Source organism: Streptomyces sp. NPDC001507 (assembly GCF_042894765.1).
In the GTDB taxonomy this organism is placed as follows: Bacteria; Actinomycetota; Actinomycetes; order Streptomycetales; family Streptomycetaceae; genus Streptomyces.
Map to the genome: position 1 here is coordinate 1 of NZ_JBIAVV010000001.1, position 44,315 is coordinate 44,315.

Genomic DNA, 44,315 nt, shown 5'->3' on the forward strand with positions numbered 1-44,315 from the left:
GTCCTTGATGCCCATCCGTGATCCTTCCCAGCAGAGGGGACACCTCATGCCAGACGGGTCACACCGGGGCATACACAATCTTTAGGACAGTCCCGGTGCTTGGGGCCGAAGGCGTTCGCCATGACCTGAGTCACGGCGTACATCGTGAGAGTGTCCGCCGGGAGCGGCGTCCACGCGGTGCCACTGATCCGCAGTACGCCGGCACTCCCGTAGCCGGAGTCATAGAGGTCGACCACCTCGTCCCCGGCGGGCAGGCCCAGCTCCTTCATACGGTCGTACACCGCGCCGATGGAGCCGTTGTGGCGACGCACGGCGGAGATCAGCCGGGACAGCGCCTCGGCGGCATCGTGGCGCGCCTTGTCGACCTTCTCGGCGGAGTCCGACAACTGGGCGTTCATCTTCTTCAGCTCGGCCAGGTGGGGGCGTTCGGCAACCTTGCGGGCCTTGAGCGCTTCGGCCTGCGCCGCCTTGCGTTCCTTCAGCTCGGTGAGGCGTCCGACCTCCAGCCGGACGGCGTCGGCGGTCTCCTCACGGTTGGCCATCTTCAAGCGGTCGCCCCGCTCCCGCATCTCGGCCACGCGGGCCTCGGCCTGCTCGATGTCCTGATCGGTGATCACGTGTACTCCTTCAGGCGATGGACCGGCGAGAGAACTCCTGCCGGGCTGCCGGGTCGGTGTGCTGCTGCTCCGCCAGCCCAGGTGCTGCGAGAGCGAGCAGCGAACCTGCCTCGGCGATGGCGCGGCGGGCGACAGGGTCGCCGCCAAGCGCAGCGTCCTGGTGCTCCGCGAGGGCACGGAGGTAGGCGCGGGAAGCCCCGAGAGCAAGAGCGTGCGATGACGCCTCGTACTGTGCGCGGAAGTCCGGGCCGGTGCTCGACTCGTTCATGGTCATTCCCCCGATCCCTCGGGCGGCGGGTAGGCGTACCCAGCCATAAGGGCGTCAGCTTCGCGCAGCAGCTCGCCAGATACCGGCGGAGCCCACACGGACTCGCCGTCCCACAGATACGCTCCGCCGACAATCGTCTTGTTGCCCGGGTCGTTCGGCACGACGACCCATCGTTCAACTGCCATGGCGCTCCTCAGAAGTACGAGATGACGATCGCGATACCGTCGCCGCCGGTGCCCCCGGCACCGGAGTTGTTGCCGTTCAGCGACGCGCCTCCACCTCCACCGGCTGCTCCGTACGAAGCCCCGTTGGCGCCAGCCTGAGCTGCGGTCGTAACGGAGGCGGCGCCACCTCCGCCGCCTCCACCGGGGAGACCAGAATTCGCGGCTTGGTTGCTCGGGGTGGTGGGGTTCGTGGTGTCGACGACACCCGCGTTGCCGTTCTGGTTGGCCTGGTTACCGCCACCGGTGCCGCCGTTGCCCGCGACATCAGCGCTGGTGATGCCGCCACCAGAACCGCCGCCAGCAGCGCCCGCGACGCCAGGGTTACCTGTGTTGCCGACACCGCCGGTCGTCGAGGCGGCGCCGCCGGTGCCGCCCGCCGAGGTGGCCACACCTGCCGCGCCACCCGTACCCGTGGAGGTCGTACCGCCGGACCCCGCACCGGCCGTTCCCACACGGGCGAACGCACCGAACGTCGAGGCTCCGCCGGCGACTCCGGCGTTCCCGTTCGTGTCGTTGACGGTGACCGCCGCGCCGCCGGTACCGCCCGCGCCGATGGTGACGCTGACCGAGGACGTCAAGACGCTGGCCGGGAACGTCTTATGGAAGTAGTTACCGCCAGCACCTCCGCCTCCGCCGCACCGAACAGAGGCCGCAGCGCCACGACGACCGGACCCGCCACCGCCACCACCACCCATCATCAGGACGGTTATCGCCACAGCGCCAGTCGGCATGTTCCAGGTTCCGGAAGCCGTGAAGGTCTGGATATCCAGGATCCTGGCGACGAGGTTGCCGCCGACCGTGGCACCGGCAGGCAGGTAACCGGGCGCGTTGTAGAGGGGCATCGGTTACCACTCCGTCACTCGGGCATTGCCCGTAGCCGAAGCCCACATGCCGGTGACAATTCCGGAATACACGGGCTGCGGGAATTCGTAGTACGCACCCGCTGCGAGCTGAACCGTGTGACTCGTGCCGCTGGCGCCGCCTCCGTACTTCAGGTAGAGCACAGCAGTCGAATCGTTATAGATCGTCCGCCCCCTGGCCTGACCGGTTGCATTGATCAGCGTCACACTGCTCGCCGACGCGGCCACATTTGTCAGCGTTGCCGACGCAGGACCCGTAACCGTCACATTCGCCTCGCTTCCGACGGATCTCCGAAGGGGATCGCGAATGTCCGAGGCAGTCGCTTTCGCCGTGCATATTCTAGCATCGAATACGCTTCAAAGAAGAGACCGCATAGAATTAAACACCTGTCGAGAGGTTGACAAGTTACCTCGAAACGTTTTGATCCTAGCCGCGCAGGGTCGCCTAATATTCATGCACCCCGAGCAATAATAGTGATTCCGACATTTCAGACAAATGACACACCTCTGACGTCCGGGTGGATCCCTATGCTGGAGCATCCCCGCGGAGAGCTGATATCGCACCTTCCAAGCGAGCATCCCGAATGGAGAGAAGGGCATCGACGACGCCCACTGCACTTCTAAATTTCTACAGAGTGGCACCTGCAGGATCACCAGGAGACTTGCCATCCAAGGTATCGACCACCATGGACGCTGCCTCCTGTACGGCTAGATTTTAGGCCTGCGAAGCACCATTCACAGAACTGCCCTGCTGCTTCGGTACGCGCTTCTTCGGCCGAGGGTTCGACTTCGCATCTATCGACTTCTCCGCGCCGACTACCCGCCTAGCGCCGTTGGCGAGAATCTCAGTGATGATTTGCTTCCGGACTTCATCCTGATGCTCTTCACTCAAGTCTCCGACAAGGCGTTCGGCGGCGAGATAGTAGCTATTCAACACCGGCTGATCGAAGTATCGGTTCAATTGCCCGATCGCTTCCTTGTACAAGGTCAGGTAGGTGCGACTCAGGTATCCGGAGAGGAGAGTACTGAATGCAGCAAGCGCTCCAATGAACCAGCGAACCTGTTCCAGTGGCACCCAGGCACCTCCAATGGCTGCGCAGACCAATAGCAGCATTCCGATCCCCATTGCGATGCGCGAGGACTTGAAGGACTTGTCCGCTTGCTCGGTGACTATGTCATGATAGGTCTTAATCTGATCTTGATTCAATTGCATGAGCGTTGTCAGCTCGCCAGCCTGCCTCAACTGCTCCAACGCTTCTGCATGATACTCGCGTTCGGCGGCAATGCGTTGATCGAAGGTATCATTTTGATTCTTCATGTATTTGCGGCGCTCATGGAACCACAACGCCACAAAGGCACTTAAAGGAACAATCAAGCAACTCGAAAGGATCCACAACATAAGAGGGTCCACGTGAATCGATCTAGGATCCCCCGGATCTACCAGAACGCCACCTACCACAATCCCGGACAGCAGTCCCATGATGGCAGCTGCCTGGTTCCGTGATCGCCTTTTCTCCTCCCGCCGACGCCCCGTCTGACGTTCAAATTTTTCACGGGCCAACTGTCGACGTCGGTCACGCGCCTCAGCATCAGAGAACGCGTTCGAGTCATCATTCATATGTCCCCCCTATGCTCAAGGGCGGCAGCGTATCGGGGAACTGGCGTTGGGGTCAGGCCTTCTCGGAGCTTCACTTGTAAGTTCGCTCGTGGTCACGACGTCGGCAGGCTAGAGACGATGTTGCCTGCCAGGCCGACTACGACACCCACCGCCAGGACGACCGGCCCCCGGTACGAGATCCACCAGCGTTCCTCAGCACCCGCTATGTAGTCCTTCAGCCCCACGAGCTTGTCGTCGAGGGTCTGTTCAGTGGCCTTCAGCGCGCCCCTGAAATCCCCTGTCAAGTGGTCGATGATCCGCTTCTCCAGCGCCTTCAACTCATCAGGAAGGTTCCGCTGCTGTGCCTCCAGATCATCGACGCGCTCCTCAAGTGTCTGGTTCGCCCGGCGCAAGGTGAGCGCGACGGATACCTCCGTGGCGACGCCCAGTGATGCGTATATGTTGCCGGGCCGGCGGAGGTAGTCCGACAGGCGTCGGCGGGCACCACGGATGTCATGAACGGTCCATACGAGTCCGCCAAGTTCTAGAAGGGCGGCGACGACGTTTAGGGTCACAGCGGCGACGGTCATGCCGGGGAGGGTAGCCCCGGCACTCCGGTCAGCGCAGTGCCTCGATTGCCTTCACGATCAGGGCCCGCGCCTCGGCGCCGTACACGGCCATTCCGCGGAGTTCTTCGAAGGCCCTGACATACAGGTCAATCTCGGAAGGCTGGTTGATCCGCATCCGGGCGGACACCAGCTCGACCGAGACGAGCTTGTCGTCGTACACGTGGAACGTCTCCCGGGGCCACTGGGAGCGCATGCACGCGGATGCCGGGATGATCCCGAGGGACACAGTAGGGATCGCACCAGCCGTGAGCAAGTAGCCGAGCTGCGCGGCCATGGAGTCGACGTCGGTCATCTGACAGTGCAAGACGGACTCTTCGACGACCAGGACGAAGCGGCGCCCGGGGTCGTGAATGATCCGCGAGCGTTCGACCCTGGCCCGCGCGGCCTGGGCACTGTCGTCGTCAGGGAGCTGACGGAACCGTGCGGACGCTGCGAGGACACCCGCCGCATAGCCCTCAGTCTGAAGGAGACCGGGAACCAGCGTGGACGAGTACACCCGGAAGAGCTCTGTACTCCTGAAGAGTTTGCCAGTCTCTTCCTGTAGGCGGGTCAGCCCACGCCGAGTCTGGTGACGCCACTCCCTGTATAGCGACTCGGCGTTCACCGACTGCACGACGATGTCCTGTGCCTGGGACTTCGCCCCGGTGGCCGCACACCACTGCCGGATGTCGTTGGCCGTCGGCGCGGTGACCGCGTTCTCGATGCGGGACGTCTTGGAGTGATGCCAGCCGCACCGGTCCGCCAGCTCGGTGATGGTCAGCCCTGCCTCTTTGCGGAGACCGCGCAGCCGCTCGGCAACGGCCTTCCGCGCGGCCTGGGCAGACGAGGACGGGGAGACGGGCATGAGCTGGCGTACCGGCGCTTTCTACTAGTTGATCTCGTACTGGTCGTGGGGGATGGCTCTCGCCCACACCTCATCGAACGCGGTGGCGCACAGCTTGGCGGCGGCCGGGTCGTCGGAGAGTTCCTGGCCAGCGGAGTGGCCGTCGCCGGTGAAGTGGTTCCACCGGACCAGGCGGCCGTCGAAGAGCCAGAAGTCGTTGCCGGGAAGGGCAATGTCGGACGCACGGCGGCGAGGCAGCCACCGCACCAACTCGCCGGCCGCGACGTTCGTGAAGGTCCCCGAGTACTCGAACCGGATGTACTCGCTGACGGGTTCGGACACGATCCGGGCCCGGCGCACGACGACACCGCGGCCGACGGTCTCCTGCATCAGGTCGAGCCACGGCCGCCACCACGAGACGCGGTCGGCCGGGTCATGGCGGAAGCCCTGCCGCCACGCCTCGAACTGGTCCCGCTCCTTGTCGACCGCGTAGCCGTCACGCATTTCGAGGTGGACCGCCGAGTGGGTGCAGCCTGCGATCAGTTCAGCGATCGGTGGAACGCTCGACGGCATCGCACGCCTCCCTGATCATCGGCACCATCCGGGCGGGGATCCTGATCACAGCCTCGTGCTCCGGGATACCCACGGCGTGGCCGGGGAGTGTGAACGCGGCACATTCGGCTTCGAGCACCGGGTCGGGCTTCCAACCCTGGAATACGAGTTCCTGTTTGTCCTGGTCGACCCAGACGGTGGGGCTCTCATCGTCGCCGGTGTTCGGGTCGATCCCGATGAACTGTAGTGACACGGCTGCCTCCCTCGACGTGATGTGCATTTTTCTGCAACACGATCACTCTCTCGGAGATCGCGGTCAAGAGAGCGAATTCGCCAAGCCTGCACTACAAATCGAATGTCCTGCACAGTTCTGCACACTGCTGGCTGCTGCTCTGCGCGCACTCCTAGCGTCGGGAGGTACGACGAAACCCCGGCGAGGCGGCGGAGCCTCCCGGGGCGCGGCCAACGCTGCTGAGGAGCGCCGACATGAGGCAAGCTACAGCCCACCCGCCCACGGCCGAAGAGCAGAATCAGGCTCCGCTGGACATCGCCACCATGCGATCCACTGCGGCCCGGATCCTCGCCTTCGACGCGAAACCCATCAGTGCCGAGGACCTGGAGACGCTGCGGATCGCGATGCGTGGGCAGATCGAACTGCTGATTCCCACCATCGAGGCCCTGGCCGCCCGCTTCCCGAAGGGCGATATCCCGCGCGAGTGCGCGCTCGCCGGCGCGCGGGAGGCCAGCATGCGACTCCGCCTCGGCGTCGGCGGCAACCGTCCCGTGCGCATGTCCGTGGCGATGAAGCTTGCCCGGTCCGTGATGGCCCTGTGCGACCACCTTGAGAACCTCGGCGCCCAGCGACCTCGCCCCTGAACTCCCGTCCCGGCTCCGCAACCCTGGACAGGTCGAGCAGCCGGGGCGGGTCGCACCACACGGCACGGCAACGACACTCCAGAAGGGCAGGTCAATGACCGTCACACTCGAACAGTCCACCGGGACTCTCACGCGGGACCCGCAGGAACTCCTCAACGCGGTCGCTCCGCACATCACCGAGCTGACTGTCAACGTGTTCGACTCCGGCATGAGCCTGTGGGACCGCGAGGTCGCCCTGCTCCTGCGCGATCACACCATGGTCCGCGACATGGCCGAACGGATCCTCGGCAACGCCGTCATGTACGTCATGGGCTCCATCGAGAACCCCGACGTCCATCTCGGCGTGGGCAAGCTCGTCGACATCGGCGTCCACCAGCTCATCCTCGACACACCCATCTGGTGGGGCATCTGCCGCCTCTACAACGGCGGCCGGTTCAAGCACCACGCTCCGTTCATCGAGCGCCGCCGCGACGGCCTGTGCCTGCGCACGGGCGACTTCCTCCGCTCCCAGGGCTGGGCGATCGACGAGGAGCTGTGGGCCATCGACGGCACCGACTGCTCCCCGTGCGACGACAAGGTCCCCGACAGCCACTGACCCGGCTACAGTCGCCCCCGTCCTCACAGCACCCCGAGGGCGGGGGCTCCCGGATCCCGACGACCCAGAGGATCATCTGTGCCCGTACCGCACGACATCGCCGCCGAGACCGAACTGTGGGACGCCTTCGCCGAGTCGGCGTTCAAGGACGACGCCGAGCCCTCGTTCTGCTGGACCCAGTACGCGGGCCACGGCCCCGGCTGGGAACTCCTGGGCGCCCCGGAGTCCGTCCTCGAGGTCGGCTGCGGCACCGGCCGCGCGCTGGCCCACCTCGCACAGCAGGGCGTCAAGGCGATCGGCGTCGACCTGTCGCCGCGCATGGTGCAGCGCGCGGGCGAGAAGTGGTCGCCGCTCGGTGTCCGGATCGAGCAGGGCGAGGTCCTGGACTGGCTCGCCGCCGACGAGGGCCGGTACGACGCCGTGTACTCGATCTTCGGGGCGGCCTGGTTCACCGACCCGTCCCGCCTCTTCCCGCTCGTCCGCGAGCACCTGGTCCCGGGGGGCGTGTTCGTGTTCTCCCAGCCGCCGGCCATCCCGGGCGCCTACGGGGCGCAGGGCATGTACAAGGGCGGGTTCGCGGGGAAGGCCATGTTCACCTACCGGTACAGCTACAAGCCCGCGGTGTGGGAGCGGCATCTGCTCCGGGCGGGGTTCGCCACGGCCGAGGCGACGGTGGTGGAGGCTCCGAAGGCTGGGCATATCGGCACGCTCATCGTCCAGGCTCGCGCCTGAGTCCCGCTCCCGCTTGGCCCGAGCACCCCATGCAGTAGGGGCGGGCGGGCTCCAGGCCCCGGCCGTGACCGCGCACGACGCCGCGGCGGACGACCGCACTAGGTCGGCGGAGTGCGCATTGGCTAGTCGGCCGGGATACGCAGATCTCCAGTCCAGCGCCGTCAGATGGACAACATGTACCGCTACCCCCTGCTCGGGGCTACTGCTCATGCGGCGCTGTGACTGTGGCTGCCACCGGTCGACGATCAGCTGAGATTGTGACGCGTATGACGGATGAAAACACTGCACAAGGCGTAACCCTGGCCGAGCTTCGTCAGCTGTCGGGGCTGTCGCAACTGGAGGTTGCCCGACGTATGGGTGTTTCGAAGGCACGCCCCGGCCAGATCGAGCGAGACTTCCCGAACGTGCGCTTCTCGGTGGTCGAGGCGTACGTTCGAGCCCTCGGCGGCCGGATCGAGTTCGCCGCTGTCGGGCCCACCGGCATCTGGGCGGACGAGATCGTCCAGCACCCGGAAGGGCCGCGCGACCACGGCGACCGCACCACCGTACGGCTCTCGGAGCAGGACGAACTCCCCGAGCAAGACCGGGCGGAGCGGGACGCCTGGCGGGCCCGAGCGAGACGGAGGGCACCCTTCGGAGGCGCCTCTCACCATCACCCCGAACAGCCGTCAGAGTGACACTCAGGAGCCGGAAGAGACTTTCTCGGGCGACAGACGAGGGCCAGCGGGAACAGGGCAAGCTGCTCCCACAGGGGCCGGTAGACGATACGGTCAAGTCCGGGGCCTGTGAAGCGGATCCGGAAGCACGTGGGAGAAGCGCCGGCCGCCTCCCCGGGCTCCGGCCGAAGACGGCGCACCGAAGCCTTGATGTCGCGGCGCAGAGCCCAGCGCGAGGCACCAGCACGGAGTGCGCGCTCGTTGGTGAAGTCGGGGCCCTCGACGATCTCGTGCCACTTACCGTCTGCCCAGGCGGCCCACCGCATGTCACCCCTGACGAACATCGTGCCTTCCCTCCCGAAGCCGCTGGTCAACCCGAGTCTGGCAGGGTGGCGGGATCACGAAGTCGGATAAGACGTGATCATGTGGGACGCCGAAAGGTCACAAAGATTCAGAGATCACTCGCAGGGGTGAGAGGGCGGACCATCACCGCCCCGCCGCCGTCCGCCCAGATCCGGACCGAGGCGCGGACGCCCACACGGGCGGGCGTGTCGAGGGTCGGATTGTCCTCGGCCCATCGGAATGCGACGCGCACGAGGCGGGGGTTCCTGCATGACGCGACGGCCGTCACGAGGGAACGGGTGAACGAGGCGGCCGGCGAGCAGCGGATCTCGACCGTCTCTCCGGGGGACGGAATGAACACGGGGCGGCGTGGAACGGTGTGGAGCAGCATGACGCCTCACTAGGGGATAAACGGACATAAAGGGCGATGGCACGTGACGGGGATGGTGATCTTGAAGATCAGGATCTTGATCGCCACTCCGCCGTGGACGGAGCCGGTTCCGCACCTCCGGATCCATGGGCGCGGCGAAGGTGATCCAGTTCTCCTACGATGCCTTCGCCTCCAGCGCGACTCAACACTGGGCGCAAAGGTCATGATCGAACCCCGACCCCGGGGAATTCCTGGGTGTGGTTCGCCCTAGGGCCGGGTCTTTTTAAATTCCATCGCCCTGTACTACAGGGGCGGTTACCGTCCCCGTGTGGATGTCAACAGGATCTTCGGCGAGCTGTTCCCGGGTGCCAGGCGGTTCGCACAGTCTGCGTTGGACGCTCTCTCGAAGGACGACGAAGAGGTCTTCCTCCTGCACGCGGGCGTCAGCATCGAGCGACTCGCCAAGGCGGTGCTGGCACAGAAGAGCCCCTTCCTCCTGCTGGAGACGAAGGGGAACGGGAACGAGGACGCCCTCTTCCAGATCGCCGGCTTGGAGCAGAGCAAGAAGATCCGCACCATCGGAGCGGCATCGGCCATCGCCCGACTCAAGCGTCTCGGCGTTCTTCCGCAGACCAAGGACCCCGAGCTGGACGGACTGATCGAGCTACGGAACGGCGTCGCTCATCTCACGGCTGCGCATGATGGGTCATTCGACGCCCTGGCCAAGTTCGTGGGAACGAGCACAACGTTGCTGACGGCCTGGGGCAGATCCGGCCCAGAGCACTACTGGGGGCCTCACTATGGCCTGGTGGAGCTGACCTTGAGCGAGGTTGGAGAGAAGGCTGCCCGTCACTTCAGTAGGCTCATTGAGCAGGCACGCTATCGAGTGGCTCAACGCGCCCAGGCCCTTCCCCAGACAGCCATGGAGGCGCTCCTGAAGGAGCGCTCGGTCAATGTGGCTCTGACCTGGCCTAATAGCCGAACCGTGCTCCTTCCACGCGAGTGTCCGGCCTGTGGCAACCTCGGAGCGCTGCTCACCGGCCCTCCGGTCCTGATCACAAGTGGGAAGCCTGGCGAGGCAGTCCCCCAGAGGTTCGTGTGCTTCATCTGCGACCTCGACCTGAGGACCCCTGAGGAGTTGGCTTCCGCTGGCATGGACGGTCGGGTGCCGCTTGTCAAGACGAACGGAGAGAGAGTGCTCACCGAAGCCGAAGAAGCCCTTTGGCACCAGTTCCCCGATGGTGGTGGTGACGAGGACGTGTCCTCCGCCCGCTGATCCGCCACGAAGCCCCGGTCCGCCGCCGGGGCTGGGGCTCGGAATACGATCGCACCTGTAGTACAGGCACCGCTACCGTCCAGCCATGGACGATTCACTCGGGTTCGAAAGCCTATTCGAAGGCGCCAAGAAGACCGCGTACAAGGCAATGGACGACCATGCCCGCGGCGAGTACGACGAGTTCGCCCTTCACGCCGGAGTCGCGATCGAGCGTCTCGCCAAGGCGGTTCTGGTGAAGATGAACCCGATGTACATCGCCAGCGGGAAGGTACACATCGGCCCGCAGAGCAAGGTCAAGATCTACACGATCACCGCCTCGGAAGCTCTGACCCGACTGCAAAGCCTTGGCATCTGCAAGTACGACACCGACCTGAAGATGCTGATCGAGCAGCGTAACGGCACCGTCCATGCTACTGGGGGCGATGAGTCGAAGACTCAGATCCCGACATTCGCCAAGGTGATCACGGCCATGCTGAAGCACCTCGGCATCCCGGACTACGACTTCTGGGGTCGCTGGACAAGCGCGGTCGACGTGGCCGTCAGCAGGCAGCGAAACGAGATCCAGCGGGACGTCGAACTCCGGATGAAGCAGGCTCGGCACCTCTTCGATGACCGGTTCAAGGGGCTCCCAGAGAAGGCCAAGGAACAAGTTCTCAAGGAATACGTGGAACCGGTGAACGTCCCGTTCTACTCCGCCCGCGCGGACGGTGCCGAGGACGATGTACTGGCACTGGCCTTGTTCGTGACAACGACGTGCCCGGCGTGTGGTGGACAGGCGCGACTCAAGCTCCGGCCCGTCAGTACCACCCAAACCGGTGCTCAGCTGGCCCCGGAGTCTCTGGCGTGCGGCCTGTGCAACCTGGTGCTCGACGGGCCGGATCAAATAGCCGCTTCGGGCGCCGACGTTGAAAAAGCCCAGTTGCCAGCTGGTGTTGCGTTCACCTGGGGCCCCACGCTCGCGTTCACGCCGAAGATCAGCCAGGTCCACTCGGGCTGACCCCTCCGCATACCGCAGCCTCGGCACGTTGGCGGGGGCTTTCGAATGCCCTGACCTCGCCGGCTCTTCGAGCGCCCCCACCGCGAGGAGGTCCGGCATGGCCGTTGACCTGGGCATGCCGGATCTCGCCGCCGAGGCAACCGACACAGCGGACACGACAATTCTCGTTGTGCCTCTGCATCTGCACGGCGTCATCGGGGTGCCTCAGTCAAGGCTCTGTCAAAAGGGTCCTTCCCGCGCAGGGAAGGGAGCTTGCCTATGTTGCTGGCCCACCGCCCGGATTTCGCGAAGGCCCCAGCGGGTCGAACGGGACCGGGCTCAGCGGCTCTTGCGACAGACCGAGGGCGGAGCGGACCGACTCGATATACCAGAGCCGGGCTGAGGTAAGAGCCTCAAGTTGGTCACGCTCCCGATCCCAGGTGCGTGCATGTTGACCGTATTCATGGGCTGCCACCGCCAGGCGCTGGGGGCCTTCGATGGACACCTGGGCCATGGCCGCGTTCATCGACCGGAAGAGTTCGAGGGAATCTGGCTCCCTGGACAGGTTGTCCGTAACTTCCAGGAATGCGATGTACGTCTGTCTGCGCCGTTCTTCCGTGCGTGAGCGCCTTTCCTCATTCAAGGTGGCCTGCACGGTATGGAGCAGAGCGTCCGCCTGCCGGTCCCCAGCGTGCTTCGCAGCCTCGGCCTGTCGTATGCCGGCGCTCCTGGCGAACCAGCCTCCAACGGCGGCGCCCGCCACCGCTGCCCCCGCCGCTATGAGTGCGACCCACAGTTCATCCACGGGCGCATTCTGCTCCTCCAGGCGGCGCAGCGGCGGGAGTCCGGGCAGTCGGCCGTCAGAGGGTCCCGACGATATTTGCCGCGAGGCCGACCACGACGCCCACGGTGAGGATGAGCGGGCCCTTGTAGTCCGAGAACCAGGGGGAGCTTCCTTCGCCCGCCACCAGCTCCCGCAGGCCTTCCAGTTGGTCGCCGAGGGTGTCCTCGGAGGCTTTCAGCTGGCCGTCGAACCGCTCCGTCAGACGCTTGGCCAACCTGTCTTCCCGCTGCTCCAGCTGATCGGGGAGGCCGCCCTGCCAGGCTTCGAGGGCATCAAGGCGTCGCTCCGGGCTCTGACTGCTGGTGACCCCGCTGGCGGTCAGAGTCGCGGTGATGGAAAGGCCGGCGGAGAGATGCACGTGACGTGGGCGCTGTAGGTAGTTGGCCATGCGGCGGCGGGCCTTCTGGATGTCCTGCACGGTGATCACGATGCCGACGATCTCCAGGAGCGCGGCTATGGAGGCGAGGACGATGACGGCGGTCGACATGGCGGGGAGGGTATCGCCGGATGGTGGTGTAGGTCGGCGAAAAGCGAACCCTTCGGGCGTCGGGCAGGCCCTGAGGACACTCTCGACGCCCATCTGTCCGCCCGCACCTGCCCACCTGCCCACCTCCATAGTCGGTGGGCAGTGGGCAGGTCGGTCGGTGGGCAGATTGGGCAGGTAGTGGGCAGGCTCTGACCTGCCGTTTCCTTGATCTGCCCACCTGCCCAGGACAGGTTTGGGCAGGTCGAAGAACGAATCGGAATGGGCAGCTGATACCGGACATATCTTCACCCCAGAAACGGACCCGCCCACCTGCCCATGGGCAGATCCTGGGCAGGTGGGCAGGTGGGCAGGTGGGCAGGTGGGCAGGTGATATTCAGTTAGGGCAGGTGACTTAACGTTACGAAGCGAGCGATTCCTTCTCGGCGTGGTAGTGACCGACCGCCTTCACGATCTTCCCCATCGCCTCGTTGTTTCCCGGCAGAGCGATTCCCTTCTCCGCCGCCCACGCCTTCAGCTTGTCGCGGCCGAGCTTCGGGACCCCGTTGTCGATCAGCTCGTCCACGTACGCCTGGACGCTGCTCTTGGCCGCCTTGACGGCCTCCCGGTCCAGGACGGTGTGCTTCGTCTGACCGTCGGCCCACATGTCGCCGAACTTCACGCCGATGCGGGAGACGTTCAGCTCGTCCGGGCCGATGCCGGTGCGGGTGTGCGTACGGGTCATGCACAGCACCGTGGTGACCGTCTCCGCCCCGTTCGCGCCCATGGAGCGGGCCTCGTCCACTTTGGTCATCTCCCAGACGTGGTCGACGTCCTGGGACTTCGCCGAGGAGCCGCGCGAGCCCTTGGTCTCGTCCTTGCCCATGTGGTCCAGGCGGATACCGGCGATGCCGAGTCTCTTCAGGTTCGCGTGAACCTGGCGGTAGAACTGGATCCAGGTGTCAGAGTCGTTCTCCTTGCCGCCGATGAAGCGGGAGACGGTGTCGAAGACGATGACGTCGGGGCGCTCCTGGTCGACGATCTGGGACAGCTCCATGACGGCCGTGCCACCCTGGTCCAGGCCGCCGGTGAACGACGGGTGGAGCTTGTACACGAAGTTGTCGCGCAGCTCGTCCGGGGTTGCACCCAGCGCCTTCATGCGGGTCACGATGTCGCGGAGGCTGTTCTCCTTGTCGAGGTACAGCACCTTCACCGGCGGACGACGCTGGTCGCCGAGGAAGGTCTTGCCGGTAATCGCCCGATACATCCAGTCGAACATGAACATTGACTTGCCGACCTTGCCGGATCCGACGACGGCGATCTGCTGGCCGCGCTCGCAGATCTTTCCGGGCAGCCAGTCGATGTTGGTGAAGTCGGTGGCGAACGCCTCGTCCCAGTCCAGCGACTTGAAGCGGTCTTCCTTCTTCTCCTCGGCAAGCGGCGCAGCCTGGACCCTGGTCTCCCCTTCCGCTCGCGGGCTGCCGTGGTACTTCGCCAGGTAGGCCTTGTACTCGTCCGTCGCGACGCTGGACGGCTGGCCGTCGGAGCCGACCACCGTCCTGTGCGTGCGACCGGTGAATGGGGGGATGTCCTGGTCGACAGGCGTAGTCGTGCGCTGCTCGGGGATGCTGACGACGTTGCTGCCCACCTCCTGACCTGCCCAAAGGCCGCTTTCGTCGGTGTTCGGGACGGGTCCCGTCCGGCGCTCCTTGCGCTCGTCCCAGTTAGCTCGGTAAGCAGTGGCGTCTGTCGGGCCGTTGGCAGCAGCCCAGGCAAGCATGGAGGCGAACTCACCGGGGACGTACCGGTCGTGGGTGTCGGCGCCGAACATCGACTCCAGGGTGCTGATGGCCATACCGGGGTCGATGAGCCCGGCAGCGCCCGCCTTGCACGCCCAGGTGAGCGCCTTCATGCAGCTGTCGTGGCGCGCTTTCCCGCGGCGCACGTCCGCCTGGTACGTGTCGAGGATGTTGGCGGTAAGGCGCGGGTCCAGGTCGTCGTTCTGGGCCCAGTCGTTCATGAGATGGTGGATCTCATAGGTGCCGAGCGGGGAGGCGCTCTCTGCCCGCACCACGCCTCCCTTGCTACCGAGGGAGACGATGTGGCACCAGGCCTCCGGAAGCTCCGGGAGATCCTCCAGGCGGGGGATGTAACCCTCGGGAGCCAGAATGCGGTGCTCCCAGAAGTCGTCGCCGTCGTAGTCCTCGTCGGGGAGGTACCAGCGGTACACCGCACCGTCTGCGTCCGGGTTGGTGGACGGCCATACGACGGAGTAGCGGTGGTGGTGCTGGATGGCTTCGATGCCAGGCCCGAGAACGCCGGGCAGCACGATCGGCATACCGCCGAGTTCGGCGGGGAAGTCGGGGTGGTCGATGGTGGGAAGCCGGTACAGCAGCTGACCGACGCTGTCCGGTCGGGCCGTCGACATGACGGTCTTGGGGATCGGCTCGTACGTCTCGATGAGCTGACGGAGGGTCTTCTCGCCGTCCTTGACCTTGCCACCCTTGAGGTATGCGTCCACGTCGATCGCGGCCGCACCATTCGGCATACGCAGCGCGATGTTGCCGAGTCGACGGCTGCTGCTCCACGCGGCTACATGCTCGGTGGTGAGGGTCTCGTGGAAGGCCGTCTTGCCGGTGAACCCTTTCGGCGGGGGAAACTTCTTGCCCGCCGGGAGCGGCAGCGGCTGCCAGCCGGCGTCCCAATACATCCGTGCGGTCAGACCGTACGGGCCGTCCGGCATATCGTCCAGTCCCGGCAGCACCGTCCCGGACAGCGTCCCCTCCGCTTCGCGAGGGGTTGACGACGAGGTTGACTCGTCGCCTGCGGCCTGTGCCATCCTGGGCACCGCGCCTTTCTCATACGACGACCGCCCTGGTGTCCGCCAAAGATCCGGGGGCTGTCGTTGGTGGCGTTGAGGCCCCCCGCGCTTCGCCGGTGCTGGTAACACCGGCGCGTGCACGGGGGGCAATTTCATGCCGACGCGAGTTCGCGCCGCTGCGCGTGATGCCGCCGCATCCCCTCCGAGATCCGGGCGCGCGCCTCGTCCGGCCAGTGCTGCCCGATCCGGATGTTCAGCGGCAGGAGGTACCCGGCCTGCCGGTACGCGAGCACCGCCGCACCCTCTGCGGTATGACGCTGGTCGTATGGCGCCGAGTAGATGAGCAAAACGCTCGGCGGGGCGTCGAGGCTGCTCAACCACTCGGCGAGACGGGGATTCCAGCGCCAGATGTCCGTATCGTGTCGGCGGACCCAGTGCCGGTACGCGCGGTTTTCTTCGTTGAGGGTGGTGACGCCCACGTATACGGGGCGCCCGGCGTCGTCAAGCAGCGCGTACACGCGGACCGTGGGGAACGGCGGCTCGGCATCGTCGAAGCTGCTGTCAAGCAAGGCGGAATTCTGTACCATTATTTGTGCCAGCTCCTTTCATCGGGCGGTGAATGGCGGCGAGAGGGCCCCGGGCGGGAGAGCCCGGGGCTTCGCCATTTCAGGGGGTTTCCAGGACGCGCACGAGGCTGGCGGTCACGACGACCACCCGGCGCCCGTGGGCCAGCGTCCGCACGGGTGCGTCGCCTCTCTTGACCCGCGCGTACAGCCACGAGCGCGAGCAGCCGAGTGCGGTCGCCGCCTGGGCCGTGGACACCGTGGCGGGCCATTCACGGATCTCGGCGAGGGTCGGTGCGGTGTTCACGAGGCGTCCGCCAGGTAGCCGCACTGCGTCAGGAAGTCGCGGGTCCGTACGCGTACGGCGCGGCCGGTGCGGATGACGGGCCATTCGCCGCGTTCGGCTGCGGCGTAGCCGGTCCGGCGGGCAACGCCCGCGAGGTGGGCGGCGGCAGGTACGGAGATCGTGGGCGACTTCTTGGGGTCCGGAATCTGCATCAGGTTGACGTCAATCTGAGCGTGCAAACGCTCATTCTGATGTGTCATGGCACCATGATTACCGGTGCGCCTGCGATCCGCAAGTGCATCAAGTGCACCTTGTGTTCCGATCATTTTGATGCCAGACTGTGGTCATGGCGGAGAAGCAGAAGACGCTCATCGGTCCTGTCGGCGAGACGCTGATGCACAACATCAAGCGAATTCGCGAAGGTCAGCGGCTCACCTTCGTGAAGCTGTCCGAAGATCTCGCTGAGATCGGGCGTCCGATTCCTATTCTCGGCCTGCGGCGCATCGAACGCGGTGAGCGTCGCGTCGATGCGGAAGAACTGCTTGCCCTCGCATACGTGCTCGGCGTACAGCCGGTGGACCTACTTGTGGCGCCGGAGCTTGACGATGATGCCCCATACAGCATCGCTCCCGGAGTGCGCGCGACAGCGGGGGCGGCCCGTGACTGGATCGGCGGAGTGGGCTTCCTGCCGTCGACGGACGTGGCCGACATGGCACGCGCTTTGCAATGGATGCCGAAGTCACGGCAACCGCTGGTAGCTGCGCGTTGGCTTCAGCGGACGAACGCAGCCCTGCGCGATGAACAGGGCGAAGCGCCTAGAAGGGAGAGTGATGGCTGACCCGATCAAGAAGATCGCGTTGCGCAACGGCGCTGTCCGGTACCGCTTCGTTATCGACGTCGGCCGCGATGAGAACGGCAAGCGCAAGCAGCTGACCTGCACATACGACACGGTAAAAGAAGCGCGCGACGAGTATGCGCGGATCAAGCACCAGCGGAACGCCGGCACGTTCATCGCGCCGATCAAGATGACCCTGGGGGAGTGGCTCGACGAGTGGCTGGAGCACAAGCGGCGCGACGTCGAGGAAACGACGATCCGTACGTACCGGCTTGCCCTGGTGCATGTCTACGACAAGCTCGGGCACATCCGTCTACAGGAGCTGACGGAGGACCACATTCAGGACTTCATCGACGGTCTCGTATCCAGCGGACGGCGCAAGGGTGGAGTGGCCGGCGGTCGGCTAGCAGTGTCGACTGTTGAGGGCGTTCTGACTCGCCTCCGCGAGGCTCTCGGGCGTGCCGTTGTTCGCAAGCTGATCCCGGTCAGCCCTGCCCAGTACGTGCGTGTCGCGCTTCAGGACAAGAAGGCCGACAAGCGGGAGCGCAGGCGGGAGAAGCCCTGGAACGTCGAGGAGGTGCAGCGGTTCATCCGGGGCATCGAGCGGGACCGGCTGTACGCGCCGATGCTGCTCAGCCTTATGGGTCTGCGGCCCGCCGAAGTTTGCGGCCTGCGGTGGTCGGACATCGACCTGAAGCTTGGCACGCTGGAGACGGCGAACACCCGGACGATGATCGGCAACGTTCAGGTGCTGGAGAAAGACACCAAGACGGAGGCCGGTGAACGCGTCCTGCCTCTGCCGTCCAAAGCGCTGGATGCCCTGAAGAAGTTCAAGGCGCGGCAGGCCCGCGAGAAGCTCGCCGCAGGCGAGGGGTACACCGACTCGGAGTACGCCGCGGTCGACGCCCTCGGCAGGCCGATGAACACCCGCCACCTGCGAGAAAAGGCGTATCGCCTCATGCGGGAGCTGGAGCTGCGCAGAGTGCGGTTGTACGACGCCCGCCACTCGTGCCTGACCTACCTGGCGGTGAACGGAGTCCCCGACGTCGTCCTCGCCGCGTGGGCCGGGCACGCCAACGCGGCCTTCACCAAGGCCAAGTACGTTCACCCGAATGTTGACGATCTGCGCCCAGCTGCGACAGCCTGGGATGCATTCCACAGCACGGATGCAGAAAGCGTCGTGTGAGAGTTTGTGAGAAACGATCACTTGTTGATCGCTAGAAAGTGCCTTTGACCTGGGAATTACGCACTCGACGTAGAACAGTGTAGGGATTCTACTGGCGATTCCTGCAGGCCAGCCCCGCGGGCCCGCTCGTGCGAACGTACGAGAGCCGCGTCACCGCTCCGGCACGCCTGCCAGCTCCGCCAGCACGTCCGCGTGGCACGGCTCCGGTGCGCACCAGCAGGCCAGGGTCTTCCCACGCAGCCCGGCCACCAGTTCCAGCAGCTCGGGCCGCTCCAGCAGGTACGCCCGGTACATCGCCATCACCTCGGCCCGGGTGCCGTCCCGCTTCTTCTTCGGGGTGTCGTAGGCGAAGGGGTTGTACAGGGGGTGGCGGGGGAGGTCCCAGCCGCCCATCGTCCAGCGACGGCCCACGTAGACGACGTCCGCGGGGGCGTGCTCCAGCCGGGGGCCGAACTCGTGGATGCGGCCCCTGACGTTGATCACCCGGGTGGGCACGGGAGCCGCCCTACGCCTCGTACGGCAGCAGCTCCGGGCGCTTCGGCGCGCGGCCGTCGCCCGAGGAGCGGCCGGTGAGGCGGCGGCCTATCCACGGCAGCAGGTGCTGCCGGGTGAAGCGGGCGTCCGCGACGCGGCGCGCGACCCAGCCGGGCGGCAGCGTGGCCGGGACCGGCGTGCGCCATCCGGTGTCCTCGGGCTCGTAGCCGAGGGTCTGCCAGACCGCCTCGGCGACCCTGCGGTGCCCCTCGGCCGTCAGGTGCAGCCGGTCCACGTCCCACATCCGGGGATCGGCCAGCGAGGGCGCGCCGTACAGGTCGACGACCAGCGCACCGTGCCGTTCGGCCAGCTCGTCGACGACGGCGAACAGCTCCTCCATGCGCGGCCGGAACCGCTCCAGGACCGGGCCCTGGCGGCCGGGGCTGCGCATCAGCACCAGCTGCTCGCAGGCCGGCGCCAGCCGCTCCACCGCCTCGGTGAGCAGGTCCCGGACCCGGACCATGTCGCACTTGGGGCGCAGCGTGTCGTTGAGACCGCCGACCAGCGTGATGACGTCGGGCCGCATCGCGACCGCCCTGTCCACCTGCTCCTCGACGATCTGCCCGATCAGTTTGCCGCGCACCGCGAGGTTGGCGTAGCGGAATCCGGGGGTCCGGGCGGCCATCCGGGCGGCGAGGAGGTCCGCCCAGCCGCGGTAGGAGCCGTCGGGCCGCAGGTCCGACATGCCCTCGGTGAAGGAGTCGCCGATCGCGACCAGACTGGAGAGTGCGGGAAGCACCGGGTTCTTCTGCATGGCGACAGAGATGGTATCCCGAGGCGCATACCCGCCGGTCGGTCACTCCCTGCGGCGACGACTCCTCCGCCGGTGCGGCCTACGCGTGCTGCCCGAACAGCTCCCGCAGCACGTCCTCCATGGTCACCAGTCCCGCCAGCCGTCCGTCGTCGCCGAGCACGCCCGCCAGGTGGGTACGGCTGCCGCGCATCGCGGTGAGCACGTCGTCCAGCGGGGTGTCCTCCCGCACCCGCGCGATCGGCCGCATGTCCCGCAGCCGGAACGCCTCGTCCCTGGGCGAGGCGTCCAGCGCGTCCTTGACGTGCAGGTAGCCGACGATCCGCCGCCCCTCGTCCACCACCGGGAAGCGGGAGAAGCCCGACTCCGCCGACAGCCGTTCCAGTTCCTCCGGGGTGACGCCGACGCGCGCGTAGACGACGCGTTCCAGCGGTACCACCACGTCCCGCACCGGCCGGCGGCCGAGCTCCAGGGCGTCGTGCAGCCGCTCCTGCGCCCGGTCGTCGATCAGGCCCGCCTCACTCGCGTCCTTGACGATCTCGGCGAGCTCGGTGTCCGTGAAGGTCGCCGAGACCTCGTCCCTGGTCTCCACCCGGAGCAGCTTGAGCAGGCCGTTCGCGAACGCGTTGATCGTGAAGATCACCGGGCGCAGCGCCCGGGACAGGGCGACCAGGGGAGGCCCGAGGAGCAGGGCGCTGCGCACCGGCTCGGCCAGCGCCACGTTCTTCGGCACCATCTCGCCGAGCAGCATGTGCAGGTAGGTCGCCAGCGACAGGGCGATCACGAAGGACACGGCATGGCCCGCGCTGGTGGGCACACCGACCGCGTGGAACACCGGCTCCAGCAGATGCGCGATCGCGGGCTCGGCGACCACACCCAGCACCAGCGTGCACAGCGTGATGCCGAGCTGGGCCGCGGCCAGCAGCGCGGACACGTGCTCCAGGCCCCACAGCACGCTCCTGGCCCGCCGGTCGCCTGCCTCCGCGTGCGGCTCGATCTGGGAGCGGCGCACGGAGATCAGCGCGAACTCGGCGCCGACGAAGAAGGCGTTCACGACCAGCGTCGCGAGACCGATCAGCAGCTGAACGGCGGTCACCGCTGCCCCTCCTGCTCCGTCGTCCCGTCGGCGAGCGGCGCGTGCAGCAGCACCCGGGCCGCCCGACGCCCCGACGCGTCCACCACGTCCAGGCGCCACCCGGCGACCTCGACACTGTCCCCGGTCTCCGGTATCCGGCCCAGCTCGGCCGCGACCAGCCCGGCCAGCGTCTCGTACGGCCCCTCGGGGGCCCGCAGGCCCACGCGGGCGAGCTGGTCCATGCGCGCCGCGCCGTCCGCCGAGTAGAGCGCGCGGCCGGACGCGTCGGCACCGGCGGGGGCGAGGTCGGGCGTCTCGTGCGGGTCGTGCTCGTCGCGGACCTCGCCGACGACCTCCTCGACGATGTCCTCCAGGGTGGCGACCCCGGCCGTACCGCCGTACTCGTCGATGACGACGGCCATGGTGCGCCGGCCGCCGAGGCGGTCCAGGAGGCGGTCGACGGTGAGGGACTCGGGGACCAGCAGGGGTTCGCGCATCATCTGGTCGACCCGGACCCGGGGCCGCTCCTCTGCGGGCATGGCCAGGACGTCCTTGATGTGGGCGGTGCCGACGACCGAGTCCAGGCTGTCCCGGTAGACCGGAAAGCGGGACAGGCCGGTCGCCCGGGTCGCGTTCGCCACGTCCTCGCAGGTCGCCCTGACCTCCAGGGCGACGACCTGGACGCGCGGGGTCATCACGTTCTCGGCCGTGAGATCGGCCAGGTTGAGTGTGCGCACGAACAGCTCCGCGGTGTCCGGCTCCAGCGCGCCCTGCTTGGCGGAGTGCCGGGCCAGCGCGGCCAGCTCCTGGGGCCCGCGGGCGGAGGCCAGCTCCTCGGCGGGCTCGATTCCCAGGCGCCGTACCAGCCGGTTCGCGGCGTTGTTCAGATGCGTGATGAAGGGCCGGAAGGCCGCGCTGAACCAGCGCTGGGCGTTGCCCACCCGCTTGGCCACGGCCAGCGGCGAGGAGATCGCCCAGTTCTTGGGCACCAGCTCGCCGACGACCATCAGGAACACCGTGGACAGCGCGGTGCCGAGCACCAGCGCCAGCGAACTCGCCACCGACGCCCCGATCCCCACCGCTTCCAGCGGGCCGGCCAGCAACTTGGCGATCGAGGGCTCGGCGAGCATGCCGACCACCAGGTTGGTGACCGTGATGCCGAGCTGCGCCCCCGAGAGCTGGAACGTCAGGTTCCGTACGGCCTTGAGGGCGCCGGCCGCCCCGCGCTCGCCGCGCTGCGCGGCCCGCTCCAGCTCGCCGCGCTCGACCGTGGTCAGCGAGAACTCGGCCGCGACGAAGGCACCGCAGGCGAGCGACAGCAGGATCGCCACCAGCAGGAGGAGCACTTCGGTCATCGGGTCACCTCCGTCCCATGGTCGGACAGCGCGGTCGGGACCGCGCGGCGTTGCCTGCGGACAGGACTGGGAGGCTCGCCCATGGAGGGACGCTCACACACCTTTCATGGAGGTACCGGTCGACTCCTCAATGGTAAAGGATCGGCAAAGCGGGGACTCGGTGCCCTCCGCCCGGCCTCACTCGCCGCCCTCCTGCGGCAGGTACCCAGCGGCCCGCCAGGCATGGTGGCCGGTCTCGTGGCGCGCCGACGCGACCGCGTTTCCGCACGGCCCGCCGCCCGGCCGGGCGAACCGGTCCCTGACCGCCTTGGCGCCCGCAAGCGTGCCGCCGCCTGGGCCTAGAGGGGCTTCACCCAGCGTCGCCAGTGGTCCTCGCGGAGGTAGCCACGCGCGGCCCATGTGTGGTGGGCCCGTCCGTTGGCTTCCAGGACCATGGCGTCGACGCGTCGCCCGCCCAGGGCGGCGAAGCGTTGTTCCGCGGCTTGCAGCAGGGCGGTGGCGATGCCTTGCCGACGGAGGCCGGGATGGACGGCCAGTCGGTAGGCGGAGCAACGCCATCCGTCGAAGCCGGCTATGACGGTACCCACGAGAAGGTCGTCGCGTAGGGCCAGGAGCAGGGCCTCCGGGTCTCGTGCGATGAGCCCGGCCACTCCGTCGTGGTCGTCGCTGATGCTCGTTCCTTCTGCGGCGTCACGCCAGAACCGCAGCACGGTGTCGATGTCCGAGAAGGCGGCGTGACGGATGCGGAGATCGCTCATGGGGTGACCCAAGCAGAGTGCCCGCCCGTCCGGCGAACGGGTTTGCCGGTCAAGGCGGAGAACCGTCGCGGCGCACGCCCACTCCGGGAGGGGGGGCCGCCCGCCACGCCGGGCCGCGTGTGGTCGGTCGATGTCCGGGCGGCTCGGCGGGCGGGGACGACTCGATGCAGACTCGATGCGAGTTGCTCCCGCCGACGTGCCGGACGGAGCGTGGCGGTGAGGCAGGGACCATCCCGCACAAGGAGCGACCGGATGACCGCATTGGCTGTTACCGAAGCCGCGCCCAGGCCCGTGGCGGACCCGGACGACGATCTGGCCCTGCGCTTCGCGGCCGGGGACGAGGGCGGTCTGGAGGCGGTCTACCGTCGCTGGGCGCCCCTCGTCCGGTCCCTGGCGCGGCAGTCGCTGTGCGACGGCGCGGAGGCCGAGGACGTCACCCAGACGGTGTTCCTCGCCGCCTGGCGCGGCCGCCATGGCTACCGTCCGGGCCGTGGGCCGCTGCCCGCCTGGCTCGTGGGCATCGCCCGGCGCAAGATCGCCGATGCGCTGTCGGCCCGCACCCGGCGCACGGACGTCGCCGCGGCGGCGGCGCGCGAGCCGGCCCGCTCGCCGGATCCGTCGTGCACCCAGGACGCGGTTCTGGACCGCGTGGACGTCACCCGTGAGCTGCGCCGGCTTCCCGAGGCCCAGCGGCGGGTGCTGTGGCTGGCGTTCTACGGTGACCTGACGCAGACGCAGATCGCCCACGTCACCGGCTGGCCGCTGGGTACGGTGAAGAGTCACGCCCGGCGCGGTCTGCAGCGCCTGGGCCGGAGCCTGGACGCCGAGGCCACGGAGCGAGCACGCTGACCGGACGGTTCGCGTACCGGCGACCGAGTGGGCGGAGCCCGCTCCGGTGCGCCGGAACCAGGCCGGGGAGAGAAACACATGACCAGCGTGAACGCCACTGGGCAGCCTTCGTCCGAGCGGCCCGCCGTACCGGGTGGCGCCGGTCTGACCACCGGGGTGCTGGCCCGCCGCCTGGGCGTGTCGCCCATGACCCTGCGCTCGTGGGACCGCCGCTACGGCATCGGACCGACCGCGCGCACCGAGGGCGGGCACCGTCGCTGGACGGCGGCGGACGTGGCCACGATCGAGGAGATGTGCAGGCTGACGGCGACCGGTATCCCGCCGGCCGACGCGGCCCGCGCCGCCCGTACGGTCGCCGCCGGCCCGCCCTCCACGGCGGAAGCCGCCGCCGTACCGACGCCGGGGCGGTCGCGGGCGGCCGGCGCGCTGCCTCTCGGTGACGTGCGCCAGGAATGCCGCGGCCTGGCCCGCGCCGCCGTACGACTGGACGCCCCCGCGCTCGAAAAGCAGCTCACCGCCGCTGTCGAGCGCTACGGCGTCGTGGTCGCCTGGCAGGAGGTGATGGTCCCCACCCTGCACGCCATAGGACGCCGCTGGGCGTCCTCCGAGGACCAGTACGTGGAAGTGGAGCACCTGCTCGCCTGGCACGTCTCCACCGTGCTGCGCCGCAGCGCGGCGCCGGCCGTCCCCGTGGTCCCGCCCGCGGCCGGCTGCGTCCTGCTGGCCTGCGCGCCAGGGGAACAGCACACCCTGCCCCTGGAGGCGCTGCACGCGGCGCTCGGTCGCGAGGGCCTGCCGGTCCGCATGCTGGGAGCCGCGGTGCCCGTCGAGGCGCTGGACGCGGCGGTGCGCCGGCTCGGTCCGGTCGCGGTCGTGCTGTGGGCCCAGGAGAGCGCACGGGCGGCACCGGCCCTGGCCCGGCATATCGCCGGGCAGCGCTGGGGCATGAAGGGGACGCGGCGCGGTCCGGCGGTGCTGCTGGGCGGCCCCGGCTGGAGCCGGTCCCAGCCCGCCGGCGTGCTCAGGCCGGCCGGACTGGCGCAGGCGGTGGAGGCGCTGCGCGCCTTGTGCACAGCGGGATGAGCCGACGGACACGTCCCCGTCCACTCCACCGCGGGCCGTACCGCGAGACCCGCCCCGTCGGACGCCTCGACACCGCCCCGTCGGACACCCGCCCCGGCACCGCCCCGTCCGACGCCCGCCCGACACGGCGCTCGTCCGTGCGCCGCCGGTACCCGGCGGTGTCGGGGCACGCGCTGGGCGTGGCTCGCCCGCACGCGGGGACGCGTGCGGTGGCCGACGGCCCGGCGGCCGTCCTCCGGCCGGCCCTCAGGCGGTCCCCCGGGCCCGCTTGAAGCGGTCCAGGCCCTCCGCCAGGGACACCACCGGCTCGGGGTAACCGGTGCTCCCGCGCTCCGGCGCCGGAAGCTTCCACGGTTCGTGCACGGCGGCCGCCTTCACGTCCGCCAGTTCCTGCACCCAGCGCCGCACATATGCTCCGTCCGGGTCGTACCGCTTGCCCTGGGTGACGGGGTTGAGCACCCGGTTGGGCCGGGTGTCGGTGCCCGTGCCGGCCATCCACTGCCAGTTCAGCTGGTTGTTCGCCATGTCGCCGTCCACCAGCAGGTCCAGGAAGTGCCGGGCGCCCACCCGCCAGTCGACGTACAGCGTCTTGGTGAGGAAGCTCGCGGCCAGCAGGCGGCCCCGGTTGTGCATCCAGCCCTCGTGGCGCAGCTGGCGCATCGCCGCGTCGACGATCGGGTAGCCGGTGCGTCCCTCCCGCCACGTCTGGGCGTCAGCCTCCGCGTCCCTTCCACCGCGCCACCGGTCGCGGTGGGTGCGGTAGTCGCGTGCGGCGGCGTCGGGGCGTGCGGCGAGCACCTGCCGGTTGAAGTCGCGCCAGGCGACCTGCCGTACGAACGCCTCCGCGCCCGCGCCGCCGGCCCTGCGGGCCCGGTGCACCACCTCGACCGGTGACAGGGTGCCGAAATGCAGGTGGGGCGAGAGCCGGGAGGTGGCGTCGCCCGCCAGGTCGTCGTGGCACTCCTCGTACGCGGCCACGCCGGAGCGCAGCCACGCGGTGAGCCTGCGCCGTCCCTCGGTCTCACCGCCCGCGCAGAGCCCGGGCGACACCCCGTTCACGTCGGCGCGCTTCGGCAGCGGGGCGGAACCCACCTGCTCCGGCACGACGACCGCACCCGGCGCGTCCAGCGCGTCCCGCAGACCCTGCGCGGACCAGCGCCGGTAGTACGGCGTGAACACCGCGAAATGATCGGAGGAGGCCGGGGTCACCGCTCCCGGCGCCACGGCCGTACAGACCGTGTCGTGCACGTACAGGCGCCGCCCGTCGGCCTCCAGCGCCCGGCGCAGCCGCCGCTCGCGCATGTGCGCGAACGCGCTCACGTCGCCCGCCATGTGCACCTCGTCGGCGTCCGCCTCGGCGGCCACCCGGCACACCTCCGTGACGGTGTCGCCCTCGCGCAGCACCAGCCGGCCGCCCCGCTCCCGCAGCCGGGCGTCCAGGTCCCGGAGGCAGTCGGACAGGAAAGCGAGCCGGTTCGGCGCGGCGAAGCCCGCCGCGTCCACGGCCGGGTCGCGCACGAACAGCGGTACCACCCGGCCACCGCCGTGCAGGGCCGCGCGCAGCGGCGGGTGGTCCGACAGGCGCAGATCACAGGTGAACAGGACGACCGAGGTCTGCATGGGGGGCTCGCTTCCGCTTGTCGGTGGGGGAACTCTCGGATGGCTTCGCCCTCTCGGCCGGTGCCGGATGCGGCGGGCCGCCGGAAGTCCCCCGATCGGATGCCTCCCCTGCCTCCCCTCCGCGGCGGCGGTCGGCGGGGAGATGTCCCGTCCCGGAAGGACGTCGGGCACCCGGCGAGGAGGGCGGCGTCGTCACCCGAAGGACGGGCGGTGCGGAATCCGGTGCGTCCTCCGGGCGAGCCGACCTCTGACCGGGCACGGGGCCACCACCGGCGGAAGGTCCATTGCGCCGAACGGGACTCACGTGTGTCCGCCCTCCTCGTGCGAAGTCCGCCGCCCCGTCGCCGCTCAGCCCGGGAAGCGGCCTGTCGACCGCAGCTGCCAGCGGCGCTCGGCGTAGGCCAGGTCGTCCCGCCACAGCCGCGCGGCCGCGGCACGCACCAGGGGACGCAGCATCGGTGCGGCCCGGCGGGCGGCCGCGAAGCCCGGGCGGTGCGAGGCGGCGAGCACCGCCTCGACGACGGCGGTGCGCGGCCGGCCCGTGCCGTCCGCGCCGAGCGGCGTGGCATGCGTCTCCACGACGGAGCCCGCGCCCTCGCCCTCGGTGATGCGCATGACGACCGTGCGGGGTTCGGGCGCGGTGAAGACGGCGCGGACCGGCACCACCAGCCGTCCTGCCACCTTGAAGGACACGTCGACGGTCAGCGTGTCGGGGTCGTCGTCCACCGCGCCGGCCCGGCCGCCGGGTGCGTCCACCACGGTCAGGTCGACGAACGAGTAGGGGTGGAACCACGCCCCGTGCCACGGATCGAGCCGGTTGGCCACCACGTCCTCGGGCTCGCAGACCCCCACTGCCGTGTACACGGCCGTCAGGGTGCGCGCGGGTTCGGGCCGCCACGGTACGACCGGTGCGTCCAGCGGCTCCTCGCCGCCCACCGCGTCCAGCCTGGTCCACACCAGTACCCCGTCGTCGTGCACCGGCAGTGGCGACCAGCCCGCGTACGGGGCCCCGTCCAGGGCCAGCCCGTGCCAGTGGCACACCAGCGTGCCGCAGCGCACCGGACTGTCCCGCAGCGGTGCTCCCAGGTGCGGGCAGACACCCGGTCCGCCGACGGGGCGCCCGTCGGGACCGCGCCACACCACGACCTCCTGCCCCGCCACGGTCCGCGCCAGCTTGCCGTCACCCCGCAGGGCGCGGGAGGCCCCGACGACGTACCAGTTCCCCGACGGGCGGGCCTGCGCCCGTTTCAGCGCCCCGGCGATCAGCCCGGGCCGCGCCTCCTGCCAGGTGGGCCGCTGACGCTCCCAGGAGACGGCGGGCCGGCGCAGCGACAGCGGCAGGCGGCGGCGGTTCACGCGACCTCCTCGGTGGAGCGGACGGCCGTCGTCGGTGAGGACGCGGCTGCGGGCAGGGCGCGGGCGGAAGGGGGCGGGCGGTGTCCGGGGACGGTCCGCGCGCGCAGTCGGGCCGCCGCCACCCGGACCAGCCCGTCGGCCGCGACCACCGCCCTGCGCCGCCGCGGCACCACCGACCGCCGGTGCAGCACGGCGTAGCCGTCGCGGGCGACGGCGTCCAGGATGCCGCCGTAGAGGACGGCCGCGGCGCGGATGCAGGGCCGCGCCACCGGGTCGAGCAGTTCGACACCGGGCATCGCCGCCCGGTACACGCCGCGGGTCAGCGCCTCGAACTCCCTGAGGGCGGCGGTGATCCGGCTGTCCGGGAGGCCCGTCGCGCGACTCCAGGCCAGCAGCTCCCGGTCCACGCCGTTGGCGGCGAGCAGGTCGGCGGGCAGGTAGACGCGCCCGCGGTCCAGGTCCTCGCCGACGTCCCGCAGGAAGTTGCTCAGCTGGAAGGCGACACCGAGCGCCGCGGCGTACGGCGCGGCCTCCTCCCGCGGCACCACCGTGCCCAGTACGGGCAGCATCTCGAGCCCGATCACCGCGGCCGAGCCGTGCATGTACGCGCGCAGGTCGGCGTAGCTGGGGTAGGCCGTCACGACCAGGTCGGAGCGCATCGCGGCCATGAAGTCCCGGAAGTGGGTGTGGTCGATGGCGTAGCGGCGGGCAGTGTCGGCGAGCGCGCGCACCACCGGCTGCCCGCCGCCCCGCCGCAGCCCCTCCTCCAGTTCCTCCTGGAGCCGGGCCAGCGCCCGCACCCGCACGTCGGGTCCGGCGCCGGGGTCGAGGGAGTCGACGATGTCGTCGGCCCAGCGGGCGAAGCCGTACAGGGCGTGCACGGCGGGTCGTCGCTCGACGGGCAGCAGCCGGGTGGCGAGGAAGTAGGTCCTGCCGTGCCGGGCGTTGAGGGCGCGGCAGTGGCGGTAGGCCGCGCGCAGCGCCGCATCGCTGATCCCCGCCGCGTCCAGCTCTCGGTCGGTCATCGTGTCCTGCCTTCGGTCGCAGGGGCCGTCGGGTCGGCCGGAGGGCTTTCCGGCAGCGGAGGCTGCTGTGCGGCGGCCGAGGGGTCGGCCGGGGAGTCCGGCGGGGAGGCCGGCGGCTCCAGCGGTACGGAGAGGCGGTCGCGAGGTGCCTCAGGAGCTGGGCGGACGGCCGCGGACCGCTGCCCGGCAGCCCGGAACGCGGACGGGCCCGGGGAGCCCGTGGGGGCCGGGGCACCGGTCGGGCCGATGGCGGCGGTCGCGGAGGGGCGCGCGCGGCGGCTTCGGCGGCCGGGTACTCCCGTGACACGGGCCGCGGCCAGCTTCCCTGACAGCAGCACGGTCGGCACCCCCACGCCAGGCGTGGTCCCGCAGCCGGCCAGGACCGCGTTCTCGGTGCCGCGCACCAGGTTGCGCGGTCGGAACGGCCCGGTCTGCGCGAAGGTGTGGGCGGCCGAGAAGGGGGTGCCGGCGGCGTGCCCCTGGGCGTGCCAGTCGGCCGGGGTGATCAGGCACTCCTCCTCGATGGCGGCTTCGATGCCGTCCAGTCCGCGCCGCTCCAGCTCCCGCAGCAGCGTGTCCCGGTAGCGCGGGCCGAGGTCGGACCAGGCCGCCGCGTCCGGGCCGATGTCGGTGTTGGGGCAGGGAGCGAGGATGTAGTGCAGGTGGTGGCCCGGCGGCGCGAGGCCGGGGTCGGTGGTGGTGGGGCGGGTGACGAGCAGCGACGGATCGCTCATCAGCCGTCCGGCGCGGGTGAGTTCGTCGAACGTGGTGCGCCACGCCGCGCCGAACGAGATCGTGTGGTGGGCGAGGTGGGGCCAGGTGCGGTCGGTGCCGGCGTGCAGCACCACCGCGGAGGGGGATTGGCGCAGTCGGAGCGGTCGGCGCGGCCTGCGGCCGAGCAGGCGGTAGGTGACCGGCAGGTCCGGGGTGAGGACGACCGCGTCGCACGGGATGCGGCCGGTGTCGCTGACGACCGCCGTGATGCGCTCGCCCGACCGCTCCAGGCGGGTCACCCGCTGCCCGAACCGCAGATCGGCGCCTGCCGCGGCGGCCGCCTCCGCCATCGCCCGCGGCAGGGCGTGCATGCCGCCCCGGGGGAAGTACACGCCGGCGACGGTGTCCATGTAGGCGATGACCGCGTAGGCCGCCAGCGCCCGCTCCGGAGGCACACCCGCGTACAGGGCCTGGAAGGAGAACACCCGGCGCAGCCGCTCGTCGCTCAGGAAACGGCCGATCCGGGTGTCCAGGCGGCCGAAGCCGCCCAGCGCCGCCAGCCGGGCGAGGTCGCCGTTGAGCAGGCCGAGCGGTGAGTCGAAGTTGGCGTCGATGAACCGGCGCATCTGGGCCCGGTACAGCCGCTGAAGCCACTCGCGCAGCCGCCGGTAGCCCGCCGCCTCCGCCGCTCCGGCGAACCGTTCCACCTCCGCGGCCATCGCGTCCGCGCCGGTGTGCACGTCGAGGCTGCTGCCGTCCGCGAAGCGGGCCCGGTAGGCGGGGTGCAGGGGGATCAGCTCCACCCGCTCGTACAGGCTGTCGCCGACGGCGGCGAACGCCTCGTCGGCCAGCTCGGGCATGGTCAGCACGGTGGGGCCGGTGTCGATCCGGTAGCCGGCCAGCTCGAGGCGTCCGGCCCGGCCGCCGGGCAGCTCGTCACGCTCGACGACGGTGACCCGGCGTCCGGCACCCAGCAGGTGCAACGCCGCCGACAGCCCGGCCAGTCCGGCGCCGACGACCACCACGTGGTCCGTGGGACCGGGCAGAGTGCGGGTCACCGGCCACTCCCCGCACCGCCGCGGGCACCGGACGGGTACGGACCGTGCGCGGCCCGCAGACGTAGGACGGCATCCCCACCCGGCCGCGCCCCTCCCGGCCCGCCTTCTCCGCCTTCTCCGCCTTCTCCGCCTTCTCCGGCTCGGGCTTCTCCGGCTCCGGCTCGGGCTTCTCCGGCTCTGGCTCGGGCTTCTCCGGCTCCGGCCTCTCCGGCTCCGGCTCCTCCCGGTTCGGTTTCTCCGGCTCCGGCTTCTCTCGGCCGGCCCCCACCCGGTCCGGCTTCTCCCGGTCGTGCCCCCGCCGCCGCGACCAGCAGGCCGCGCAGTGGCTCGGCGCCCTCCGGGTCGAGCAGGGCGCCGTCGAAGTGCCGCAGCCCCTGCGCGGCAAGCCGGTCGATCTTGCTCTCCACGGTGGCGCGCGCCCCTGTCGCGACCAGCACGTCCCGCACCTCGTCCAGACCTCGCCCGGTGAGCGCCGCGTCACCGAGCCGGCGGTCCAGGACGCCCAGTGCGGCGCCGTCGCCGGCCCTCTCGGCACGCGCGCGTGCGACCGCGACCAGATAGGTCGGTTTGCCCTCCCGGATGTCCCCGCCGCAGGCCTTGCCGGTCTCCAGCGGGTCGCCGAAAACGTCGTCCAGGTCGTCGCGCAGCTGGAACGCCATGCCCACACAGCGTCCGGCCTCGCACAGCCGACGTAGCGTCAGATCGTCCGCGCCCGCCGCGGTGGCCCCCAGGGCGAGGGGCCGCTCCACGGAGTACAGGGCGCTCTTCAGGCGGGCGGCGCGCAGCGCGCGGGGCAGGGACCGCGGCGCGGTGATCTGGCCCTGTACGTCCAGGTACTGGCCCGCCACCATCTCCGTGCGCATGTCGCTCCACAGCCGCCGCACCACCACCCCGGTCCAGGGCGCCAGCGGCGACTCCGCCACCAGGTCGTCGGCCCAGGCCAGCGCCAGGTCCCCGGCGAGGACCGCGGCCGACTGCCCGAACCGCCCGGCCCGTTCGGGTCCCACCTCGCCGGCAAACCTGTCGGTCAGGTCCGTGTGCAGCGCGGGCCGGCCACGCCGCAGCGAGGCCCGGTCCATCACGTCGTCGTGCACGAGCGCGCACGTCTGGAGCAGTTCCAGGGCGGCTGCGATCTGCAGGGCCGCCGCCGCGGCCGCCGGGTCCCGGCCCCCGCAGGCTCGCGAGGCCCACCAGACCAACTGCGCGCGCGTCCGCTTGCCACCCTGCAGAGTGAAGCGTGCCACTCGTTCGGCCAGCTCCTCGGCGAACAGGGGATCCGCCAGCCGGGCGCGGCGCAGGCGCTCCGCCAGCACATGGTCGAGCATCCGGCCGACAGCGCCGGGCACATCGGCGTCGACCTCACGCACCTCGGCGGACCCGGCGGGAAGCGGTCCGCTCGCCACCGGGCGTGCCTCGGTCCTGCCGGGTCCCTCTCCGCCGTCGGCCACCGGCCTGCGCGCAAGTGACGCCACGGGCGCGGCCGCCATCGGCCGCGGCGGCGCGCTCGCGGGGTGGTCCTTCGCGTGCGTGGGACGCATACCGGTTCCCTCCGTCGTGTCTGTGTCCGTCGTTCCCGTCACCCGTCTGCTTCGGCGCGGGCGGCGCGGACGGATGCGCGCACGTGTCACGCGATCGCGGCGGCCACCGGGGCCGCCCACTCCACCGTGCCGTCTCCGGCGTTCGGCCGCTCGCCGTCAGCGAGGTGCCTGCATCCGCCGGGGTACACAATCCGGAAGACCAGGCCGGGGCAGCCGAGAGCGGGCGCCGTGTCCTCCGACCGCCCGTCCGGAGCGCGGCACCGCCGCAGGACCCGCCGCCGGGAGTGGCACGCGGACCGGACCGGAACGCCGAGGATGCCGAGGAAGCCGAGGAAGGGAGAGGCCGTGCCGGAGACTGACGTGGCCGTCGTCGGTGCGGGCGCCGCCGGGCTGTCGCTGGCCCACCGGCTCGCCGGAAGCGTGCCAGGCCTGCGGACACCGTCCGTGGTGCTGGTCGACGCGCCGCCCGGACCGCTGCGGCCGCCCCCACGGACCTGGTGCTACTGGGCGGCGGGACCCGGGCGGTTCGACGCGGCGGTGCGAGCCGAGTGGCAGCGCCTGCGGGTGCGCCCGCGCACCGGCGCCCCGGTCGAAGGGGGGATCGCCCCGCTGCGCTACCGCATGATCCGCTCCGGCGACTTCGAGCGCCTGGTCTCCCGGGACCTGGCCCGCAGCCCCAACGTCCGGCGCCTGGAAGCGACTGTCGAGGCGGTGGAGGACGTGCCCGGTGGCACGCACCTCCACCTGAGGGACGCCGACGGCCGGGCGCGGCTGCTCAGTGCCCGCTGGGTCCTCGACTCCCGCCCACCGGGCAGCCTGCCGGCCGCACGCACCGCCTTGCTCCAGCACTTCCACGGCTGGTTCGTGCGCACCGCCCGGCCCGCCTTCGACCCGGCCGTCGTGGAACTGATGGACTTCCGCACCCCGCAGCCCGACCACGGCCTGTCCTTCGGCTACGTCCTGCCGACCGGGCCGTGCGAGGCGCTGGTGGAGTACACCGAGTTCTCCCGGCACGTCCTCACGCGGGAGCGCTACGAGGCCGCCGTACGGCACTACGCCGACGAGGTGCTGCGGATCGGCGAACGCCAGGTCCTGGCCACCGAGACCGGCGTCATCCCGATGACCGACGCGCCGATCCCCCGGCAGAGCGGAGCCTCGGTCTTCCGCATCGGCGCCGCCGGCGGAGCCACCCGCCCCGCCACCGGGTACACCTTCGCCGGACTGCAGCGCCAGACGACTGCCGTCGCCGAGGCCCTGCGCCGCGGGCGCCGCCCGATGCCGCCCCCCGCCCACTCGGCGCGTTCCCGCGCCATGGACGCCGTCCTGCTGCGCGCCCTGGACAGCGGCCGTGCCGACGGCCCCGAACTGTTCTGCCGGCTGTTCGCCCGCGTGCCCATGGCACGGCTGCTGCGCTTCCTCGACGGAGACACCCGCCTGCACGAGGACCTGCGCATCGGCCTGCACGCACCCGTCGGCCCGATGCTGCGCTCCGCCCTGGAGCTGCCCCGCCTGCCCCGCCGTCCCTTCGACCCACCCGCGCCGCCGCATCCGTCGGCACCTTGCGCCACCGAGCCGCATCCGCCGCCCCCCTAGGCCCGTCCGCCGCCCAGCCAGCCCCATCCGCCGCCCGCCCAGCCCCATCCGCCGGCGCCGCCCGCCCCGCGCCGGACCCACCCGCCCCGCACCTCCTCCCGACGGAGACCGCATGACGCTGCTGCGCGACGACGACCTCGCCGCCGCCTTCGACCACGCCTCCCGCAGCTACGACACGTTCGTGGCCGTCAACCCCGGCTACCACGCCCACCTGCGCCGCTCGGCGCGGCGGCTCGGCCTGCCCGGACGGGGCCAGGGGCTGCGCCTGCTCGACCTCGGCTGCGGTACCGGCGCCTCCACCGCCGCGCTGCGCCGCGTCCTGCCCGCCGCCGACGTCACGGCCGTGGACGCCTCGGCCGGCATGCTCCGGCGGGCCGCGGCCAAACCGTGGGCGGACGGGGTGACCTTCGTGCACGCCCCTGCCGAGCGGCTGTCCGAGGCCGGGGTGCGCGGCCCCTTCGACGCCGTGTTCGCGGCCTACCTCCTGCGCAACGTCACCGATCCCGACGCCGTCCTCGCCGCCGTGCACGGGCTGCTGCGGCCGGGCGGGCGGCTCGCCGTGCACGAGTACACCCTCCGCGGGCGGCGCGCCGACCGAGCGGTGTGGACGCTGGTGTGCCGGGGTGTCGTACAGCCCGTGGCGACCCTGCTGGGGGACGGGCCGCTGTACCGGCACCTGTGGCGCAGCGTGGTCGAGTTCGACACCGCCGGGCGCCTCGCGCGGAGGCTCGGCGCGGCCGGCTTCGACCAGGTGCGAGCCCTGCCCTTGCCGGGCTGGCAGACCGGCATCACCCATACCTTCGTCGCGCGCCGGGCGCCCGGCCCCCGGGAGGACGCATGAGGACCGCACACCAGGGCGCCGCGCGCCGGGGACGCGACCGGCGGGCCCGGATCCTGCCGGCCCGGCCCGGCGCCTCCCGGGTGCAGGGGAGCCCGCCGTCGGTGGCGGTGGTCGGCGCGGGCATCGCCGGCCTGGCCGCCGCCACCGCGCTCGCCGAGCGCGGGGTGGCCGTCACCGTGTACGAGAAGCAGCCGTACCTCGGCGGGCGGGTCGGCGGCCGGCCGACCGAACTGCGCGACGGCACCACGGTGACCATGAGCCGCGGATTCCACGCGTTCTTCCGCCAGTACTACAACCTGCGCGGACTGCTGCGCCGGACCGACCCCGGCCTGGAGCGCCTCACCGGCCTTCCGGACTACCCGCTGCTGCACGCCGGCGGCCTGCGCGACAGTTTCCGGCACGTCCCGCGCACCCCGCCGCTCAGCGCGCTCGGCTTCGCGGCACTGAGCCCCTCCTTCCGTCTCGCGGACCTGCGCGCCATGGCCCCGCGTGCGGCCCTGCCCCTGCTCGACGTGCGCGTGCCCGAGGTGTACGACCAGCTGGACGGCACCAGCGCCCACGACTTCCTGGACGTCGTGGGATTCCCGGCAGACGCCCGGCACCTGGCCTTCGAGGTCTTCTCCCGGAGCTTCTTCGCCGATCCGCGTCAGCTGTCGGCGGCCGAGATGGCGCTGATGTTCCACATCTACTTCCTCGGCTCCGCCGAGGGCCTGCTGTTCGACGTGCCCCGCGCCCCCTTTCCGGCCGCCCTGTGGGACCCGCTCGCCGGCTACCTGGCCCGGCACCACGCGCAGGTGCGCACCGGCACGGCCGTCGAGCACGTCACGCCCACCCCGGACGGCGGTCTCGTGGTCGCCTCCGAACGGGACGAGCGGCCCTACGACGGGGTCGTCCTCGCCCTGGACAGCTCGGGGCTCCGCTCGCTGGTCGAGCGCAGCCGGCACCTGGGCGACGCGCCGTGGCGCGAGCGGATCGGACGGCTGCGTACCGCCCCGCCCTTCCTGGTGAGCCGGGTGTGGCTGGACCGGCCCGTCGCACCCGACCGGCCAGGCTTCCTCGGCACCAGCGGCTTCGGCACCCTGGACAACATCAGCGTGCTGGAACGCTACGAGGACGAGGCGGCACGCTGGAGCGCGCGCACCGGCGGTTCCGTCGTCGAACTGCACGCCTACGCCGTACCGCCCGGAGTTGCCCGGGACGTCGAACACGAGCGCCTCCTCGGCCAACTGCACCGCGTCTACCCGGAGACCACCACGGCCACGGTGGTCGACGCCCGCCACGAGTGGCGCGAGGACTGCCCCCTGTTCCCGGTGGGCGGCTACGGCGACCGCCCCGCCGTCCGCACCCCGCACCCCCGACTGTTCGTGGCCGGCGACCTGGTCCGCACCGGCCTGCCCGTGGCGCTCATGGAACGGGCGGCCACGAGCGGCTTCCTCGCGGCCAACGCCCTGCTGGAGCAGTGGGGGGTGCGGGGCCAGACGCTGTGGACGGTCCCCGACCGCGGGCGGAGCGCACTCCTGAGGGCCCTGGCCGCACGGGGGCGGACACCCGCCGTCCGCGGACGGCCGCACTGACCCGCGGGGGCGCGGGAGGGCGCGGGAGCCGGCGTCATGGTCCGGCTGCCGGGTCGGCCGTGCTACGCCTCCATACCCCGTGCGAGCCCGAGTTCGGCGCTTCGCGCGCCGCCGGCCGGCCGACGCGGGAGTGAGCAGGCCGGCCCCGCAGCGGAAGGGACGGCGGCACGCTTCTCACTCGTGCGCGATGGCGGCCAGCACATTCATGCGCGATGCGCGCAACGCCGGCAGCAGCGCGGCCACGACCCCGACGACCGCCGAGCCGATCACCACCGCGACGATCGTGCCCCACGGCACGGCCAGCGCCTTCATGCCCTGAAGCGCCAGGACCTGCTGGGTGCACACGCCCCACACGAGCCCGAGCGCGAGTCCCAGCACCGCGCCGAACACCGCGATCACCACCGACTCCAGCCGGATCATCCGGCGCAACTGCCGCCGGGCCAGCCCGATCGCGCGCAGCAGCCCGATCTCCCGGGTGCGTTCCACGACCGACAGGGCGAGGGTGTTGACGACGCCGAGCACCGCGATGACGATCGCCAGCCCGAGCAGCGCGTACACCAGGTAGAGCAGGACTGCGATCTGATCGTGGACCAGCTTCTTGTAGTCGGCCTGGTCACGCACCTGCACCTGCGGATACGGCGCCAGCGTCCTCTCCAGCCGTGAGCGCAGCTGGTCGGCGCTGGTGCCCGGGGCCCGGTTGACGTACAAGGACGAGTCCTGGCCGCCGGGGACGTACTTCTCCACGGTGGCGATGCCGAAGAACAAGCCGCCCTGCGTGCCGAATCCGCCACCGCTGCCCTGGTCGGTGAGGGCGCCCACCTTCATCTCGGCCTTCTTCCCGCCCTGGAACTCGACGGGGAGCACGCTGCCGAGGCGCACCTTGTGGTCCTCGGCGAAGGTGACGTCCATGCCGAGGCTGCCGTCGGCCAGCGCGGCAGCGGTGCCGCCGCCCTTGTAAGCGACATGGGCGACCTCGTCGACCTGGGAGTCGTACCCGGCGGCGGTCGTGGTGACCCGCTTGCCGTCCGGCAGCCGTACCGCCACCGGCGCGAACCGCTGCCGTACGACCAGCCCCACGCCCTCCGTGCCGCGGACCTTGTCCGTGATCTCCTGCGTGAACGGCAGGAAGTTGCCGTTCTGGACGACGAAGTCGGCGCCGAGCGTCTTGTCGATCTGCTGGTCGAAGGACTTGGACATGGAGGCGCTGGCCACCGACATGCCCGCGACCAGGGCGAGCCCCACCATGAGCGCGGCGGCGGTGGCGCCGGTACGGCGCGGGTTGCGCAGGGCGTTGCGCTGGCTCATCCGGCCGACCGAGCCGAACAGGGCGGGAAAGGCCGCGCCGAGGACCCGGATGACGGGCCGGACGAGCAGCGGGCCCGCGATGACGGTAGCGATCAGGGTCAGGATCACCCCGAGCCCCAGCAGCGAGGCCGCCGAAGCCGTCCTGGCCGCGGTCGCGCACCCCGCCAGGGCCGCGACCCCCAGCGCCCCGACGGCCGAGCCGGCGATCGCCCGCACCTTGAGCGGCTTGCCCACACCGGCGATGTCGGCGTCCACGAGCGCCGCGATCGGCGACACGGCGGCCGCGCGCCGGGCGGGCAGATACGCGGCGACGAATGTGACGCCGACACCCACGACGTACGCCGCCACCGGCGTTCCCCAGCCGATGACCATCTCGGCGGCCTTGAGGTGCATGCCGAACGCGCTCATCAGCCCGATCAGCCCGAATGCCAGCCCGATCCCGGCGCCCAGGCCCAGCGTGGAGCCGCCAAGACCGAGCAGCACCGCCTCGGTGAGCACGGACCGCCGTATCTGCCGGCGGTCGGCGCCCAACGCGCGCAGCAGGCCCAGTTCGCGGGTGCGCTGGGCGACCAGCATGGAGAAGGTGTTGACGATCAGGAAGATGCCGACCAGGGTCGCGATGCCCGCGAATCCCAGCATCACGTACTTGATGACGTCGAGGAAGCTGCCGAGGTCGGCGGCGGAGGACTTCGCCTGCTCGTCGGCGGTCTTCAGGTCGTACCCGCCGGTCCCGATCGCCGCGCCGATACGGCTCTTGAGCCGGGCGTCCGGCACCCCCTGCGCCGCGTCCACCGAGATACTGGTGGCCCGGCCAGGGGTGCCCAGCAGTTCCTTGGCGGCGACCGCCGGATCGAGGAAGACCAGGGCGGCACCGGGGTTGGTGGTGGTGAAGGTGGCGATGCCGACGACCTCGACCTCGAAGGTGCCGGGCTGGGCCTGCACGGTGAGCGTGTCGCCGATACGCACGTGCTTCTGGGCGGCGGTGTCCGCGTCGAGCAAGGCCTGGCCTGCGCCCTGCGGGGTGTGACCCGAGGTCAGCTTCAGGGGGCTGCGGTGGGTGAGGTACCAGTCCGTGGCGATGGTGGGGGCGCCGGTGGTCGGGCCGACCGACCTGTTGCGGCTGTCGACCACCACGACGTTCTGCACGGACACGTCCGCATGGGTCGCCGCAACCCCGTCGACCTTGGCGATCTCACCCGCCAGCGAGGCCGGCACGGTCTGGACGGCACCGGTCGGCACCGACGACTTCAGGTCCTGTTTCGGCTCCACCGTCACGTCGGCGGAGGTGGAGGCGAACAGCCGGTCGAAGGTGCGGGTGACGGTGTCGGAGAAGATCAGGCTGCCCGCGACGAACGCCACGGACAGGACGATGGCCAGCGCGGACAGCAGCAGCCGTCCCTTGTGCGCCAGGAAGCTGCGCAGGGTCGCCTTGAGCACCGGGTCAGTCCTCCTCGGGCCCGGCGGACCCGCGTCCCACGTCGAAACGCTTCATGCGTTCCAGTACGGCGTCCGCCGTCGGTCCCTCCATCCGGTCCACGATCCGGCCGTCCGCCAGGAAGAGGACCAGGTCGGAGTGGGCCGCGGCGCCCGGGTCGTGGGTCACCATGACGACCGTCTGGCCGAGCCGGTCGACCGCCTCCCGCAGAAAGCCCAGCACCTCCAGACCCGCCCGCGAGTCCAGGTTCCCCGTCGGCTCGTCGGCGAAGATCAGCTCCGGGCGGGAGGCCAGCGCCCGCGCGCAGGCCACCCGCTGCTGCTGGCCGCCGGAGAGCTGCGCGGGCCGGTGCTTGAGCCGGTCCCGCAGCCCGAGCGTGTCGATGACCTGGTCCAGCCACTTCTCGTCCGGCTTCTTGCCCGCGATGTCCATGGGCAGGGTGATGTTCTCGGCCGCGTTCAGCGTCGGGATCAGGTTGAACGACTGGAACATGAACCCGATCCGGTCCCGGCGCAGCCGGGTCAGCTCGCGCTCCCTCAGGCCCGTCGTCTCGGTGCCGCCGAGCCAGACCTGACCGGCCGACACGGTGTCCAGCCCCGCCAGGCAGTGCATCAACGTGGACTTGCCGGAGCCCGAGGGCCCCATCACCGCGGTGAAGCGGCCGCGCGCGATGTCGACGTCCACCGAGTCCAGTGCGAGCACCGCCGTCTCACCCGCGCCGTACGCCTTGGTCAGCCCGCGCGCGCGGGCCGCGATCCCGTCGGCGGCGGGCGCCTCCGCAGCTGCTGTGGACAAGACTGCCTCCCCGTTTCGCACGACGGTCGTCCGACTTGTCTGCCCGGCCTCTTTGTCCGGGTCGAGCGTAGTGTGACCCGTCCCACAGCCGGTACCACTTTTCGATTCCGATGCGCGCTGGCATTGCTAGCGCATCCGCGCTAGCTTCGAGATATGGCGAAGACCCAGCTGAACGTGCGAGTGGACGAGGGCACCGCCAGGGCGGCCCGCGAACGCGCTCTCGCGCGCGGTGTGAGTGTCAACCGCTACATAGAGGAACTGGTCATGCAGGACACGGGTGAGGCCGGCCGAACGTTCGTCGAGGCCGCCGCCGATTTCATGAAGCAGTACGAGTCCGTCTTCGCCGAGGAGTTCGGCGAGACGCAGGCTACCGACACGTCTGACAAGACCGAAGGCCGTCACTGATCCCTTGAGCGACCTGACGATCGACCTCGCCTGGCTCCTCATGCTCGCCGAACAGAAGACCCCCGGAGACCCGCAGGTCACCGACTGGGGTGCGCTGATCGCCGCCGTCGCCAGGCACCGGGCCGAGATATTCGACGTCCCCGTCTACGACACCCCGCAGGCCCGCGCCGCCGCCCTGCTCCAGCTGCTGATCCACGTCCCGGCCCTGGAGCGCTCGAACGCCCTGTTCGCGTCCTCGGTCGCCTACGCCTACCTGGTCGCCAGCGGCCTCAAGGTCGTCACCTCGCCCGAGCAGGTCCGCGACCTGGCCCGGCTGGTGAAGAACGGCGAGGCGAGCGTCGCGGACATCGCCGAGGAACTGCGCCGCTGGAGCCTGTGACCGGCCCCCGGGTCCGTGATCAAGCCTCCGAAGGCTTGCGCGCGACGCCCAGCGCACAGTACGAGGAGGGCAGCCGCGGGCCGTTCTCCGGCAGGAACACCCGGCGGTACGGACCGAGTTCGAACCCGGCCGCGCGCAGTTCGGCGACCGGCTCCCGGGACAGATGGCAGCCGCCGCCGAGCAGCGGCCACACCGTCCGGTCCAGGGCCCGCTGGGTGAACCGCATCGCCGGGCCACCGCCCGCGCCGTGCTCGAAGAACCGCAGCTCACCGCCGGGCCGCAGCACCCGCCGTACCTCCGCGAGCGCCCGCTGCACATCCCGGACGCTGCACAGCACCAGTGAGAACACCGCCGCGTCGAAGGCCTCGCTCTTCACCGGCAGCGCCTCCGCCGCGCCCGGCACCACGTCCACCGGGACGTCGGCGCGCACGGCGGCCTCCGCCGCCAACCGCCGCAGGGTGCGCTCCGGTTCGATCGCGACGACCTCCGCGACCGAGCCGGGGTACCGGTCGAAGTTCAGCCCGTTGCCCGCGCCGATCTCGATCACCCGCCCGGACAGCCCCGAGAGCAGCCGCTCCCGGATGGCCGCCATGCCGAGACTCGTCTCGGCGGTGACGCTGTAGCGGGCGTAGAAGCGCGCGAACAGCGGGTGGTGGACGGGATCCCGCACCGGTGTCCCGGCGCCGGCGGACATCAGCCGCATGACGGACCTCCCGACGGAAGCAGGTCTACGGTGATTGTCCCCCGTTGCGGCCCGTCGCACCCCCGCTGCCGCGGAAGGCTCAGCCGATGAAGTCGCGCACCTGCTCGTAGACGCCGTGGTCGTCGTTCATGTCGGTGTGCGAGATGCAGCCGACGTCGACGTTGGTCGCGCCGCTCAGCTCCGCCGAGGTGTCCGGGTCGATCGCCGCGTCGCAGTCCGACCAGTACGCCGCGTACGAGACGCTGCCGGGCGTCTCGTCACCGGAGTTCAGGGCGGTCAGGAACGAGCTGCCGGTCGTCATCTCCTTGCAGGAGGTGTACAGCCAGCCGCACAGCGAGGCGACGCTGGTCCCGTGGTTCACCCCGGCGACCGACACGAAGTGGTCCACGTACGCGGTCCCGCCGAGGTTCTTGAGGTAGTAGCGGCTGTTGAGCGCACCCATGGAGTGCACCACCAGGTCGACCTTCGAGGCGTCGGTCTTGGAGAGGACGGACTGGATGTACGTGGACAGCGTCGAGGCCGTGGTGACGTTCGACTTCGTCCAGTCGTACGAGATGGCGTACAGCTCGGAGGACGAGTAGCCGTCCGCCTCGAAGTCCGCGATCCAGGTGTTCCAGCTGCTGGAGTCACTGCTCAGACCGTGCACGAACACGATCGGCTCGTGGCTCGCCGCCTGCGCGGTGCCGGCACTCAGGGGGAGGGACAGAAGGAGCGAACCGGCTATCGCCGACAGAGCGGTTGCGATGCGACGCTTGGCGCGTTGCATGATGCCTCCTGAAACGGGTGGGGTTGTTCAGGAGTGTCAGGACGGGTCTACGCGCGCCGCATCGGCGAAGTCGCCAGTCTTTACGAAGCAACTAACTCGCCAGTAACGTCATTCGTGTGGTGATACCGGTGAACCCCCCACACCTTGACCGCACTTCGCCACCGCAACCGACCGACGCGGGGCCATGCCCGGCTTCGGCGCTCCCCGAGGGCGTCCGCGTCCGGGTGACACGAGTCGTATACGAGGACCAACGCGCCGTGGCCGAACTCGTGCCGCGCCTCACCGAACGGCAGGCCGCGGGGGCCGACCCGCTGCCGGTCGAACCGGGCGAACTGGCACCGGCGTTGCTCCACGCCCTGCGCCGGGAGATCCGCGCCCTGCCCGACGAGGCCCGGCTGCTGTTGCTGCTCGCCGCCGCCGACCAGTACCCGGTCGCCACCCACGCCTTCCTGCGCGCGGTCATCGCCGGCCGGCTCGACACCCGCCCGCTGGAGACCGCCGAGGCGGCCGGGGTCGCCCACGCCAGCGCCGGCGGGGTGTTCTTCCGCGACTCCTGGACCCGGATCGCCGCCTACGAGACGGGCTCACCGGCCGACCGGCGCGCGGCCCACCTGCTGCTCGCCCGGGTCCTCGGCGGCAAGGGCGAGACGGCCCGCCGCTCCTGGCACCGGGGCGCCGCCGCCCTCGGCCCCAGCGCCCGGCTCGCGGCGGAACTGCGCACCGCCGCCGACCGGGCCCGCTCCGAAGGGCGCCCCGCCCTGGCCCGCGCCCTCGCCGAACGGGCCGCCGACCTCTGCCCGGACCCGGCCGAGGAGGCCCGCCTCCTCGCCCTGGCCGCCGCCGACGCCTGGCGCTCCGGTGAACCCGACCGGGCGCGACGGCTCGCCGCCCGCACGGACAACTCCGCCCTGAGCGGCGTCCTCGCCCTGAGAGCCGGCAACGCCGCCGAGGCCTTCGACGCCCTGCTCGCCGCCGCCGTCAGGCAGGAACGTTCCGCCGATGCGCTGGAACTCCTCGCGCTCGCCACCGAGGCCGCCGTCTACACCGGCGACCTCAGACGCTGCCGCGAGGCCCATGTCCTCGCCCAGTGGCTCGACCTCCCGCCGTCCGGCATCCTCGCGGCCCTCGCCTGCGCCGTCGAAGGCCGCTACGCCGACGCCCGCGTGCTCCTCAAGGGCGCCGCGGGCCGCTGCGGGCCCGGCGGCGACCCTAGCCTGCTGATCCACTCCGGCATCGCCGCGCTGCTGCTCGGCGACCACACCCGGGCCGTCACCGCCACCCTCCGGGCCGCCGCCTCCGCCCGCTCGCGCGGCATCCCCGGCACCGTCGCCCAGGCCATGGAGTTCCGCGCCTACGCCGACTTCTGGACCGGCCGTCCCCGGGCCGCCGAGGCCGCCACCCAGGAGGCCCTGCGCCAGGCGTACGCCACCGGACAGGACAACGGGGCCTGCCATCTCCAGGCCGCGCTCGCGATGTTCGCCGCCGTCACCGGGGACGAGGAGGCCTGCCGGGAGCGCGCGGCGGCCGCCCGCTCGCACGCCCTGGCACACGGACTGGGCCTGCCCGCCGCCCTCGCCCAGTGGGCGCTCGCCTTCCTCGACCTGGCGGGCGGCCGATTCCCGGCGGCCGCCGCCCGGCTGCGCGCCCTCGCCGGGTTCGGTCCCGGACACGGCCACCGGGCCATCCGGCACCTGGCCACCCCGCACTACGTCGAGGCCGCCGTCCGCACCGGTGACACCCGGGTCGCCCGCGCCGCGCACGCCGACTACGACCGCTGGGCGACGGCCGTGCGCAGCCCCGACGACCTCGCGCTCAGCGCCCGCTGCCGGGCCCTGCTCGCCCCCGGTGCCGAGGCGGTCCAGCACTACCGCTCCGCACTGGACCTGCACGCGCGGGGCACCCGGGACTTCGAACGCGCCCGCACCGAGCTGCTGTTCGGCGGTGCGCTGCGCCGGCTGCGGCAGCGCACCGAGGCCCGCGACCGGCTGCACAGCGCCCTGGAGGCCTTCGAGTCCTTCGGCGCCCCGCACTGTGCCGCCCAGGCACGCGCCGAACTCCGGGCCCTCGGCACGGCGTTGACACCTGCCACCGGTGCATCCGACCCGGCCGCCGTGCTCACCGCCCAGCAGCTGATGGTCGCGCGGATGGCCGCCGATGGCGCCACCAACCGCGAGATCGCCGACCGCCTCAACCTCAGTCCCCGCACCATCGACCACCATCTGCGGGGGGTCTTCAGCCGGCTGGGGATCCGCTCCCGGATCGAACTGGTACGGCTGCTGGGGGAGTCGCCGTAGGCCGTGGGGCGGGGGGGGGGGCCCCCGGGGGGGGGGGGGGGGGGGCGACCGGCCCCGCCCCCCCCCGCCCGGCGGCCCGCCCCCCCGCCCCGCCCCCCGCGCCCCCCCCCCCCCCCCC

General features: G+C 70.8%; 44 protein-coding genes. 16 read left to right on the forward strand and 28 right to left on the reverse strand.

Features of this window, described 5'->3' with window-relative positions:
• Window positions 1-44 precede the first annotated feature (44 nt).
• The 8 genes from ACFY0K_RS00005 to ACFY0K_RS00040 form a co-directional block, all read right to left on the reverse strand.
• Window positions 45-617 carry a hypothetical protein gene (locus ACFY0K_RS00005; protein ID WP_390637831.1) on the reverse strand — a complete coding sequence of 191 codons (573 nt, stop codon included), beginning with the start codon at window positions 615-617 and terminating at the stop codon, window positions 45-47.
• Between the two features lie 10 nt (window positions 618-627).
• Window positions 628-885, reverse strand: a complete 258-nt coding sequence (locus tag ACFY0K_RS00010) for a hypothetical protein (RefSeq protein ID WP_390637832.1) — start codon at window positions 883-885, stop codon at window positions 628-630.
• A gap of 193 nt (window positions 886-1,078) precedes the next feature.
• Complete coding sequence (locus ACFY0K_RS00015; protein WP_390637833.1) at window positions 1,079-1,951, reverse strand: glycine-rich domain-containing protein; 873 nt, start codon at window positions 1,949-1,951, stop codon at window positions 1,079-1,081.
• 733 nt (window positions 1,952-2,684) lie between these two features.
• Window positions 2,685-3,587, reverse strand: coding sequence for a hypothetical protein (locus ACFY0K_RS00020; RefSeq protein ID WP_390637834.1), 903 nt, complete (start codon window positions 3,585-3,587; stop codon window positions 2,685-2,687).
• Window positions 3,588-3,679: 92 nt separating this feature from the next.
• A complete protein-coding gene (locus ACFY0K_RS00025) occupies window positions 3,680-4,156 on the reverse strand; it encodes a hypothetical protein (protein ID WP_390637835.1) in 477 nt (158 codons plus the stop codon).
• A gap of 28 nt (window positions 4,157-4,184) precedes the next feature.
• A complete protein-coding gene (locus ACFY0K_RS00030; RefSeq protein WP_390637836.1) occupies window positions 4,185-5,039 on the reverse strand; it encodes a helix-turn-helix domain-containing protein in 855 nt (284 codons plus the stop codon).
• Between the two features lie 24 nt (window positions 5,040-5,063).
• Window positions 5,064-5,591, reverse strand: coding sequence for a DUF6879 family protein (locus ACFY0K_RS00035; RefSeq protein ID WP_390637837.1), 528 nt, complete (start codon window positions 5,589-5,591; stop codon window positions 5,064-5,066).
• Window positions 5,563-5,823, reverse strand: a complete 261-nt coding sequence (locus tag ACFY0K_RS00040; RefSeq protein WP_390637838.1) for a hypothetical protein — start codon at window positions 5,821-5,823, stop codon at window positions 5,563-5,565. The genes ACFY0K_RS00035 and ACFY0K_RS00040 overlap by 29 nt, the downstream gene beginning before the upstream one ends.
• Window positions 5,824-6,056: 233 nt before the next feature.
• Between ACFY0K_RS00040 and ACFY0K_RS00045 the strand changes: the two genes are divergently transcribed.
• The 4 genes from ACFY0K_RS00045 (at window position 6,057) to ACFY0K_RS00060 (ending at window position 8,450) form a co-directional block, all read left to right on the forward strand.
• Window positions 6,057-6,446: a DUF6415 family natural product biosynthesis protein gene (locus ACFY0K_RS00045; RefSeq protein ID WP_390637839.1), complete on the forward strand. Its 390-nt coding sequence runs from the start codon at window positions 6,057-6,059 to the stop codon at window positions 6,444-6,446.
• Window positions 6,447-6,540: 94 nt separating this feature from the next.
• On the forward strand, window positions 6,541-7,041 hold the full coding sequence (locus ACFY0K_RS00050) for a hypothetical protein (protein WP_390637840.1): 501 nt from the start codon (window positions 6,541-6,543) through the stop codon (window positions 7,039-7,041).
• Window positions 7,042-7,119: 78 nt separating this feature from the next.
• Window positions 7,120-7,773, forward strand: a complete 654-nt coding sequence (locus ACFY0K_RS00055; protein WP_390637841.1) for a class I SAM-dependent methyltransferase — start codon at window positions 7,120-7,122, stop codon at window positions 7,771-7,773.
• A gap of 266 nt (window positions 7,774-8,039) precedes the next feature.
• Window positions 8,040-8,450 carry a helix-turn-helix domain-containing protein gene (locus ACFY0K_RS00060; RefSeq protein WP_390638819.1) on the forward strand — a complete coding sequence of 137 codons (411 nt, stop codon included), beginning with the start codon at window positions 8,040-8,042 and terminating at the stop codon, window positions 8,448-8,450.
• 430 nt (window positions 8,451-8,880) lie between these two features.
• Here the strand turns inward: ACFY0K_RS00060 and ACFY0K_RS00065 are convergent, their stop codons facing one another.
• Entirely contained in the window at window positions 8,881-9,024 is a 144-nt protein-coding gene (locus tag ACFY0K_RS00065) for a hypothetical protein (RefSeq protein WP_390637842.1), read from the reverse strand.
• A 445-nt stretch (window positions 9,025-9,469) separates the two neighbouring features.
• Between ACFY0K_RS00065 and ACFY0K_RS00070 the strand changes: the two genes are divergently transcribed.
• Window positions 9,470-10,417 (forward strand): hypothetical protein, encoded by a 948-nt coding sequence (locus ACFY0K_RS00070; protein ID WP_390637843.1) that lies wholly within the window; start codon window positions 9,470-9,472, stop codon window positions 10,415-10,417.
• 85 nt (window positions 10,418-10,502) lie between these two features.
• A complete protein-coding gene (locus ACFY0K_RS00075; protein WP_390637844.1) occupies window positions 10,503-11,414 on the forward strand; it encodes a hypothetical protein in 912 nt (303 codons plus the stop codon).
• Between the two features lie 839 nt (window positions 11,415-12,253).
• Here ACFY0K_RS00075 and ACFY0K_RS00080 read toward each other — a convergent pair.
• The 5 genes from ACFY0K_RS00080 to ACFY0K_RS00100 all read right to left on the reverse strand — a co-directional run bounded on the left by ACFY0K_RS00080 (window position 12,254) and on the right by ACFY0K_RS00100 (window position 16,609).
• Entirely contained in the window at window positions 12,254-12,724 is a 471-nt protein-coding gene (locus ACFY0K_RS00080) for a hypothetical protein (RefSeq protein WP_390637845.1), read from the reverse strand.
• A 397-nt stretch (window positions 12,725-13,121) separates the two neighbouring features.
• A complete protein-coding gene (locus ACFY0K_RS00085; RefSeq protein ID WP_390637846.1) occupies window positions 13,122-15,443 on the reverse strand; it encodes an AAA family ATPase in 2,322 nt (773 codons plus the stop codon).
• A 230-nt stretch (window positions 15,444-15,673) separates the two neighbouring features.
• Window positions 15,674-16,090 (reverse strand): hypothetical protein, encoded by a 417-nt coding sequence (locus ACFY0K_RS00090; RefSeq protein WP_390637847.1) that lies wholly within the window; start codon window positions 16,088-16,090, stop codon window positions 15,674-15,676.
• A gap of 97 nt (window positions 16,091-16,187) precedes the next feature.
• On the reverse strand, window positions 16,188-16,391 hold the full coding sequence (locus ACFY0K_RS00095) for a DNA-binding protein (protein ID WP_390637848.1): 204 nt from the start codon (window positions 16,389-16,391) through the stop codon (window positions 16,188-16,190).
• On the reverse strand, window positions 16,388-16,609 hold the full coding sequence (locus ACFY0K_RS00100) for a hypothetical protein (protein WP_390637849.1): 222 nt from the start codon (window positions 16,607-16,609) through the stop codon (window positions 16,388-16,390). The genes ACFY0K_RS00095 and ACFY0K_RS00100 overlap by 4 nt, the downstream gene beginning before the upstream one ends.
• A 107-nt stretch (window positions 16,610-16,716) precedes the next feature.
• Between ACFY0K_RS00100 and ACFY0K_RS00105 the strand changes: the two genes are divergently transcribed.
• Together ACFY0K_RS00105 and xerC are read left to right on the forward strand one after the other, a co-directional pair.
• Window positions 16,717-17,208 (forward strand): helix-turn-helix domain-containing protein, encoded by a 492-nt coding sequence (locus ACFY0K_RS00105; RefSeq protein WP_390637850.1) that lies wholly within the window; start codon window positions 16,717-16,719, stop codon window positions 17,206-17,208.
• The gene (gene xerC / locus ACFY0K_RS00110; RefSeq protein ID WP_390637851.1) at window positions 17,201-18,391 is read left to right on the forward strand and encodes a tyrosine recombinase XerC; all 1,191 of its coding nucleotides are present in this window, start codon (window positions 17,201-17,203) and stop codon (window positions 18,389-18,391) included. Before ACFY0K_RS00105 ends, xerC begins: the two co-directional genes overlap by 8 nt.
• 150 nt (window positions 18,392-18,541) lie before the next feature.
• Here xerC and ACFY0K_RS00115 read toward each other — a convergent pair whose 3' ends face one another.
• From ACFY0K_RS00115 to ACFY0K_RS00135, 5 genes are all read right to left on the reverse strand, one after another.
• Window positions 18,542-18,886 carry a DUF4326 domain-containing protein gene (locus ACFY0K_RS00115; RefSeq protein WP_351955724.1) on the reverse strand — a complete coding sequence of 115 codons (345 nt, stop codon included), beginning with the start codon at window positions 18,884-18,886 and terminating at the stop codon, window positions 18,542-18,544.
• Window positions 18,887-18,896: 10 nt separating this feature from the next.
• Window positions 18,897-19,679 carry an SGNH/GDSL hydrolase family protein gene (locus tag ACFY0K_RS00120; RefSeq protein WP_390637852.1) on the reverse strand — a complete coding sequence of 261 codons (783 nt, stop codon included), beginning with the start codon at window positions 19,677-19,679 and terminating at the stop codon, window positions 18,897-18,899.
• A 79-nt stretch (window positions 19,680-19,758) separates the two neighbouring features.
• Window positions 19,759-20,772 (reverse strand): hemolysin family protein, encoded by a 1,014-nt coding sequence (locus tag ACFY0K_RS00125; RefSeq protein WP_351955722.1) that lies wholly within the window; start codon window positions 20,770-20,772, stop codon window positions 19,759-19,761.
• Window positions 20,769-22,106 carry a hemolysin family protein gene (locus ACFY0K_RS00130; protein ID WP_390637853.1) on the reverse strand — a complete coding sequence of 446 codons (1,338 nt, stop codon included), beginning with the start codon at window positions 22,104-22,106 and terminating at the stop codon, window positions 20,769-20,771. The genes ACFY0K_RS00125 and ACFY0K_RS00130 overlap by 4 nt, the downstream gene beginning before the upstream one ends.
• Before the next feature lie 338 nt (window positions 22,107-22,444).
• Window positions 22,445-22,864 (reverse strand): GNAT family N-acetyltransferase, encoded by a 420-nt coding sequence (locus tag ACFY0K_RS00135; RefSeq protein ID WP_390637854.1) that lies wholly within the window; start codon window positions 22,862-22,864, stop codon window positions 22,445-22,447.
• 252 nt (window positions 22,865-23,116) lie between these two features.
• On the opposite strand from ACFY0K_RS00135, the gene ACFY0K_RS00140 reads away from it, so the two are divergent.
• Entirely contained in the window at window positions 23,117-23,713 is a 597-nt protein-coding gene (locus ACFY0K_RS00140) for an RNA polymerase sigma factor (RefSeq protein ID WP_390637855.1), read from the forward strand.
• A 78-nt stretch (window positions 23,714-23,791) separates the two neighbouring features.
• Window positions 23,792-24,796, forward strand: coding sequence for a MerR family transcriptional regulator (locus tag ACFY0K_RS00145; RefSeq protein ID WP_390637856.1), 1,005 nt, complete (start codon window positions 23,792-23,794; stop codon window positions 24,794-24,796).
• A gap of 246 nt (window positions 24,797-25,042) precedes the next feature.
• Here the strand turns inward: ACFY0K_RS00145 and ACFY0K_RS00150 are convergent, their stop codons facing one another.
• From ACFY0K_RS00150 to ACFY0K_RS00170, 5 genes are all read right to left on the reverse strand, one after another.
• The gene (locus ACFY0K_RS00150; protein ID WP_390637857.1) at window positions 25,043-26,416 is read right to left on the reverse strand and encodes a cryptochrome/photolyase family protein; all 1,374 of its coding nucleotides are present in this window, start codon (window positions 26,414-26,416) and stop codon (window positions 25,043-25,045) included.
• Window positions 26,417-26,764: 348 nt separating this feature from the next.
• Window positions 26,765-27,772 (reverse strand): DUF5914 domain-containing protein, encoded by a 1,008-nt coding sequence (locus tag ACFY0K_RS00155; RefSeq protein ID WP_390637858.1) that lies wholly within the window; start codon window positions 27,770-27,772, stop codon window positions 26,765-26,767.
• Window positions 27,769-28,797 (reverse strand): phytoene/squalene synthase family protein, encoded by a 1,029-nt coding sequence (locus ACFY0K_RS00160; RefSeq protein WP_390637859.1) that lies wholly within the window; start codon window positions 28,795-28,797, stop codon window positions 27,769-27,771. The genes ACFY0K_RS00155 and ACFY0K_RS00160 overlap by 4 nt, the downstream gene beginning before the upstream one ends.
• A complete protein-coding gene (locus ACFY0K_RS00165; protein WP_390637860.1) occupies window positions 28,794-30,569 on the reverse strand; it encodes a phytoene desaturase in 1,776 nt (591 codons plus the stop codon). The genes ACFY0K_RS00160 and ACFY0K_RS00165 overlap by 4 nt, the downstream gene beginning before the upstream one ends.
• Entirely contained in the window at window positions 30,566-32,107 is a 1,542-nt protein-coding gene (locus tag ACFY0K_RS00170; RefSeq protein WP_390637861.1) for a polyprenyl synthetase family protein, read from the reverse strand. Before ACFY0K_RS00170 ends, ACFY0K_RS00165 begins: the two co-directional genes overlap by 4 nt.
• A 345-nt stretch (window positions 32,108-32,452) precedes the next feature.
• Here ACFY0K_RS00170 and ACFY0K_RS00175 point away from each other — a divergent pair, with 345 nt between their 5' ends.
• The 3 genes from ACFY0K_RS00175 to ACFY0K_RS00185 all read left to right on the forward strand — a co-directional run bounded on the left by ACFY0K_RS00175 (window position 32,453) and on the right by ACFY0K_RS00185 (window position 36,115).
• Complete coding sequence (locus ACFY0K_RS00175; RefSeq protein ID WP_390637862.1) at window positions 32,453-33,700, forward strand: lycopene cyclase family protein; 1,248 nt, start codon at window positions 32,453-32,455, stop codon at window positions 33,698-33,700.
• A 112-nt stretch (window positions 33,701-33,812) separates the two neighbouring features.
• Entirely contained in the window at window positions 33,813-34,541 is a 729-nt protein-coding gene (locus tag ACFY0K_RS00180) for a class I SAM-dependent methyltransferase (RefSeq protein ID WP_390637863.1), read from the forward strand.
• A complete protein-coding gene (locus tag ACFY0K_RS00185; protein ID WP_390637864.1) occupies window positions 34,538-36,115 on the forward strand; it encodes an FAD-dependent oxidoreductase in 1,578 nt (525 codons plus the stop codon). Before ACFY0K_RS00180 ends, ACFY0K_RS00185 begins: the two co-directional genes overlap by 4 nt.
• Window positions 36,116-36,289: 174 nt before the next feature.
• Here the strand turns inward: ACFY0K_RS00185 and ACFY0K_RS00190 are convergent, their stop codons facing one another.
• On the reverse strand, window positions 36,290-38,857 hold the full coding sequence (locus ACFY0K_RS00190) for an ABC transporter permease (RefSeq protein ID WP_390637865.1): 2,568 nt from the start codon (window positions 38,855-38,857) through the stop codon (window positions 36,290-36,292).
• A gap of 4 nt (window positions 38,858-38,861) precedes the next feature.
• The gene (locus ACFY0K_RS00195) at window positions 38,862-39,650 is read right to left on the reverse strand and encodes an ABC transporter ATP-binding protein (RefSeq protein ID WP_390637866.1); all 789 of its coding nucleotides are present in this window, start codon (window positions 39,648-39,650) and stop codon (window positions 38,862-38,864) included.
• A 153-nt stretch (window positions 39,651-39,803) separates the two neighbouring features.
• Here ACFY0K_RS00195 and ACFY0K_RS00200 point away from each other — a divergent pair, with 153 nt between their 5' ends.
• Window positions 39,804-40,055 (forward strand): toxin-antitoxin system HicB family antitoxin, encoded by a 252-nt coding sequence (locus ACFY0K_RS00200; RefSeq protein WP_351955708.1) that lies wholly within the window; start codon window positions 39,804-39,806, stop codon window positions 40,053-40,055.
• Window positions 40,056-40,059: 4 nt separating this feature from the next.
• Window positions 40,060-40,434: a fic family toxin-antitoxin system, toxin component gene (locus ACFY0K_RS00205; RefSeq protein ID WP_093505843.1), complete on the forward strand. Its 375-nt coding sequence runs from the start codon at window positions 40,060-40,062 to the stop codon at window positions 40,432-40,434.
• Between the two features lie 19 nt (window positions 40,435-40,453).
• Here ACFY0K_RS00205 and ACFY0K_RS00210 read toward each other — a convergent pair whose 3' ends face one another.
• Together ACFY0K_RS00210 and ACFY0K_RS00215 are read right to left on the reverse strand one after the other, a co-directional pair.
• On the reverse strand, window positions 40,454-41,137 hold the full coding sequence (locus tag ACFY0K_RS00210; RefSeq protein ID WP_390637867.1) for a class I SAM-dependent methyltransferase: 684 nt from the start codon (window positions 41,135-41,137) through the stop codon (window positions 40,454-40,456).
• A 79-nt stretch (window positions 41,138-41,216) separates the two neighbouring features.
• Entirely contained in the window at window positions 41,217-41,903 is a 687-nt protein-coding gene (locus tag ACFY0K_RS00215) for an esterase/lipase family protein (RefSeq protein ID WP_390637868.1), read from the reverse strand.
• Window positions 41,904-42,019: 116 nt separating this feature from the next.
• Between ACFY0K_RS00215 and ACFY0K_RS00220 the strand changes: the two genes are divergently transcribed.
• The gene (locus ACFY0K_RS00220) at window positions 42,020-44,197 is read left to right on the forward strand and encodes a LuxR C-terminal-related transcriptional regulator (RefSeq protein ID WP_390637869.1); all 2,178 of its coding nucleotides are present in this window, start codon (window positions 42,020-42,022) and stop codon (window positions 44,195-44,197) included.
• The last annotated feature ends 118 nt before the right edge of the window (window positions 44,198-44,315 follow it).

Excerpts from the sequence above, each read along its gene's own strand:
- ACFY0K_RS00085 (WP_390637846.1), bottom strand. The coding sequence starts at position 15,443 with ATGCCGGACGGCCCGTACGGTCTGACCGCACGGATGTATTGGGACGCC.
- ACFY0K_RS00210 (WP_390637867.1), bottom strand. The coding sequence starts at position 41,137 with ATGCGGCTGATGTCCGCCGGCGCCGGGACACCGGTGCGGGATCCCGTC.
- ACFY0K_RS00050 (WP_390637840.1), top strand. The coding sequence starts at position 6,541 with ATGACCGTCACACTCGAACAGTCCACCGGGACTCTCACGCGGGACCCG.
- ACFY0K_RS00020 (WP_390637834.1), bottom strand. The coding sequence starts at position 3,587 with ATGAATGATGACTCGAACGCGTTCTCTGATGCTGAGGCGCGTGACCGA.
- ACFY0K_RS00015 (WP_390637833.1), bottom strand. The coding sequence starts at position 1,951 with ATGCCCCTCTACAACGCGCCCGGTTACCTGCCTGCCGGTGCCACGGTC.
- ACFY0K_RS00130 (WP_390637853.1), bottom strand. The coding sequence starts at position 22,106 with ATGACCGAAGTGCTCCTCCTGCTGGTGGCGATCCTGCTGTCGCTCGCC.
- ACFY0K_RS00150 (WP_390637857.1), bottom strand. The coding sequence starts at position 26,416 with ATGCAGACCTCGGTCGTCCTGTTCACCTGTGATCTGCGCCTGTCGGAC.
- ACFY0K_RS00035 (WP_390637837.1), bottom strand. The coding sequence starts at position 5,591 with ATGCCGTCGAGCGTTCCACCGATCGCTGAACTGATCGCAGGCTGCACC.
- xerC (WP_390637851.1), top strand. The coding sequence starts at position 17,201 with ATGGCTGACCCGATCAAGAAGATCGCGTTGCGCAACGGCGCTGTCCGG.
- ACFY0K_RS00170 (WP_390637861.1), bottom strand. The coding sequence starts at position 32,107 with ATGCGTCCCACGCACGCGAAGGACCACCCCGCGAGCGCGCCGCCGCGG.
- ACFY0K_RS00140 (WP_390637855.1), top strand. The coding sequence starts at position 23,117 with ATGACCGCATTGGCTGTTACCGAAGCCGCGCCCAGGCCCGTGGCGGAC.
- ACFY0K_RS00180 (WP_390637863.1), top strand. The coding sequence starts at position 33,813 with ATGACGCTGCTGCGCGACGACGACCTCGCCGCCGCCTTCGACCACGCC.
- ACFY0K_RS00160 (WP_390637859.1), bottom strand. The coding sequence starts at position 28,797 with ATGACCGACCGAGAGCTGGACGCGGCGGGGATCAGCGATGCGGCGCTG.
- ACFY0K_RS00075 (WP_390637844.1), top strand. The coding sequence starts at position 10,503 with ATGGACGATTCACTCGGGTTCGAAAGCCTATTCGAAGGCGCCAAGAAG.
- ACFY0K_RS00030 (WP_390637836.1), bottom strand. The coding sequence starts at position 5,039 with ATGCCCGTCTCCCCGTCCTCGTCTGCCCAGGCCGCGCGGAAGGCCGTT.
- ACFY0K_RS00060 (WP_390638819.1), top strand. The coding sequence starts at position 8,040 with ATGACGGATGAAAACACTGCACAAGGCGTAACCCTGGCCGAGCTTCGT.
- ACFY0K_RS00105 (WP_390637850.1), top strand. The coding sequence starts at position 16,717 with ATGGCGGAGAAGCAGAAGACGCTCATCGGTCCTGTCGGCGAGACGCTG.
- ACFY0K_RS00120 (WP_390637852.1), bottom strand. The coding sequence starts at position 19,679 with ATGCAGAAGAACCCGGTGCTTCCCGCACTCTCCAGTCTGGTCGCGATC.
- ACFY0K_RS00145 (WP_390637856.1), top strand. The coding sequence starts at position 23,792 with ATGACCAGCGTGAACGCCACTGGGCAGCCTTCGTCCGAGCGGCCCGCC.
- ACFY0K_RS00025 (WP_390637835.1), bottom strand. The coding sequence starts at position 4,156 with ATGACCGTCGCCGCTGTGACCCTAAACGTCGTCGCCGCCCTTCTAGAA.
- ACFY0K_RS00045 (WP_390637839.1), top strand. The coding sequence starts at position 6,057 with ATGAGGCAAGCTACAGCCCACCCGCCCACGGCCGAAGAGCAGAATCAG.
- ACFY0K_RS00010 (WP_390637832.1), bottom strand. The coding sequence starts at position 885 with ATGAACGAGTCGAGCACCGGCCCGGACTTCCGCGCACAGTACGAGGCG.
- ACFY0K_RS00080 (WP_390637845.1), bottom strand. The coding sequence starts at position 12,724 with ATGTCGACCGCCGTCATCGTCCTCGCCTCCATAGCCGCGCTCCTGGAG.
- ACFY0K_RS00185 (WP_390637864.1), top strand. The coding sequence starts at position 34,538 with ATGAGGACCGCACACCAGGGCGCCGCGCGCCGGGGACGCGACCGGCGG.
- ACFY0K_RS00215 (WP_390637868.1), bottom strand. The coding sequence starts at position 41,903 with ATGCAACGCGCCAAGCGTCGCATCGCAACCGCTCTGTCGGCGATAGCC.
- ACFY0K_RS00135 (WP_390637854.1), bottom strand. The coding sequence starts at position 22,864 with ATGAGCGATCTCCGCATCCGTCACGCCGCCTTCTCGGACATCGACACC.
- ACFY0K_RS00200 (WP_351955708.1), top strand. The coding sequence starts at position 39,804 with ATGGCGAAGACCCAGCTGAACGTGCGAGTGGACGAGGGCACCGCCAGG.